Source organism: Phyllobacterium sp. LjRoot231 (genome assembly GCF_964253365.1).
Classification (GTDB): domain Bacteria; phylum Pseudomonadota; class Alphaproteobacteria; order Rhizobiales; family Rhizobiaceae; genus Phyllobacterium.
Genome location: NZ_CAXUQT020000001.1, coordinates 2,493,629 through 2,546,216, shown reverse-complemented (window position 1 = coordinate 2,546,216; position 52,588 = coordinate 2,493,629). Strand labels below are relative to the sequence as shown.

Here is a 52,588-nt window from a genome sequence, read left to right as displayed (position 1 = left end):
AAGAGCAACGACGTCGTTCTCTTCATGAAGGGCACCCCCGGCTTTCCGCAGTGCGGCTTCTCCGGTCAGGTCGTGCAGATCCTCGACTATATCGGCGTCGATTACAAAGGCGTGAACATTCTTTCCTCCAATGAACTTCGTCAGGGCATCAAGGACTATTCCAACTGGCCGACCATCCCGCAGCTTTATGTGAAGGGTGAGTTCGTCGGTGGGTGTGACATCATCCGCGAAATGTTCCAGGCGGGCGAATTGCAGTCTCTCCTCAGCGAAAAGGGCGTTGCCATCAAGGCCGCCTGATTACGCTCTAATTCCAATCGGTTCCGGGGAAATCCGGAATCTTCAAGTTAAAGGCGTCGGCCGCTCCGACGCCTTTGCTTTGCTTTGCAGGTTTGAAAATGGATGCCTCCGCCGACACATCTCCCTCACGCCTCAAGGGGATGGGTAAAGTCGAATTCATCGGCCTGATGGCCATGCTGATGGCAGTCAATTCCATGGCGATCGATGTCATGCTGCCGGCTTTGCAGCAGATCGGCGCCGCCCTTGGCATCAGCAGCGAGAACCATCGGCAATATGTGATTTCGGCTTACCTGCTCGGCTTTTCCGTCGCGCAGCTGTTCTTCGGGCCGCTATCGGACCGTTTTGGACGCAAGGTTCCGATTTTCTGCGGGCTGATCATCTATATCGCTTCGGCTATGGCCTGCGTCTTTGTCCCGAGTTTCGGCGCACTGCTGTTTTTCCGGGCGCTGCAGGGCATCGGCTCGGCTGCTACCCGCGTCATCGCCATTTCGGTCGTCCGCGACGTCTATGGCGGCCGGCAGATGGCCGAGGCCATGTCGCTGATCATGATGGTGTTCATGATCGTGCCGGTTATCGCGCCCGGTACCGGTCAGATCGTGATGCTGTTCGGTGACTGGCGCCTGATCTTCATTTTCATGGCGCTGATGGCGAGTTCAGTCGCAATCTGGATGTTCCTGCGCCTGCCGGAAACCATGGACCCGGCTGATCGGCGTCCTTTCACAGTGGTATCGGTTGCCAAGGGCTTCAGGATCGTGCTGACCAACCGGGTTGCACTTTGCTATGCGCTGGCAAGCGCCTTCATCTTCGGCGCAATGTTCGGCTTCATCAATTCGGCACAGCAGATCTATGTCGAGATCTACGATCTCGGTGTGTGGTTCCCGCTGGCCTTCTCCGTGGTCGCGATCACCATGTCGTTCTCGTCCTTCATGAACTCGCGCTTTGTCGGGCGCTTCGGCATGCGTCGCCTGTCGCATGGCGCATTGCTGGCCTTTTTGGCCATCAATGGCATCTGGCTGTTGCTTACCCTTTTCGGACCGCAGCCGACGCCGTTCGTGCTCTATCTCGTGCTGTTCTCACTGGCGATGTTCCAGTTCGGCTGGATCGGTTCGAACTTCAATACGCTGGCGATGGAGCCGCTCGGGCATGTTGCCGGCACGGCATCATCCGTGCTCGGCTTCATGGGCACAGCCGGCGGCGGCGCTATCGGCGCGCTGATCGGTCAGGCCTATAACGGCACGACCCTGCCGCTGGTGACAGGGTTTTTCGTGCTGTCGCTGATCGGTCTGGTGTTCGTTCTGATCGCTGAACGGGGTAAACTATTCCAGCCGCAGAACAAGCCGGTTTGATTTCATTTCGTGCGATCGACTCGGCCCTGTCTGGCAATCAATATCGGCCGTAAAGCCTGTCGTATCTCTTCGAGAAAACTGGGACCGAACTGTCCACGCGGTATCTGATTGGGTTCAAAGAAATAGGACCGCTCAGCAATGTCATAATTGTATTCGCCGACCGTGATCCAGCCGCGCTTGAGCATGGAGAGACCCGCACGCCGGATTTCGAGTGGCGGGATTTCCAAGGCGGCTTGACCTTGAAAAGGCGGCGTCCCTGAGATCGGCAAGATGACCAGATGGGTAATATTCTGACGCGCATCTGCCATGGTAATGGCGAGGCAAACAGGACGGTCCTTCTCGCTGTGCTCCCGTCCCTCGTTCTCTTGCCAGCGCCACAAATATGGATAGGTAACGATTGATCCGTTTGGAAAACGATCAGTCATCCTTGCCGGCCTGATACTCGGCCGACTGGCGGTCAAGCTCATTCACCAGGAGCTCGGCAAGTTCAGGGGGAGTTTCACCCGGCCCATAGGCGCGTCTTGGATTGTCATTGCTGATCAGGCGATCAAACGTTTCTGCAGAAAGGACGACCACGGAGGCGCGCCCATGCTTGGTCAGCTTGATAGGTTCACGCTGCGCCTCGTCGTGATATCGTCCGAAATTCCGGATAAATTCTGCTGTTGAAACGGTCTTTGTTTCCATATCGATGTCCTCGCAATAATTTCTGCATTATACATATAATTTGTATATCTACAAGCGAGGGTGCAGGCAACTGGTTCCAGCCGCAGAACAAGTCCGTCTATTCCAACCAGAGCGTCTCGCGCAGATCGTCCCAGTTAGCCTTGTTTGGAGCGATGAGGATACCGCCGTCGATATGGTGCGGTAGATAAGCCGAACCATCGAAGCGGCCCGCATAGCCACCTGCTTCCTGGTGGATTAAAACGCCTGCCAGATGATCCCAAGGCATCAGTTTGTTGAAGATGGCGAAATGCGCGTGACCCGAGGCGATCAACCGATATTCATGGGCAGCGGTGCGGAAGCCGAAGGAGGCCCTGCACCTGGCATGATTGCGCGCCAGCGTCGTCCGCAGCGGTTCCGCCACGAACTGCCATGATATGGCGCCCAGCATCTCCGAGACAGGCACAGGAGGTGCGACGGAGACCTCGCGAATTGTATTCGCGGCGGAGCGGATATGGCTCCCCGCCCCCTTCACACCGATAATCCAGTCCTGCCCGACCGGATCGTGGATGATGCCGGCGACCGTCTCGCCATTGACGACGACAGCCAGCATGACCCCGAAAAGTGGAACGCCCGTGGCAAAATTATAGGTGCCATCAACCGGATCGAGCACGAAGGCTAGCGAGGCATCCTTGAGTTTGCCGAGCAGCGACACGTCAGCCTCGCAAGCCTCCTCGCCGAGCACAAACGCATTCGGATAGCGCTCGCGCAACCGCGCAGTGATCACCCGTTCCGCGTTGACATCGGCTTCGGTGACCAGATCCAACGCTGACGTCTTCTGCCGGATATCGTCCACGCCAAGCGACCGGAACCGCGGCATGATTTCCTCAACAGCGACCGAAGCGAGCAGATCGCTCAGCCAGTCGATCGCCTTGTCATCAAATATCATTTGCTGCAGCTCCGTTCAGGGACAACCCGGCAAAATCGAAGATCTTGCGATCCAATAAATGGCTCGGGCGGGTGTTGGCCAGCGCGCGGATCATGATTTCCTTGCGGCCGGGCATGCGCTTTTCGATATCCGACAGCATCGCCTTCATCATGTTGCGCTGCAGACCGTCCTGGCTGCCACAGAGGTCACAGGGAATGATCGGGAATTGCATGGCCGCGGCGAATTTTTCCAGATCGTCCTCTGCGCAATAGCTCAAGGGACGCAGCAGCATGAGATCGCCCTCGTCGTTGAGCAGTTTCGGCGGCATGGCGGCGAGGCGCCCGCCGTGGAATAGGTTCATCAGGAAGGTCTCGAGAATATCCTCGCGGTGATGGCCGAGTACCAGCGCCGAACAGCCCTCCTCGCGCGCTACGCGATAAAGATGACCGCGCCTGAGGCGCGAGCAGAGCGAGCAATAGGTCTGGTTTTCCGGCACCTTCTCGGTGACGATGGAATAGGTGTCCTTGTATTCGATACGGTGTTCGATGCCGTTTGCTTTGAGGAAATCCGGCAGGATGTGCTTGGGGAAGTTCGGCTGTCCCTGATCGAGATTGCAGGCGAGGAGTTCCACAGGAAGCAGACCGCGCCATTTCAGATCGAGCAGCAGCGCGAGGAGCCCATAGGAATCCTTGCCGCCGGAAAGCCCGATCAGCCAGCGCTCGCCCGGCTTGACCATGGCGAAATCCTCAAGCGCCTGGCGCGTGTTGCGCAACAGCCGCTTGCGCAGCTTGTTGAACTCGACATTGGACGGCACGCCGAGAAACATCGGGTGACAACCGGCCACGTCACTTAAATCTGGCTCATGAATGGTCATGTGAACACCTCATCGCGCTTGTCTTGCATCGCAAACGGCAGCAACGCAAGCGCTCTGTCCCTAACTCCTGCGCAACTCCGGACGGAAAACCGCTTCACACTTTTCCTGGATTTGCTCTATTGCCCGAACACCGACCAGCCGGTGCGCTGCGCCAGAAGTTCCAGCGCCGCCGAGCCAAGCAATGAATTGCCGACTTCATTCAAGCCCGGCGACCATACCGCGATCGAAGCCTTGCCGGGAGCGATGGCGAGAATACCGCCGCCGACGCCACTCTTGCCCGGCAGGCCGACGCGATAGGCGAAATCGCCCGAGCCGTCGTAGTGCCCGCACATCAGCATCAGCGCGTTGATGCGGCGGGCACGGCTTGCCGAGACGACGCTGCCGCCATTGAGCGGATTGCGCCCGGCAGAAGCGAGATAGAGCCCGGCATGTGCAAGCTGGCGGCACGACATGGCAATGGCGCAGTGGTGGAAATAGACGCCGAGCACATGTTCAACGGGATGATCGAGATTGCGGAAGGCTTTCATGAAATTCGCCAGCGCCACATTGCGATAGCCTGTCTGCGTCTCGGAGCGGGCAACATTGTGGTCGATGGCGATGCTCTCATCATCGGCGAGGTGCCGGATAAACTGCACGATCTCGCCAATCGCTTCCTTGGGCAGGTGTCCGGCTAGCACCACATCGGCTACTGCGATCGCACCGGCATTGATGAACGGATTGCGCGGCTTGCCCTTCTCCTGCTCGAGCTGGACGATGGAATTGAACGCGTTGCCCGACGGCTCCCGCCCGACCCGCTTCCACAAGCCGTCGCCGATCTTGCCAAGCGCCAACGTCAGCGTGAAGACCTTCGAGATGCTCTGGACCGAAAAAGCGGTATCCGCATCACCTGCCGTATGGATCTTGCCATCGACCGTGACCAGCGCGATGCCGAACTGCTTTGGGTCGACCGTCGCCAGCTCCGGGATGTAATCCGCCAGCTTGCCTTCGCCGATCCTGCCGGCAAGATCGCTATAAACGCTATCGACGATGGCCTGAAGATCGGTCATGCGAAACTCCGGTTGAAAAAAAAGCCGCCAGGATTTCTCCGGGCGGCTTCTTTTAAAACTCAATACTGATTAACGCGAATAGAATTCGACAACCAGGTTCGGTTCCATCTGTACAGCGTATGGCACATCGGAGAAGGCCGGAACGCGGTTGTACTTGGCAACCATCTTGTTGTGATCGACTTCGAGATATTCCGGAACATCGCGTTCAGCCAGCTGAACGGCTTCCAGAACGATCACGAGCTGCTTCGACTTCTCGCGGACTTCGATCACATCGCCAGCCTTGCAGATGTAGGACTGGATGTTGGTGCGGCGGCCGTTGACGTTGACATGGCCGTGGTTGACGAACTGACGCGCTGCGAAGATCGTCGGAACGAACTTTGCGCGGTACACGATCGCATCCAGACGCGACTCGAGCAGACCGATCAGTTGTTCGCCGGTGTCGCCCTTGCGGCGAGCGGCTTCTTCATAGGTCTTGCGGAACTGCTTTTCCGAAATATCGCCGTAGAAGCCCTTGAGCTTCTGCTTTGCGCGCAACTGCACACCGAAATCGGAGAGCTTGCTCTTGCGGCGCTGACCATGCTGGCCGGGACCATATTCACGGCGGTTGACCGGGGACTTCGGACGGCCCCAGATATTTTCGCCAAGACGGCGGTCGATTTTATACTTGGACGATTCGCGCTTGCTCATCGCATTTCCTTTCAAACAATTAGAAATCGAAGTTCACACTTCGATTCAAGGAAACGCGCCCTCCTCTGCCTTCCGTTTTCGAAGACTGACAGAATGACCCACGCACGCTTTGCGAGATCACTCACGGGACACGTCAAATGAAACGCAGAGCCGTTAAGCCCTGCGCTGGGGTGGCTTCTAGTGTGAAGGTTTGGTGATGTCAAGCCAGACCCGCATGTTTCAACGGATCATATAAATTGAAACCGATGCCGTATTTCACACGTTAGGGTAGACGCTCAACAGGAGTAGAGCCGGTAATGACCCTATTCTCGCGGCAGTCGCATTGCTCGGCGATCGTTCTTCTATCCCTCACAGCCTGTATTGCAAGCACCATAATCATCGGTTCGGCCAGTGATGCGGATGCGCGGCATCGGCGTGGTCACCACGCGAGGCAGGCAAAGAGCATGCGCCCGCCCTTGCCGGCCATGGTACCGATACCGGAGGCCAATCCTCGCGCAGTTACCGCGCCGGAGACGCCGAAGCCCGAGGAAAAGCCTGCGACAGAGGTCCAAAAGGCTGACCCGCAGACAACGCCCGTTCCTGAGCAGAAGCCCGCGCCCGAGGCAAAACCGACGGAGAAACCTGTGGAGCCCCCCAAACCAGAACCACCCAAGGCTGAGCAACAGGGCCCGATGCCCGATAGCGCTGCCAAGGAACAGCCAAAGACCGAGCATGAGGAAAGCGTCGAGAAGGCTGAACCATCGACCTCGCCGGATCGGGTTTACCAAAATGCCTGTCCTGCCATCATGAACGGCGAGGTTCAGGGCGAGATCATTCCACCGCTTTCCGAAGGTGTCTGCGGCGAACGCTCACCCCTGAAGATCACCGCCATCGGCAAGGATAATGCGGTCAAGCTCGCCGCGGCGATCACTACCAATTGTGCAATGGCGGGAACATTGGCGAGCTGGGTGGTTGAAATACAGCAAGAAGCGCAGAAGGATTTCGGCGCAGAGATCGAAAGCATAACCACCGGCTCGGACTATCAATGCCGCAAGGTCAACAATGGCCATCAGGGCCGTGTTTCCGAGCACGCCTTTGCCAATGCCGTCGATATCGTCGCGTTCAAGTTCAAGAACGGCAAGGTGACGGAATTGACGTCAGGATGGAAGGGGAAACCGGAAGAACAGACATTCTGGCGCGCGCTGCACAAGGCGAGCTGCGACCGCTTCATGACCGTGATCGGTCCGGACGGCGATGCCGCGCACCAAGGCAATCTGCACCTGGATTTGGGCTGTCATGGAAGAAAATGTGAGGCGCGCATCTGCCAGTAGAGCAAGTTTATTCCTCCCTCGCCTCATCGAACACCTTGCGCGCTTTCCGCAGATGATCGCGGTTGGCCACGGCCCATTCACCCAGCGCACCCACGGGAACGGCAATCGAATGGCCGATCTTCGTCAGCGCATAGGTCACTTCCGGCGGCGAAGTCGGCTTGACCGTACGGCTGACCAGGCCATCGCGCTCCAGCGAACGCAGCGTCACGGTCAGCATGCGCTGCGATATGCCCTCAATCATCCGCCGCAGAACATTGAAGCGGCGCGGGCCCGACTGAAGGTTGATCAGCGTCAACAGGCTCCACGAATCGCCGACAATATCCAGCACTTCGCGCATCGGGCACCCGCCTGCACCGTCCGATTGCATGGCCGGCATCGATTCAAGCAGTGGTACTTTGCCTTCGGTTTTCGCATGAATACTCATATCGGCCTCTCGCTCGCGGTGGTTACTTCCATGTGCCCTAAAACGGAAAAAGTGCGTACTTCTCTCGACCCGGCTTCTAGCATAGATAGTTATTATTAGTAACCAGAAAACGATGCGTACCCGCATCAAAGGAGCGAGTTATGAAAATTGCATTGATTGGCGCCACCGGCTTTGTTGGCACAGAGATTTTGAAGGAAGCTGTGTCGCGCGGCGATAGCGTCACCGCCCTGGTACGCAGCCCCGACAAGGTGGAAAAGCTCAATGCCGTTACGGCGGTTGGGGCCGATGCGCTCGACACAGCCGGCCTCGCAGCCAAACTCAAGGGCCATGACGTCGTCATCTCAGCCTATAATCCGGGCTGGGGCAATCCGGATATCAAGGCGGTGCATATCGCGGCCAGCAAGTCGATCACCGAGGCAACCAAGCAGGCTGGCATCAAACGGCTGATCGTTATTGGTGGCGCCGGGAGCCTGTATAATGAGGCCGGCGGCCAGTTCGTCGATGGCGATGGCTTCCCGGCCGAATATAAGGAAGGTGCATTGGGCGCACGCCAGGCGCTGAACGATCTGCGCAACGAAAGCGATCTGGACTGGAGCTTTGTATCGCCGCCGTTTGGTCTTGCTCCCGGTGCGCGAACGGGAAAGTACCGCCTCGGCAAGGACCATCCGGTTTTCGATGCCGAAGGCAAAAGCGCGATCAGCGTCAGCGATCTGGCGGTGGCGATTCTGGATGAGGCGGAAACGCCAAAGCATATAAAGCAGCGTTTTACTGTGGCTTACTGAGATGGGCTCCCCTTACCCTCCCCCTTGTGGGGAGGGAAGCTGCGTAGCAGCAGGCAGGGGCATTTTTTGTGATTTTAAAGACCCCTCCCGTCGCTTCGCTCCTGCCCTCCCCACAAGGGGGAGGGTAAGATGCGGCATCGTTGTTGCCTACAAATGCCACGACGCAATCCCAGTATCCTTTTGGTGCCTCGGCAACCGCGACGTGCGTTCTTCACATAGCCTCATCCTGCGCTTAACTATGCCAGCAAAGTTTAACGTAGGGTACGACCATGGAACTCGGCATTTATACATTTGCAGGAATGAGCCCCGATCCTTCGACCGGCGTTGCCATCAGCGCGCATCAGCGCATGCAGAACCTTATCGAGGAGATGGTGCTCGCCGACGAGGTCGGGCTTGATGTGTTTGGCATCGGCGAACATCACCGCCCGGATTTCGTCATTTCCACACCCGCGATCGCTCTGGCGGCTGGTGCTTCGCGCACCAAGAACATCCGCCTGACCAGCGCCGTGACGGTCCTGAGTTCGGATGATCCGGTGCGCGTTTTCCAGGAATATGCGACACTCGACCTGATTTCGTCGGGCCGAGCCGAAATCATGGCCGGGCGTGGATCGTTCATCGAATCCTTCCCGCTGTTCGGCTACGACCTCAACGACTATGACGAACTGTTTGCCGAGAAACTCGATCTGCTTTTGAAGCTGCGCGCCAGCGAACGCGTAACATGGAGTGGTAATTTTCGTGCGCCGATCGACAATCTCGCGATCTATCCGCGCCCGCTGCAGGATCCCCTGCCCGTCTGGATCGCCGTCGGCGGCACCCCGGCATCTGTGGTCCGCGCCGGAACGCTCGGCCTGCCGCTGGCCGTTGCGATCATCGGCGGCGAACCGCACCGTTTTGCACCGCTGGTCGAGCTCTATCGCCAATCGGGCGCCAAGGCCGGACACGCGCCGGAAAAGCTGAAAGTCAGCATCAATTCACATGGCTATGTTGCGGAGAACTCGCAGGCAGCGTCAGACGAATATTGGCCGTCCTATGAGGTTGTGATGAACAAGATCGGCCGCGAGCGCGGCTGGCCACCGAGCAACCGCAACCAATACGAAGCTGGACGCTCCATGCGCGGCGCACTGCTGATCGGTTCGCCGCAGGAGATCATCGACAAGATCATGCTGCAGCACAGCTATTTCCAGCACGACCGCTTCATGTTGCAGATCGATCTTGGCAGCCTGCCGCACGCGAACACCCTGAAGGCAATCGAGCTTTACGGCACCAAGGTCGCGCCGGTGATCAGGAAGGAACTCGGCGGAGCGGAAGGGAAGATCGAGGCTGAGACGCTGGCGTAGCGCCTGAAAGATAGTAGCCGGGCACCCCTCCCCCAATTTGCGCTCGAATTCACTCGATTGTCTGGACGCTCGGCGGCGCCTTCGACTTGCTTTTCACGAAGGGAGACCGCGCGGCCATGAAGTTGGAAATCTCGCTGAACTGGAGATAACCGTCATGGTCACGATCGATTTCGGCAAAATGGTCGGCGATGAAGCCCCAGCCAGCATCTTTCGCACCCTGCGCGGTGAGAAGATGGTTCGAGTGCCCGGCTGCGGCTTCGAAACGCTCCCTCAAATCGTTGTCGACCTCCTTTTGCAGGCTTCGTTGCGTCAATGGCTCGCGCACCGTTCCAGGCGGATCGGGCGGCGGAAAGCCCAACCGCTCGCTGGCGCTAACCTGCGAAAGATTAACGATGATGACTGCAATAGTGAGCAGGACCGCAGCAACCAAATCAAAATACCGCATGAGATACTCCTAGTTCAAGGCAATTGCTGGCGGGGGGCTATAGTGAGGCGCGTCGTAATATTCATCGAGCGCTGCTTTCATGGGAACGCGCGCTTCCTCGGAGACATAAGTCATATGCCCGCCCTTGAAATTCTTGACCGGAACACGGTCTGCCAAGCCGACGCTCTTTAAATCCAGCTCTGTCTGGTAGAACGGCGTGACGAGATCGTAGTAGCCGTGGAGGACGAGCACCTTCAGGGAAGGATCGTAGCCCAAAGTGGCCGAGAGGGCGGGAAGGCTGTTTGTAGTGTTTCGACCTGCACCCCAGTTCCAATTTTTGTTTGCGGGGCTGGTGCCGCCAGCAACATTGCTCGACATGTAGGTTGTCATGGCACGGTAGTTGAGAAAATCTGGCAAAAGATCGGCAATTCCCTTATCGAACGCCGCGTCCTCATAATAGCTCGGATCGTACGGATCTAAGCCATTGATCTTCGGAATTATCATACGGGCGTCGTAGGAGTTGTAAGCGTAATCCTTCTTGGTCAAGAACATGAAATCGCTGTTTTTCTTGTTAGGATTGGTCTTCCAGGAGTCACTGGAAATACCGGTCTTGTCTTGCATATCCTGCAGGAACTGCTTGCCGGCTGTGCTTGCAGCATAGTCTGTCCATTCCGAAGGCTTGGCTTTGTTCAGAAACTTCTCCAGTGCAGGACTATAGGTTCCGCTCACGAATGTTCTCAATGTATCCACTGACCCTGGTATGGTCGCCAGACCGTTCACCGTCGACAATTTGAAAACGTCAGCGAGCATGGCAAAAGCAGGCACAAATCCGGCACAAGACGCGCCGCCATAACGGCAATTCGAGACGTAACTCAATATAGGCGCGTTAAGGACGATCCCCGATAAAACGACGGGGTCTTTTCCGGACGGATCCGGGTCGAACTGGCTCTTCCCGCCCTCCTCGATCAGCCTGGACAATATCGGAACGCGAATGCCCGAGTACGATTCCCCATAAATATATTTCGGCGAAAGCTGGCGGTTGTTGACGTTCACATAGCGTACGATGAAATCACGGACGATCTTTGCATCGACCTCCGGGCCCCAAAATTCCCTGTTTATGTGCGGTTTGATCGCTTGCGAATAGCCGGCACCGGGAGGATCGACAAAGACCAGATCCGTTTTGTCCAGAAGTGACTCTTCACTGTCAATCAAGGGAAAACTGCTTGGCCGCTTTTTGAGCACGGCGTCAGGTATGACAGGTTCGCCCGTCTTGAGACGCTTTGGCGCGAAGGAACCCATGTGCAGCCAGATCGATGGTTCTCCGGGCCCGCCATTGAAAAAGAAGGTGACCGGCCTTTGCTCGTGCGGAAGCCCTTCGCGCGTATATCTCTGCGGTCAACTCGGTGGTTTTCGTTGTCAGGAGATTTTCGATCTCGGTGTTGAGCTCAGCGGTCTTCGTTGCCCGCAAATTCTCGATTTCGGTGTTGAGTTCTCCATTCCTTGTTATCCTGAGGTTGGCTATCTCGGTATCGAGTTCGCCGGACCTTGTGATCCGCAATTCAGCGATTTCGGTCGTCAGGTCCCCGGTCTTCTTGGTTTTGAGATTGGCGATTTCGCTTTCAAGCGCTGTGGTTTTTGTTGTCTTGAGGTTCTCGATCTCGGTATTGAGCGCTGTGGTTTTCGTCGTCCGCAGACCGGAAATTTCGATGCCCAGCGCTTCAGTCCTCGTCGTGCGCATATTCTCGATCTCGGTTGTCAGGTCACCGGTCTTCTTCGTCCGCAGATTCTCAATCTCGAAGTCCAGCGCCGCGGTCTTCGTGGTTCTGATACCTGCCAGCTCTTCCTCGAGCGCGTCGAACCTTTGCTGCCGCAAAGCCGCCGCATCCGCTTCCGCTTTCATTTTTGCATTCGCCAGCAGACCCGTAATGTCGATCTGCGTCTTGTCGCGAAGGGCCGCTGCATCGCTTTCGGCCTTCGCCTTGATGGCAGCAGCCTCGGCATCAGCCTTGACAATCCCGTCCGCTTTGTAAGCAGCAAGCTCGGCATCGGTCGGCCCGAACGTGCTTTGCGACGTGTCGTTGGGCGATGTATCATCGGCGGGCGGAGAATTCGAACCGTTACAGGCTGAAAGACAAAGGACGGCGAAAATGCCGAGGGTGCGTAAATTCATTCTGGTTCTCAAAAATTGCTAAAAAAGCAATCAATGAACAACGCTGCGTTGTAAGGCAATTAGGCTAAAGTTGTAGATAGCCTATTTTTTAACAACTATTTGAAAAGATTATAATTTAGGCAGCGATCCGTTCAGATCGTGTCGAGGCCGAAACCCTGCATGAGGCGCCGCGTCGAGAAATCCGGATTGCCCGAGGTGAAAACCGCGATGTCGTCGCCGTGTTCGGGCTCAGTGCCGGTGCCGTTCGGCTTGATCAAAGACAGCGCCCGGCGGGCGATCGCCTCAGCCGGATCGAGCCAGTCCACCGGCCAAGGCGCAAGACGCCGGAAGACATTGGCGAGAAAGGGATAGTGCGTGCAGGCGAGCACAACGATATCGGTGCGTTCGCCGTCCTTCTCGTAGAAACACGGCGCGATCTCCGTCCTTATGGCATCGTCATCGATGTGGTCGCCGCGAATATGCGCCTCGGCCATACGCGCCAAATTCTGGCTGCCGACAAGACGCACATGGCATTTTGTGGCAAATGACTGGATGAGATCGCGGGTATAGGCGCGCTTGACGGTGCCGGGCGTCGCCAGCACCGTGACAAGCCCTGACGAGGTGCGTTCCGCCGCCGGTTTGATCGCCGGGACAGTGCCAACGAAGGGCACTTCGGGATAGGCCTTGCGCAGATCTTCGAGCACCAGCGTCGAGGCGGTGTTGCAGGCGATGATCGCTATTTCCGGGTCGTGTTCCGCGATCAAGCCGCCGAACAGATCGACGATGCGCGCGCGCAGCCCGCCCTCCTCCCATTCGCCATAGGGAAAACCGGCATCGTCGGCGACATAGACAAAGCGCCGGTCCGGCATCAGCACCCGCGCCTCGCGCAAAACGGTCAGGCCGCCAATCCCACTGTCGAAGGCAATGATCGGCCGGTCGGCTGCCAAATCATTCATCGCTTGGCGATTCTCCGCTGGGTGTTTTCGCTGGTGGTTTCTCGCGCTTGCGTCCTTCCGGTGCACCGGAGCCGCGCGGGGTCTTCGGGCTGAAATAATCGAGCGACACGAGAACGCCGCGCAGAAGTTTCAGTTCGGAATCGGAAAAGCCTGCCTTTGTGAGCACACCGCGCAGATTGTTGACCATGATCTCCTTGCGCGCCATCGGCCGGAAATAGCCTCGCGCCTGAAGGGCATCTTCGAGGTGGTTGAAAAAGCCCTGCAATTGCTCTTTCGGTGCGGGCTCGAGCTCCGGCCCGCGAAAGGCAGTGTCGGTATGCTTCTCCAGACCTGATTTCATCCACTCATAGGACATGAGCAAAACCGCCTGTGCAATGTTCAGCGACGAGAATGCCGGGTTGACCGGAAAGGTCACCAGCTCATCCGCAAGACTGACTTCGTCATTATTGAGGCCGAAGCGCTCGCGGCCGAAAAGAATGCCGGTCTTCTCGCCCTTGTTGAAGCGCTGGCGCAGGGTTTGGCCTGCTTCGACCGGGCCGCGCACCTGTTTGAAAGCGTCACGCTCGCGCGCCGTGGTCGCATAGACGAAGTGAAGATCCTTGATCGCCGATGGCAGATCGTCGAAGACCTCTGCCGTATCGATGATGTGGTCGGCTTTGCTTGCGGCAGAGCGTGCCTTGTCGTTGGGGAATTCCTCGCGCGGCTTGACCAGGCGCAACTCCGCCAGACCGAAATTTGCCATCGCCCGCGCCACCATGCCGATATTCTCCGGCAGTTGCGGTTCGACCAATATGATCGCCGGGCCTTCGGCAATCAGAGTTCGCTGTCTGTCTGTACCGGCCATGTCCATTCCTTAGCTGACGTTCCGCCCTCATAGCTCGCGTTTTTTTGATGAGCAATGCTGCGCATCGATAGTGAGTGCGCGAAGGGTCGATGCCGGTTATCTCCCCCCTTGCGGGGGAGAAAGCGATTTCAGCATCTTAGCTCTTGCTAAGTGCTAGAAATCGCCAGAGAGGGGATCGTATGCGGTATACTACGGAAAATCCCCTCTCTTGAATTTTCTAAGGATTTAGCAAGCGCTAAACCCAAGAAAATCCATTCTCCCCCGCAAGGGGGAGATAATCGGCATCGACGTTCACGATAACCTTCCCTCTTCTTGAGCAACTGTCTTTGCGTTCTGCAACCACGGTGCTATAGGGGCGCGAACCCTCACTTTAATCCAGTGCTGACACCCCCAGACGCAGCAAAAAAGAGGCTGACTATCCATGGCAAAGATCAAGGTTGCAAATCCGGTCGTCGAGCTTGATGGCGACGAGATGACTCGCATCATCTGGCAATATATCAAGGAAAAGCTGATCCATCCTTACCTCGACATCGACCTGAAATATTACGACCTCGGGATCGAGCACCGCGATGCGACCAACGATCAGGTGACGATCGATGCGGCCAATGCGATCAAGCAATATGGCGTTGGCGTCAAATGCGCCACCATCACCCCGGACGAGCAGCGCGTTGAGGAATTCGGCCTGAAGAAGATGTGGAAGTCGCCCAATGGCACGATCCGCAATATTCTCGGCGGCGTCATTTTCCGCGAGCCGATCATTGCCAAGAACGTTCCCCGCCTGGTTCCGGGCTGGACCCAGCCGATCATCGTCGGGCGTCATGCTTTCGGCGACCAGTACCGCGCAACCGATTTCAAGTTCCCGGGCAAGGGCAAACTGTCGATCAAATTCGTCGGCGAGGATGGTGCGACCATCGAACACGAAGTCTATGACGCACCCGGCGCCGGTGTTGCCATGGCCATGTACAATCTGGACGAGTCGATCCGCGACTTCGCCCATGCCTCGTTCAACTATGCCTATAACCGCGGCGTACCCTGCTATCTGTCGACCAAGAACACCATCCTCAAGGCCTATGACGGCCGCTTCAAGGATATCTTCCAGGAAGTGTTCGACGCGGAATTCAAGGACAAGTTTGCGGCCAAGAAGATCACCTATGAGCACCGCCTGATCGACGACATGGTCGCTTCCGCACTGAAATGGTCCGGCGGCTATGTCTGGGCCTGCAAGAACTATGACGGCGACGTGCAGTCCGACATCGTGGCGCAGGGCTTTGGCTCGCTCGGCCTGATGACCTCGGTGCTGATGACGCCGGATGGCCAGACCGTGGAAGCCGAAGCTGCGCACGGCACCGTGACCCGCCACTATCGCCAGCACCAGAAAGGCGAAGAGACGTCAACCAACTCCATCGCCTCGATCTTCGCCTGGACGCGCGGCCTTGCGCATCGCGCCAAGCTCGACGGCAATGCAGAGCTGGAGCGCTTTGCTCTCACACTCGAGAAGGTCTGCGTCGATACCGTCGAAGCCGGCTACATGACCAAGGATCTCGCCTTGCTCATCGGTCCGGATCAGCCCTGGCTGTCGACCACCGGTTTCCTCGACAAGATCAACGAGAACCTCTCGAAAGCCATGGCCGCCTGATCTGGCACCTGATGCAACGAAAAACCCCGGTTCGCCGGGGTTTTTTGTTGGTGCGAGGTATCTTTTAGCGTATTGACGCACCCTTAAATGTGAACTATAGATTACACATGATCGAAGTGCGCAAGACCGCCGTCTTCTCTGAGTGGTTTGACGCTTTACGCGATCTCCACGCCAAGGCGCGCATTCAGGTTCGTATCGACCGCATTGCTCTTGGATTGATGGGCGACGTGAAATACTTCGAAGGTATCGGCGAAGTTCGCATTGATTATGGCCCGGGTTATCGCGTCTATTTCGTCAAGCAAGGAGAGACGATCGTCATCCTTCTCTGTGGCGGGGACAAGAAATCACAGAGCCGCGATATTTTCGCCGCGAAGAAATTGGCAAAGGAGTGAGCACCATGGCCCTCAAAACGACAAAGTGGGACAGCGCCGACTACCTCGGAAGCCCCGAAGCGATTGCGGCTTACCTCGAAGCAGCTTTTGAGGACGGGGATCCCAAGGTGATTACTCATGCGCTCGGCACCGTAGCCCGCGCCAAGGGAATGACTGAGCTGGCACGCAATACCGGTGTTACGCGGGAAGCGCTGTACAAGGCACTTAGCGAAAAAGGTGACCCGCGACTGACCACTCTCCTCAGCGTCATGAAGGCGCTCGGTCTTAAACTGACCGCTGCAGCCGCCTGACGGAGCGCTCCGACGGCGAAGTCTCCGAAATCAATAAAAATACGACAGCATTGTTGACATAATCGCGAATTTGCGGTCGAGTGCCTTCACAAAATTGCGGAGGAATGAAATGAGCGACTGGGATGCCCGGTATTCGGCACGCACCGGCAAGATGCGCGCTTCCGAAGTTCGTGAACTGTTGAAGCTGCTTGATCAGCCGGACATCATCTCCTTCGCAGGCGGCATTCCAGATCCGGCGCTGTTTCCAAAAGACGCGATCAAAGACGCCTATAGCGCCGTGTTGAACGACAGCGCGGACGCAGCACTGCAATATTCGGTCAGCGAAGGCTACAAGCCGCTGCGCCAATGGCTGGTGCAGCACATGGCATCCCTCGGTGTCACTTGCAGCATCGACAACATCATCATCACCACCGGATCGCAGCAGGCGCTCGATTATCTCGGCAAGCTGTTCATTTCGCCGGGCGACACGATCCTCACCACGTGGCCGACCTATCTCGGCGCGCTGCAGGCGTTCAATGCCTATGAGCCACGCTATGACCGCTTGATCCCTGAAGGCGGCAACATGACGCCGGCGGCCTATAAGGCCAATGCGCACGCGGCAGGCGGACGGGTCAAGCTCGCCTACCTCACCGCCGACTTTTCCAATCCGACCGGCGAAACGATCGGCCGCAGCGACCGCATGAAGCTGGTTGAGCTGGCGCACGAACTCGATATCCCGCTGATCGAGGATGCCGCCTATAGGGCATTGCGCTACGACGGAGAGAACGCGCCTTCGCTGCTTGCGCTGGATATCGAACGTGAAGGCCATATCGACCGCACGCGCGTCCTCTATTCCGGCAGCTTCTCCAAAACCCTTACGCCGGGTTTGCGTGTCGGTTGGATCTGCGCGGCGCAGCCGGTCATCAGCAAGCTGGTTCTGATCAAGCAGGCGGCGGATCTGCACAGTCCGACCATCAACCAGATGGTCATCCATCACGTGGCGGAGCGCCATTTCGATGCGCAGGTGGAACGAGCACGCTCCCACTATCGTCAGCGGCGCGACCATATGCTCAAAGCCTTGGCGCAATATATGCCGGATGGCGTGACATGGACAAAGCCGGAAGGCGGCATGTTCGTCTGGATAACGCTGCCCGGCCATATGGATGGGGCAACGCTGCTTGCCCGATCGATCGAGAAAATCCGCGTGGCTTTCGTGCCGGGCGTCGCTTTCCACGCCGATGGCACCGGCAGGAACACGATAAGGCTGAATTTTTCCCTGCCCGATGCGCAGGCGATCGAGACCGGCATGTCGCGTCTTGGTGAGCTCATCAAAAGCGAAATGGATCACATCCGGAAATAGCCGCCGCAACAGCGTCAAGTATTTACCGGATCGCAAGTCTCATCTTCCTGCGGTATGATTGAGCGTCACAGCGCCATCGAACCAAGGGGACTGAAACGATGACCACGCAGCATTTCTTTTTCCGATTGATCCCGCCGCGCCCGACTTTTGCCGACGATATGGACGATGACGAACAGGAGCTGATGCGCCAGCATGTGACCTATGTCAGCGAATATTTCGAGGAGGGAACCGTTCTCGCCTATGGCCCCGTGCAGGATCCAGATGGCTGGTTCGGCATCGCGCTCCTCGAAGTGCTGAGCCATGACGAGGCGGTGCAATTTGCCGAGAACGACCCGACGGTCATGGCGGGGCTGAACCGCTATACCATCGCACCAATGCATATTGCGGCAGCGCGGGGCTTTCGCGCGGGGTAGTTTCTCATGCCCACCTACAAAATCTCGTCGAACTTCCGAGACGAATCTTGAGCGCCAAGATCTGCCGGGGCGGCGTTGATCGTTGGAGCCGCAATCGTTGGACCGAGTTTGCTTTTGAGTTTCAGCGCTTCTCGAAAAGCCAGAGCAGCTGCTTTACCAGTAACCTTGCCTGATTTGCCGACAAGTTCAAACTCATACCCCTTTGTTGCAGCCGCCAGGAAGTCTTCTTCGCTCAGTGTAACGATGCCGTTTGTGGTGACCATACACGGTGCCTGAAAACAAGGCTGCCTTTCAGTGCTTCCCTTAACGTACTCAAGTTCTTTTCCAAAGCTCCACGCTTGGTCGAAAGAAACTCTGTCGAAACTCGCATACACCGTCTTGAAGCCGTACCCGGCTTTAGTGGAATAAAAAGGGCGCACCTGCAAGAAGGTGAATATTGCATAATTGGCCGTAACGACTGGACCATAAGCAGTCTTGTCGCCCATGTGAACGTCGTTCACTATTGCAGACTGCGTGATACATGAACTCAAGATTATTGCTACGAACGGCAAGCCGAAAAAGCGTTCCAACTGGGGCCCCGGATAGCTAGAATCAAAACCAGAATTGCTACTTTCTCGGCTTCACAGGCATTCGGAGGCGCGTACAATTTCGCATGTCCCCGGCAAACGCAGATCACCAGCTGCATCCTGTGCTATGCTGCGTCCATAAACTTCTCTAAAAATGATCCAAACAACTTGTATAATTAAAGTATTGCACAGGATGTAAAAACAAAGCAAGTACTGCCAACTCATCAATAAGTATCAAATACCAATGCTTGTCCAATAACAACCTCAGATAGATTACCAGCCGCGTAATACACGCGGCTGGCTGATGATAAATATTATCCCGCCAAGGCCTCGCGTACGGCTGATACGGCGTCCTCGGCCTTGGAGCCATCCGGGCCGCCGGCCTGCGCCATGTCCGGACGGCCGCCACCGCCTGCCCCGCCGAGTGCAGCGGAGGCAACGCGGACGAGATCGACGGCGCTGTACTTGCCCACAAGATCATCGGTGACGCCGACGACGGCGCTGGCCTTGCCATCATCCGAAACGCCAATGAAGGTGACGACGCCGGAGCCGACGGTCTTCTTCGCATCGTCGGCGAGCGGCTTCAGGTCACGCGGATTGACACCGCTGACCACCTTGCCGATGAAGCCGACGCCATTGACCGTTTCGGACTGCGCGCCACCGGAAGCCGGGCCACCCAGTGCCAGTTGCTTCCGGGCTTCAGTCAATTCGCGCTCAAGCTTGCGGCGCTCATCCATGAGCGCCGAAACACGCGACAACGCATCCGTAGGAGTGGACTTGAGCACGCCGGCGATTGCCTTGACGCGTTCATCCTGCTCTTCGAGATAGCGGCGGGCCGCTTCGCCGGTCAGCGCCTCGAGGCGGCGCACGCCAGCGGCGACGGCGCCTTCGGAAACCACGCGGATCAGGCCGATATCGCCGGTGGCGCGCACATGCGTGCCGCCGCAAAGTTCGGTCGAATAGCTCTTGCCGGCCTTATCGCCGTGCAGCGCAGTGCCCATGGAAACCACGCGCACCTCATCGCCATATTTTTCGCCGAACAGCGCCATCGCGCCCTCGGCAATCGCGTCATCCACGGCCATCAGACGCGTCGTTACCGGCGCATTTTGCAGGACGATCTCGTTGGCGAGATCCTCGATGACAGCAAGTTCCTTTTCCGAAATCGGCTTCGGATGCGAAAAGTCGAAACGCAGCCGGTCCGGCGCGACGAGCGAACCCTTTTGCCCGACATGCGTGCCAAGCGTCTCGCGCAGTGCTTCATGCAGGAGGTGGGTTGCTGAATGGTTGGAGCGGATGCGGGTACGGCGCGCATGATCGACCGTGAGTTCGACTGGTGCGTCCACCTTCACAGTGCCTTTGGTCACGGTGCCGATATGGACAAAAACGCCGTCGTTCTTCTTCTGTGTGTCAGTGACCGTCACCGTGAAGCCATCGCCGGAGATGGTGCCGGTATCGCCCTGCTGGCCGCCGGATTCGGCATAGAACGGCGTCTGATTGACGACGATCGACACGGCTTCGCCTTCGCTGGCTGTCTCGACAAGCGCACCGCTCTGTACCAAGGCGGTGATGACGCCTTCGGCCTTTTCCGTTTCGTAGCCGAGGAATTCCGTGGCGCCGACCTTGTCCCGCACCGAAAACCAGACGGTTTCCGTTGCCGCATCGCCCGACCCGGACCAATGAGCGCGGGCTTCGGCCTTCTGCCGTTCCATGGCAGCGGCAAAACCGTCCGTATCGACGCTGATGCCGCGCTGGCGCAGCGCATCCTGCGTCAGGTCGAGCGGGAAGCCGAATGTGTCATAGAGCTTGAATGCAGTTTCGCCATCGAGGCTGTCGCCCTCACCCAAGGTCTCCGTCGCTTCGCCAAGCAAGCCAAGGCCGCGTTCGAGCGTCTTGCGGAAGCGGGTTTCCTCAAGCTTCAGCGTTTCGGAAATCAGCGATTCCGCGCGGATCAACTCAGGATAGGCCTGGCCCATCTCGCGCACCAGCGCCGGAAGCAGGCGATACATCAACGGGTCCCTGGCGCCGAGCAGCTGCGCATGACGCATGGCACGCCGCATGATACGGCGCAGCACATAGCCGCGGCCTTCATTCGACGGCAGCACACCATCGGCGATAAGGAAACTCGACGAACGCAGATGATCGGCGATGACGCGGTGGCTGGCGCGGAACGGACCTTCCGCCTTTACACCCGTTGCTTCCTCCGAAGCGTGGATCAGCGTCTGGAACAGGTCGATATCGTAGTTGTCATGCTTGCCCTGCAAAACCGCAGCAAGGCGCTCCAGCCCCATGCCGGTATCGATCGACGGACGCGGCAAATCGATGCGCTGTTCCTTCGTCACCTGCTCGAACTGCATGAAAACGAGATTCCAGATCTCGATGAAGCGATCACCATCCTCATCGGCGCTGCCGGGAGGACCGCCCCAGATATCTTCGCCATGATCGTAGAAAATTTCGGAGCAAGGACCGCAAGGGCCGGTGTCACCCATAGCCCAGAAATTGTCGCTGGTGGCGATCCGAATGATACGATGCTTGGGCAGACCGGCGATCTTCTTCCAGAGGTCAAAAGCGGCATCATCCGTGTGATAGACGGTGACAGTGAGCTTGTCCTGGGCCAGGCCGAATTCCTTGGTGATCAGGTTCCAGGCGAGCGAAATCGCCTCTTCCTTGAAGTAATCGCCAAAGGAGAAATTGCCGAGCATCTCGAAGAACGTGTGATGCCGCGCGGTATAACCGACATTGTCGAGGTCATTGTGCTTGCCGCCAGCGCGCACGCATTTCTGCGAGGTGGTGGCGCGGCTGTAAGGACGCTGCTCCATGCCAGTGAAAACGTTCTTGAACTGGACCATGCCCGCATTGGTGAACATCAGCGTCGGATCGTTGCGCGGGACAAGCGGGCTCGACGCCACGATCTCATGGCCATTCTTCTTGAAATAGTTCAGAAATGTCGACCGGATCTCGTTGACGCCACTCATCTTATTGCCTTCTTACCTGCATTGTCCGAAACGGAATTGGCCCCATCTCATGATGAAAGGGCAGAACGCAACGCTTGTAACGACAGGGCTGCGAACTGTCCAGAAAATCCCTGAGGCCGGGTTCAAACCTCCCTCATGCTGAGCCTGTCGAAGCACGCATAGAGGTTGTGCGTGGTTCGACAGGCTCATCATGAGGGGATGGAGTCTCAGCATGAGGGGATAGAGTGGTTGGCAAAAGAAGACCCTCCCTCTCGCAACCAAACAAAAACCCGCAGCCAGACTGGTTGCGGGTTTGTCGTCAAAGACCGAAACGATCTTGCTTGGCAGATCAGCCTTCAGCGGCGTCGGGATTATTATCGTCCTCGATATCGTCCGGCCCCTTGTCGAGCATCTGCTCGGCGATGAGACCGGCATTCTGGCGCAGTACCAGTTCGATTTCGTTGGCGATTTCCGGATTTTCCTTGAGGAACAGTTTCGCATTGTCGCGGCCTTGGCCGAGGCGCTGCGAGTTGTAGGAGAACCAGGAGCCGGACTTTTCCACGATACCGGCCTTGACGCCCAGATCGACAAGCTCGCCCGTCTTGGAAACGCCTTCGCCATACATGATGTCGAATTCGACCTGCTTGAAGGGCGGAGCCAGCTTGTTCTTGACGACCTTGACGCGGGTCTGGTTGCCGACGACCTCATCACGTTCCTTCAGCGAACCGATGCGGCGAATATCGAGCCGGACCGATGCGTAGAACTTGAGCGCATTGCCGCCTGTCGTCGTTTCGGGCGAGCCGAACATGACGCCGATCTTCATGCGGATCTGGTTGATGAAGATGACCATGCAATTGGAACGGGAAATGGAGGCGGTGAGCTTGCGCAGCGCCTGGCTCATCAGTCGAGCCTGAAGGCCCGGCAGGCTGTCGCCCATTTCACCTTCGATTTCAGCACGAGGCGTCAGCGCGGCGACGGAGTCGACGACCAGCACATCGATCGCGCCGGAACGCACCAGTGTATCGGTGATCTCCAGCGCCTGCTCGCCGGTATCCGGCTGCGAGATCAGGAGGTTTTCCAGATCGACGCCAAGCTTGCGCGCATAGACGGGATCAAGCGCGTGTTCGGCATCGACAAAGGCGCAAATGCCGCCCTTCTTCTGCGCCTCGGCGATCGTATGCAGGGCAAGCGTCGTCTTGCCGGAGCTTTCCGGCCCATAAATCTCGACGATGCGGCCTTTCGGCAAACCGCCGACGCCAAGGGCAATATCCAGCGACAGCGAGCCGGTCGAAACCGTTTCGATTTCCACCACCTGCTCATTGCGTCCAAGCCGCATGATCGAGCCCTTACCAAAGGCCCTCTCGATCTGGGACAATGCCGCATCCAGCGCTTTCGTTTTATCCACCGAATTACCCTCAACCAACCGCAACGAATTTTGAGCCATGTTACACTACCCCTGTGTTGTGCATGAAGTCCGGATTGTTCCTGTATCTGAATTTATTTGTATCTGTTTTGTTCTCATTTGGCAACAGGCATAAGTCATTGTAAAATAAAGATAACAGAAAAATGTTCGCAAAATGTTCTCACGGTGGGCGTGGCGTTCTGTCCACATCTCCTGAAGCGGCGTTCCCGCGTCTCTGACTGAAGTGAGGCTCAACGTCTCGAATCGCTCTTGTCATTGCACCGCGCCCTCTAGCGTTCTAGAGAGAAGCGCGGGCACGCATGCCCACAACTTGAAGTTTTGTCCGGACACACAATCAACCATGATCCAAGTCACCAAGCCGTTGCTTTTCGCTGTCGGCGGCGCTCATCTCGACCGGCGTGGCCAGAGCCTCGTGCCCTTCGTACCAGGCGCGTCCAATCCTGGCATCATGCGCGAGGAGCCGGGCGGCGGCGTTTTCAATGCGCTGCGGCTGGCGGTTCAGCGCGGTATCGCCGCCGAGATTCTCTCGGTACGCGGCGGTGACAGGATCGGTGAATTGATCGGCACGGCGATCCACACGGCCGGGATCAAGGATGGCTCGGTCGTCTATATGGATCGCGCAACGCCGAGCTATACGGCCATTCTCGATGAGTATGGCGATGTGGTCGCCGGCATTGCCGACATGGAACTTTATGAGTTCGCTTTGCCGCGGCAATTGACTCGCCGCAAGGTGCGCGATTCAATTGCAATCGCCGATGCCGTTTTCTGCGACGCCAACCTGCCTTCGGATGCGCTGCAGCGGCTGGCCGAGCTCGCCGGTGAACGGCCATTGTTTGCGCTGGCGATCTCGCCGGCAAAGGTGCCTCGCTTGGCGCCGATCTTGGGCAACCTCGCCTGCCTGTTCATGAACCGGCGCGAAGCGCTGGCACTGACCGGGCTTGGTCCCGATGCCGGACTGAGCGACATATATAAGGCGTTGCGCGACGATGGCCTCAAGGGCGCCGTCGTCAGCAATGGCGCCGATGCCGCCCTCGCCTTTTCCGGCAACGAGGTGTTTTCGATCCATCCGCCCGCGGTTGACGGAATCGCCGATGTCACCGGGGCGGGCGATGCGCTGGCGGGCGGTACGATTGCCGCGCTCATGCGAGGGCTGGCGTTTGGGGAAGCCGTCCGCGAGGGTCTGGCAGCATCGATGCTGACGCTGACAGTCCATTCGGTCAGCGCTCGCTTCACACGACAGGAATTCGACAGCGCGCTTGCGTGGATACCGGCTGCAACTGCGCTCGAATAAAAAGGACAATAATAATGACGAAAGTTTTGAACCCCTTCATGGACGTTGCCCCTGAGGTTCAAGAGGCGCTCGATACGGGAAAACCGGTGGTTGCGCTGGAAAGTACGATCATCACCCACGGCATGCCCTATCCCGATAACAGCCGCATGGCCGCCGATGTCGAGGCGATCATCATGGCAGAAGGCGCGGTTCCAGCGACCATCGCCATTGTCGACGGCCGTTTGAAAATCGGCCTGTCCTCTGACGAACGCGAAGCACTGGCGCAGGTCAAGGGTGCGATGAAGCTCTCGCGCGCCGATCTCGCTTTTGCGTTGTCAGAAGGGCGAACTGGCGGCACGACTGTTGCGGCGACGATGCTCGCCGCGCACCTCGCCGGCATCAAGGTTTTCGCGACGGGCGGTATTGGCGGCGTGCACAAGGGCGCGGAGCTGAGTTTCGATATTTCCGCCGATCTGGAAGAGCTCGGCCGCACACCTGTCATCGTCGTTTCGGCAGGCGCCAAGGCGATTCTGGATATTGAAAAGACGCTGGAAGTGCTTGAAACCAAAGGCGTGCCGGTCGTGGTTTATGGCGCGGATGTGCTGCCAGCGTTTTGGTCCCGGCAGTCTTCAATCAAGGCTCCGTTACGCCTTGATACTGCCGATGCCATTGCAAAGTTTCAGGCGGCGCGTGATGCCATCGGCGTTGTCGGCGGCATGCTCATCGCCAATCCTATCCCCGAGACGAGCGAAATCCCGGCGAAGATCATGGGCGGGTACATCAGCGAAGCGATTGCCCGTGCCACGAAAAAAGGCGTCACCGGCAAAGCGGTAACGCCCTTTCTTCTCTCGGAACTTCTCGACATCACCAAGGGCGAGAGCCTCAAGGCGAACATTGCTCTCGTTGAGAACAATGCGCGCCTTGCGGCACAGATCGCCGTGTCGTTGGCGATTACTCGGTAAGCGGCGAAATCTGGATCTCGACGCGGCGGTTCTGCGCGCGGCCAGCTTCGGTGGCGTTGGTCGCGACGGGCTGCGTCGGGCCATAGCCGCGAACGTCGAAGCGGCGGTTGTCGATGCCCTGCTGCGTCAGGTAATTGGAAACCGACAGGGCGCGGCGTTCGGACAGCAACTGGTTGTGCTGCAGGCTGCCGGTCGAATCCGTGTGGCCGGCCACATCGACAATCGTCCGGTCGAACTTGCGCAGGACAATGGCTACGGAATTCAGCGTTGCATCGAATTCCGGCTTCACCTGGTCCTGATCGGTGTTGAAGGTGATCGCCGACGGCATGTTGAGGATGATCCGGTCGCCATTGCGCGTCACCGAAACGCCGGTGCCCTGCAACTGTGCGCGCAGTTCCGATTCCTGACGATCCATATAATTGCCGATCGCACCGCCACTGAGCGCGCCGATACCCGCGCCGATCAGCGCGGCATTGCGGCCGGACTTGCCACCGCCGCCAACCGCTAGCCCCGTCAGCGCGCCGACCGCCGTACCGATCATGGCACCGCCGGCCGTGTTCGACATTTTCTGCTGGCCCGTATAGGGGTCGGTCGTGGTGCAGCCCGCAAGAAAGGTCGCGGCAAGGCAGCCGATGGCAAATCTCTTCATCATGGAATCAGGTCCCCGGTTGGATGTGGCACGGAATATACGAGTGATTCGGGCAAAAGAAGGGTAAAGAAAAACGAAGGGTGAAGGCTCAATTGAAATCCGTTTGGTTTGGACCAATTGCGCTAGCCAGCCCAACGATTGGTTGACCGCAGGCCGACTTGGCGATGAAGTGAAAGCAACGATCGCTATGCACCCAACAGCGGTCTTTGCGGATGTATCGACCCAGCGGAACCTGCACACGTTAGGCTGCTAAAGCGAATGCTTCAGCGGGCACCTTTATGCGTCCGGCTACCGATGCCGAGCCTCTTCGCCATCCCTCACTCAAACACCACGTTTCGCCAGAACCCGTGAACGAAACGCCCTCACATCTGACACATGGTCTGACCGGTGAATTGCACGGTGACAGGTAGCGCACAGGACGGCAAAGTCATCTGCGACGAGCTCCCGCTCCACGCCTTCCTGCATCTCGGCCCAAGGCACGAGATGGTGCAACTCAAATCCGGTTCCCCAGATCAGTTGGTCTTTTGGGGAGATGGCATAGTTGCAGGCTTCACAGCGAAATCCCTTTTGATGGATAAAGCCTCGAGTGTCGCCGCGACCTTCCCATCGTTCATGTGTCTTGCGGTGGCGGTATTCGATTACGCTTGGTTGGGAAGAGGGCAGTTCCATTGTATTCTCGACATAACGCAGGATGTGGTCGCGCAAGGGATGACCTTCATTCAGCCCGTACCATAGACTGGACTGGCCGAAGCCGCCGTCATGCCGACCCGGAATGGTGAAAATGCGGCCTGCCTCAGGGATCAGCACAGCATCTTCCGAGATCACGCGAGCGACGCGGGTACGGTCGGGCAGATCGGAAATCTCTGGCTCTTTCAGCACGGTCGCATTGCGATAGAATCCAACGATGCGCAACCCACCCTCGTGCTGATGAGGAGCGCAGAATACAACGGTAACGCCCTCCACCCGATCTGCTCCGCGAGCCCCTCCGAGACGGGCAATTTTAATCTTACCAAAATTGTCGTCTGCATCGCCGCCGACGGGTACATATCCGCGAAATTGCCCGTCATCGCCTGCCAAAAAGTTCAAGGCCTCATAGGGCGTATTCTGGTCGAGAATGTATCAATGATAGGAAAAAGCCTTTTCCTCTTTGGATTTGTATTCCGGCATCCAAGAGATGCGGCAACACAGGATTTTGGTAGTATCGGTCATGCTGGAAAGCCCCCTTTCTTGATCCTTTTATAATGCTTCCCTAAACGATCGCCAGCCAAGGTTTTTCCCCCACCTGTGACCAACGACCGCTTTCATTGCTTCGTCGCGGCAGAAGATCCTTTTTCGAGCGGCAGGAGTGGCCCGGAAAATGTCAGTTGAGCCGACGTCTCAAATCATTCGCGCTGCGGTTATCCAGCGGGAGGGCCTACGATTCCCGCTTTCCACCCTAAGCGGGTCTACGACTCCGGTACCAAGCGTCAGATTTTGACCACTAGCTTGCGCAGCGATTTGAAATACCTTCATATACCTTATTGCGTTTATGGTCTGCTCGACGATGCTTCTCGAGATAACCATTAAACATAGGATGAACCAGACTTACCGGGAGGGTACACTGTGGCATTGAACAGACGCGTTGTTCTAGGATTGGCGATTGCTTCGGCGATCGCATCGGCATTACCAGCTTCAGCGGAAACATTCCCGGATCGTACGGTCACGCTTGTGGTGCCTTTTGCGGCTGGCGGCTCGACTGACCTCGTTGCCCGTCTGGTGGCAGCAAACATGTCGACCGCGCTTGGACAGCAAGTTATCGTAGAGAATGTCGGGGGTGCCGGCGGAAATCTCGGAGCTGGTCAGGTGGCCAGAGCGGATCCGGATGGTTACACGATCCTCATGGGAACAGTTGCAACCCATGCACTTAATCCACTCATGCTGAAATCGAAACCTTATGATCCTGTCGCTGATTTTGCGCCGATTTCGCTTTTGGTGCTTGTTCCCAATGTCCTGGTTATCAACCCACAATTGCCGGTTAACAACGTAAAGGAGCTTGTTCAGCTGCTTAAGGACAACCCTGACAAATATTCATATGCATCTTCGGGAAATGGTACTCCGCTTCATTTATCCGGCGAACTTTTCAAAAGCATGGCCGGGGTCTCCATGGAACACATTCCATACAAGGGCGCCGGGCCGGCATTGAATGATCTCCTTGGCAATCAGGTCTCCATAATGTTTGACAACTTGCCGTCCTCCTCGGCTCATATAAAGGCCGGCACACTGAAAGCCCTCGGTGTTACGACGAAGGATCGAGCCCCTTCCTTTCCCGACATACCAACGGTGGCTGAGACGGTGCCAGGTTATGAGACCTATACCTGGAATGCATTATTTGCCCCCGCGGGAACCCCGCCCGAGGTTGTGGCTCGCCTCAACGAGGCAGCCAATGCTGCACTGAAAAATCCTGCCGTCGTTTCACGTATGAAAGACTTCAGTGCAACGATTGTCGGTTCGACACCAGACCAGCTCGCGTCGCACGTAAAGGCAGAAATCCAGAAATGGGAGCCCATCGTGAAAAGTACGGGCGTCACACTGGATTAATACGACGCTGAGAATCCTGGAGTGGATGAGGGTTAAATTCCCCTCACTCGCGCCATGGCATAAGCATCGGCATAACGCCCCTCTTTGAAGGCGTTGGCCTTCAGCAATCCTTCCGTCTCGAATCCGAATTTTTCATAAAGACGGATGGCAGGGGTATTGTCCGTGAAGACCGTCAACTCGATGCGCTTGATGTTCAGCCAATTGTCGGCGGCATCGATCAGGGCGCCGAGCAGCGCCTTGCCAATGCCTCCGCCGGTGAACGCGTCATGCACACCAATACCAAGTTCTGCCGCATGCAACCGACGTCCTTCGAACCGATGCAAACCGGCCAGGCCGACAATCTGCTCCTCGATCTCGGCAACGATGCTGAGTGTGCTCGTGCCATGACCCTCGAGCCATTTGCGCGTCTGTTCCAGACTTTGATAGGGCAACCGCAAGGTTCCGGCGCGGTAGAGCGGCAGGTTTGATAGAATTGTTATCTGTTCGAAATCCGTGACACGGGTGGACCGGATCGAAAATCCGCCGGCGTCAGATGATGATATGGGCCGTTCAGGCATTTGGCTCTCCATTTTTGCTGAGGAGAGCAAGACCAACCCTGCACGCCTCAGTGGCAGGGTTTGGTGAAAGTTCGCGTCGATTTCAGCGCAATAGCTCTCCACCACCCCTGACGGGGAGCACGGAAATAGCCATCACGATGATCGAGCGAATGGTCATGGCAGCGATCATTCTCTATTCGTTGCAGGATTTCAATAGGACTTTTGGATCAATCCGCCCACACATGGCTAAAGCAGCTTGATCAATGTTGCCAGAACACCAAATCCAACCGTCATCATGGCGCCGAGGCGTAATGTCAGTGTGAGGTTTATGACCGCTACCGCCGCAGCCAGATCAGATTTGGTAACAAGTTCGGCCATGATAAAGTCCCTCGGAGCTTCGGCATGGGTTTCGGCGTGCTGCTGGTCTATGCCACCCTCACGCAACCGTTTTGAATAACCAAGAGTATCAAAAGCTATCGCCATCGTCATGTTCTTTCTTGAAGCTCCAGCCGATAACTTCTCACAATTATTTCAACAATTTCAATACGACTTTTGACTCATTTTCTGAAGGTTGTTCAAAATATTTGAGCATCACAGCAACCTGAATTCGTTTGCGCTGTTGGCCTTGATCAAACATGCTTCGCGCCATTCGAAATCTTGAAAGGCGAGCATCATGACCGACACCTCACAAGCACCAGTTGCAATCATCACCGGAGGCGGGCGTGGCATGGGCGCTGCCATCGCCCGGGAATTGCACGAGCGCAGCTATCGTCTCGGGCTGATGTCGCCATCCGGCAGCGCGGTCGAACTTGCCGCCGAGCTTGGCGGTGTCGGTATCAAGGGTTCTGCCGGCGAGGCAAAAGACCTGGAGGAGTTGGTCGCCAAGACCGTCGAGGCCTATGGCCGCGTCGATGCGGTGGTCAATCATACCGGCCATCCGCCGAAGGGCGACCTTCTCGATATCACGGATGAAAAATGGGCGATCGGCAATGACCTGATGGTTTTGAGCGTGGTGCGCATGGCGCGGCTGGTGACGCCGTATATGCTGAAGCAGGGCAAAGGCGCCTGGGTGAACATCACAACGTTCGCGGCCTTCGAACCAAGCCTGGTTTTCCCGGTCTCCTGCGCTTATCGCGCAGCCGCCGGCGCCTACACCAAGCTCTACGCCGACCGCTATGGCGCCGACAATATCCGCATGAATGCACTTCTGCCGGGTTTCATCGATAGTCTGGATCACAAGCCGGGGACCGAAGACACTGTTCCGATGAAAAGGCTTGGGACGATGGCGGAGATCGCCAAGACCACAGCATTCCTGCTATCCGACGATGCGGGCTATATCACCGGCCAGAATATACGGATCGATGGCGGCGTCACGCGGCATGTCTAGGAGAGGGTGACACCGAATGTCTCGCGCAGCTGCCTCTGGCCGTTCGGCGTAACAGAGACGGCGCGGGTGCCTTCAATCCGCCTGATCCAGCCATTGTCAAAACAGTGACTGCACAGTGCCGCGCCTATTGCCCCGGCAAGATGCGGGCGGCGCTCGCTCCAGTCGAGGCATGGCCGGCACAGGATGCGGCTGCGCTTGGCTGTCAATGCTTCGATATCGATACCGGCGCGGCCGAACAGTGCCAGTCCGCTATCCGTCACCTCTCCCGCATCGAGCCTCAGATCGAGATGCCCCGCATCGATCAGCGCATCGGTGATCGAAACCCCGAGATGTCCGGCCAGATGATCGTAGCAGGTGCGCCCGGCTCGTAACGCCGCGTCGCGCGGTCCGGTACGGACGGGCTTGGCAGTGACTTCCGGCGCGGCGAGCCGCATGATGCTCTCGATCATCTGGGCGACGGCGGGCGAAGCCAGCCGGTGATAGCGATGCCGGCCCTGCTTTTCGACCGAGAGAAGCCCGGCCGCCGTCATGCGCGTCAGATGGCTGCTGGCGGTCTGCGGGGTGATGCCGGCGAGCTGCGCCAGTTCCGATGCGGTCAGCGCACGGCCATCCATCAGCCCATTGAGCATGCTCGCACGGCCCGGGTCACCGGCAAGCGCCGCTATTTCCGCAAATCTCGCATTGTTCGACATGGTCGCTTCCGTGTTTGTTGGCAAATCAAGACTGATCCAACACAGACGATGATGCTTCGAAAACGATCGAAGTATCAAGCGCTCATTGGCGCCTATACCGATGGTCAGCAACAACGAAGGAGCGACCGAAATGACCGTCACCTGTTTCATCAAATATGAAATCGATCCCTATCAGAAGGACGCTTTCGAGGAATATGCGCGCAACTGGAACGAGGCGATACCGCGTTGCGGCGCAGATCTCATCGGCTATTATGCGCCGCATGAGGGCTCGGCCACGCTCGCCTACGCCGCCTACAACATCGAGAATCTGGCCGCGTACGAAGCCTATCGCGCGCGGCTCACGGCCGATCCCCTTGGCCGTGCCAACTACGAATTTTCCAAGGAAAAGCGCTTTATCCGGCGCGAGGACCGTGCATTCCTGCGCCTCGTGACGGGAACAAATGGAGGACTGATCAAGTGATTGCAGTGATTTTTGAGGTGGAGCCGGCCGAGGGACGCGGCAAGGATTATTTCGACAGGGCAGCGGACCTGAAGCCGCTTTTGGAGACGATGGACGGCTTTATTTCCGTGGAGCGGTTTCGCAGCCTTGCCAACGAGAACCGCTATCTCTCCCTGTCTTTCTGGCGCGATGAAGCGTCAGTGGCGGCTTGGCGCCAGACCGAGGAACATCGCCTGGCTCAGCGTGACGGCCGCGCCGGGATCTTTGCCGATTACCGGCTGCGGATTGCGTCCGTTATACGTGATTATGGGTTGCGTGCCCGTGATGAAGCTCCGCTTGATGCGCGAATGTACCATCACGCTTGAACGCCGTGATTGCGCTGGGCACAGGCCGGTCCGGGACCACGCATATAGTGGCGCTCGGGGCGGTAGCTCGGGGCAATGAATTCACGGACGACGCGGAGCGTATCGCGCAGCTGGATAATCATGGTCATCATTTTTGGTCTCTTGCTTTTGGCATACCGGACGAGGCCGATAGCGATCAATTAGCTAAAATTTAATGCATAAAGATGAACGCCTCCTGAACGGCGTTGGTTAAAATCAGATGAATTCATAGAAAATTAGCCTTAACCAGTTGGGTAAAAAGATCTTTTCGGAATAGGAATAGGGCGAAAATTCGCCCTTTTCCCTTCAAAAATGCGCCTGAATTGTCATGGAATCGCGTGGATTTCTACAAGGATCGAATCACGCATTCCCGATCAATATCCCTGTTGCCAGCACCAGCCCGCCACCGAGCACGACCTGGATCGCAGCGCGGAAGAATGGCGTTTCCATGAAGCGGTGCTGCATATAGGCGATGGCCCAGAGCTCGATGAAGACGACAATCGCGGCGATTGTCGTTGCCGTCCAGAAATCCGAAATGAGATAGGGCAGCGCGTGGCCGAGACCTCCGATCGCCGTCATCAGGCCATTGGCGAGGCCGCGCTTTAAGGGTGAGCCACGCCCGGACAATTTGCCGTCATCATGCGCAGCTTCGGTGAAGCCCATGGAAATACCGGCGCCGAGCGAAGCAGACAGGCCAACGAGAAAGGTCTGCCATGTATCCTGTGTGGCGAAGGCGGCCGCAAAAATCGGCGCCAGGGTCGAGACGGAGCCATCCATCAGACCGGCGAGGCCCGGCTGGATAAAGGTCAGGATGAGCTGCCGCCGCTCCGTCTGCTTCTCGACCTCCTGCACATCGTCCGGCGTATGCTGCACACCGAGCAGGTGCGCCAGTGATTCGTGCGCCTTCTCTGCAATGGCAAGATCGCCGAGAAGCTTGCGTGTAGAAGCATCCCGCACGAGTTTCAGCGCTTCCGTATAAAAGCGATAGGCCTGCTCTTCCATCTTCTCGGCCATCTCCCGCACCTTGTCGATGCCGAGCGGGCGAACCAGCCAGTCGGGCTTGCGTTCGAGATAACCGCGTACGTGCTCCCTGCGGATGAGTGGGATCTGATTGCCGAAACGCTCCTGATGCAAATCGATCAATGCCTGACGATGGCGATTTTCCTCCTCCGCCATCTCGTCGAAAACCTTGGCACTTTGCGGAAAATCCTCGCGCAAGCCATCCGCATAGGCGAGATAGATCCGCGCATCGTCCTCTTCCGAGGAAATGGCCAGAGCCAGCAATTGCTGTTCGGAGAGGGATTCAAAGGCGTGGCGGCGGGCACCAAAAAAACGGCTGAGCATGACGTGATCCTAAATTAGAATAATTCTAAACTATAGATTCGAAGTCCGGTGTTCAAGGTGTAATCGGGTTCTTTTCACGGTCCATGGACAGAAGCCGGACCTCAGAGTATCTTCCGCCTCCGCTAACCTCCGCTAACCTCCGCTGACAGAGAACGATCATGACACTTGCCGGTTTTGTTGCCTATTCGGGTGCCCTCGCCATCGCCGCCGCCATCCCCGGACCGGGGATGACTGCCCTCGTTGCGCGGGCGCTCGGCTCGGGGTTTCGCTCATCGCTGTTCATGTCGCTCGGGTTGATCATGGGCGACCTCACCTATCTCACGGCAATGGTGCTCGGCCTCGCCATGGTGGCGCAGACATTCGGAACTGTATTCCTCGTGATCAAATGGGCGGGCGTTGCCTATCTTGCCTACCTCGCCTGGGGTTTCTGGACATCGGGCATATCGGCGGAAAAGATCGAGGCCAAGAAAAGCCGTGGCGGTGCGCTTTCCAGCGTTGTGGCTGGCTTGACAGTGACACTTGGTAATCCAAAGACCATGCTTTTCTATATCGCCCTGACGCCAACGCTCGTTGACCTGCATACGATCACTCTTGCCGACTATTCGATCCTCGCTGCACTGACCGTGTTGGTACTGCTTGTGGTGCTGGTGCCCTATCTGGCGCTGGCAGCGAAGGCGCGCGGACTGCTCGCCTCGCCGCGGGCACTCAAGCGGCTGAACCGCACCGCCGCAGCCTTCATGGCAGGCGCTGCGCTCGCCATCGCCGGGCGCTCCTCCTGAGCTGGAATAATGTTACGGCTGTAGGCAAATAATAGTATTTCCTTCCAATCGGAAGCTGGTTTGCGCATGGGCCCGACTATGAATTTTCGGGCGCGGCCCATAAGATCGGCTCACCACCCAAACAGGATCAGGAGAATTTCATGAGCAATGATAGCGCGCGCAAGCCCGGCCGTGGCCGCATCTACAATTCCATTGTCGATACGATCGGCGATACGCCCATTATTCGCCTCGACAAGCTAGCCAAGGAAAAGGGCGTCGGCGCCAATCTTCTGGCCAAGCTCGAATTCTTCAATCCGATCTCAAGCGTCAAGGACCGTATCGGCGTCGCCTTGATCGAGGCGCTCGAAGCACAGGGCAAGGCGACACCGGGCAAAACGACGCTCGTCGAGCCGACATCGGGCAATACCGGGATCGCGCTCGCCTTCGCGGCCGCCGCCAAGGGTTACCGTCTGATCCTCACCATGCCCGAAACCATGTCGGTCGAACGCCGCAAGATGCTTAAACTTCTGGGCGCGGAACTGGTCCTGACCGAAGGTGCCAAGGGCATGAAGGGCGCCATCGCCAAGGCCAACGAGTTGGTCGAGACCATTGGAGATGCGGTCATCCCCGGGCAGTTCGACAATCCGGCCAATCCGGAAATCCACCGGCGGACCACCGCCGAGGAAATCTGGAACGACACCGACGGCACAGTCGATATTCTGGTTGCCGGCATCGGCACCGGCGGCACGATAACCGGCGTCGGACAGGTGTTGAAGCAACGCAAGCCGAGTGTTCTCGTTATCGCGGTGGAGCCGAAGGATTCGCCTATTCTTTCCGGCGGAAACCCCGGCCCGCACAAAATCCAGGGTATCGGCGCAGGCTTCGCTCCCGCAGTTCTGGATACGCACATCTATGATGAGGTCGTGCAGGTTTCGAACGAGGATTCCTTCGCCAATGCCCGCCTGGTGGCGCGGCTCGAAGGCGTGCCGGTTGGCATTTCCTCGGGTGCAGCGCTGACGGCGGCGATCGAGGTCGGCCGGCGTCCGGAGAACAAGGGCAAGAACCTTGTGGTGATCATCCCTTCCTTCGCCGAGCGGTATCTGTCGACGGCGTTGTTCGAGGGCCTGGATGGCTGAACGGAGCAGCGGAGGCGGGTGGAGTTACCTAGAGCAAGTTTCCTTCAAGCGCCAATTCGTCAGATCGGCGTCTGCCGATCAGTCGACTTGCCTTTGTAGGGTGTGACCTTGATATCACCCTCACGCATACGTGTTTGTGCGATATTATAGCTGTTCTGCATACGCATAAGCGTATCCATCGATACGCCGAATGCTTTCTCAAGACGTAACGCCATTTCCGGCGACAAGGCCGCATGTTCGTTCAAAAGGGCTGACAGAGCGGGGCGCGTCACTCCGAGCACGCTCGCAGCCGTTGTCACAGAAAGCCCCAGGGGCTCTATAATTTCAGTCTTCACAAAACCGCCCGGATGGGACGGATTCTTGATACGAATGCCGGCTGAAGCGTTCATCGCTGCCTCCTTAGTGGTAATCTTCATAGTCCAGATCAGTGATCTCTATCTCATCTCGATCTATGGAAAACGTAAGACGCCAATTCTTCGATATGAAGAGGCTCCACGTGCCTTTGCGGTCGCCAGTCAATTGGTGCGCTTTCCAGCTGGGAATTGAATACAACTCATCTTCCCTTTCCATATCCTGGAGAAAGGTAATGATTTTACGGATCTTGGGAACAACGGCCGGCTGCAATCCTGCAGAAATATCGTTTTCGACAAACCGTCGCAGTCCCTTATGGATCACATTTCTGATCTTCATAACCAGAGCTATACGAGCAAGCGTATCCCGTCAAGCTACACTTTACAACGTGAACGTGTAGAGCCGGTCCGGTCACGAGTAGTTTACTCGCTCTCCAGCATTTCCTTGACCGCCGTTGCCAGCTGTTTCAGCGAAAACGGCTTCGGCAGGAAGCCGAATTTGGCATCTTCCGGCAGGTTTCGGGCAAAGGCGTCTTCCGCATAACCCGAGACGAAGATGAATTTGACATCGCCGTAATCCTTGCGCAGTTCGCGCAGCAGCGTCGGGCCGTCCATTTCGGGCATGACCACATCGGAAACGATGATATCCACCTTGCCTTCAAGTTCCTTCATCACCTCGAGCGCTTCGACGCCGCTGGATGCCTCGTGCACCGTGTAGCCGCGTGATTGCAGTGCGCGAACCCCGCCCATGCGGACTGCGTCCTCGTCCTCGACCAGGAGAACGGTTGCGGAACCGGAGAGATCGGTGGCTTTTTCCGTCTTCTTCTCCTTCTTCGGCATTTCGGCCGGAACGATTTCTCCGTCGGCGTTCAGCACATCGGGTTTTTTTTCCTCCACGTAACGCGGCAGGAAAATGCGGAAGGTCGTGCCCTTGCCAAGCTCAGACTCGGCGTGGATCGAGCCGCCGGTCTGCTTGATAATACCATAAACCATCGACAAACCGAGACCCGTTCCCTTGCCAACTTCCTTCGTCGTGAAGAACGGTTCGAAAATCTTCTCGATCACTTCCGGCGTCATGCCGGTGCCGCTGTCTTCGACCTCGACCAGCACATAATCGCCCGGAACGAGATCGCGGTAATTGAGTTCGGCGCTTTCGGCTTGATTCACGTTGCGCGTGCGCAGCGTCAGCTTGCCACCTTCGGGCATCGCATCGCGGGCATTGACCGTGAGATTGACCACGACCTGTTCGAACTGGCCAAGATCGGCGCGCACCGGCCACAAATCGCGGCCATGCTCGATCTTGAGATTGACCTGCGTACCGGCAAGTCGCGTCAGCAGCATACGCACATCGGCAATCACGTCGGTCAGATTAAGCACTTCCGGCCGCAAGGTCTGGCGGCGCGAGAACGCGAGCAACTGCCGCACCAGCGAAGCGGCGCGATTGGCATTCTGCTTGATGTTCATGATATCGGCAAAGGACGGATCCGACGCGCGGTGATTGGTCAAGAGCAGATCGGACGACATGATGATCGCGGTCAGCACGTTGTTGAAATCATGTGCGATACCGCCCGCAAGCTGTCCCACAGCCTGCATTTTCTGGCTTTGCGCCATGGTCGCCTCAAGCGCCTTCTGTTCGGTGGTCTCAACGACGGAAACAATGGCTGCTTCCTCGGCGCCATCCTCCGAACCTGAGTCGAACACCGGGCTGACATAGAAGCGCAGATGACGATCCTCATTGCCGGGAATCACGGTGTCTACCGGGGAAATTTCCGCCTTGCCGGCAAATGCCGCAGCCAGCGCCCGGTCGAAAGCTTCGCGGTCGCGCTCATGCACGACAGTTTCAAGCGGGATGCGGCGGTCGATGTCGTCGCGATCGACGACGGGCGAGAAAAGACCGAGGAATCGCGCATTGGTGCGCAAGATCTTGCCGGTTGCATCAACCGCGGCGATGGCCATGGACGCGGAATTGAAGAAACGCGTGAACCGTACTTCGGCCGCACGCAGCGCCGCAGAATTGTCCTCACCCTCGGCGCGGTTGAGCACGATGGTGCGGGTTGGGCCGCGCCTGCCGTCGCGCTGCGCCTGCACGCGGTGGTAGAAGCGCACGGCGAGGCTCTGACCATTGGATTTGGCAAGGTCGAGGTCGATGACGGTGTTGCGGCTCGTACCAGGTTCGGTCTTGACTGCGTTGATCAGCGCCATGCCATTGCCCGCGACGATGTCGCGAACCATCATCGAGCCGGGCGTAAACCGCGTCAGGTCGACGCCCAGCCATTCGGCCAGCGTCGCGTTGATATAGATGATGCGGCCATCCGGATCGGCGGAGAAGAAGCCCGCCGGGGCATGATCGAGATGATCGATGGCTTCCTGGATGTCCTGGAAATAACGCTCCTGTTCGGCGCGTTCGGCCGAAATATCGGCGATCTGCCATGCATAGACTGGCGTCGTCTGGTCGGGAATGCCCGCGACCGGCCGCGCCTTGACCCGGTACCACGTCGGCACAGGTTCGCGCGATGGATCGAGCGGTCGCGACAGGCGCAATTCCTCCTGGCCGGAAACGCCGTCGCGCACGGCATTGGCGAGGCGGTAAATCGGGTCCGAGGCCGCAGCCTCACTGGAAAGAATATGTTCGATCGCCCGCACATCATTGGAATTGGTGACGCCGGTCAGTTCGGCATAGGCCCTGTTGGCATAGACGATACGGCCCTTCTGGTCGCAGACGACTGTGCCTTCCGGAAAAGTATCGACAAAGGCGCGGGTGAGTTCGTCGCTGGTGCCGCGGGGCGTGAACTGGATGACATTGATTGCCGAGCCGAATAGATAGAACACGCCGGTCATGGCCAGCGTGCCGAGAAGGCCGAGCAGGAACTGCTGTCCGAGCTGATCGCGATAGATGAAATAGAGGACAGAAACGCCGATCAGCAGCAAGCCAAGGACAACCAGACGCAGGCCCGCCTTGTTCGATTTCGTGTTCGCGATGATCGGTTCTGGATAAAGATCGCTGTTCGTTTCTTGAGACATGCGTCTCAAACCCCTTTTCTTCGTCACCGGCGCAATTGCATCAAGCCGATGTTCATTCTCGAATCGTTTGGATCATATCTTTGCCGCGGCATAAACCCCATCCTTTATATGACCGCGATTATTCCACGGTTTAGCTGTCCTTCCGCCAACAGGGCCAGAACTCTCCATGCTGTTGACATTCTTGACAACGGTCATTCCGATGACATAAATGTCAACATGGATGCTGTCTTACTTGAGCGATCAAAACAGGTTTTTCCAGATGGTATGGTCATGGAAATCGTCATCTGGAAAGTTCCAGAACCGGTGCCGGGAAGCACACATCTTTTCAAGTATCGCCTCTATTTCGGCTGGAACAATGAGAGGATAGTCGGCTTTGATAATGAACGGGGCAAAGGAGATCATTGCCATCTTGACGGCAAAGAATATCCGTATCGGTTTACGACACCGGAGGCCTTGTTGGACGACTTCAGAGCAGAACTTTTGAAAAGGAGACCGCAGCAATGAAGCAAGCGCTTGTCCAGGTACGCAGTGATGCGGATGCAGTATTGGCGGAAACTCTTGCGCGGACAGCGCAGGCGATGCGAACGGGTACGCCTTCAGATCCCGTTGCCACCTTTACATTTAGTTCCCCGGCTCAACTGTTTTCGGTTATTAGTCAGAAGCGCTGGGAATTGATCGAGCATTTGCAAAAGATCGGACCTTCGAGTGTTCGTGGTCTTGCACGCTCACTGCAGCGCGACGTGAGACGCGTTCACGATGATGTGGCGATCCTCATAGATTGGGGCATTGTGGAGCGGTCTGCGGACAAAAAAGTTTTTGTCCCCTACGACGTGATTCACGCCGATTTCAATCTTCGCGCTGTCGCATAAAGAGGAGAATTTGTCATGAACGCTTGGCTTGCCACTATTGTTGGCGAAAGCGCTGCCCCCATCGTGGGATTTATTCTTCTGTTCATTCTGGTTATCGCCCTGCTTCTCCTGGTCTTCGCGGTATTGCGGCGGGTGACGGGCGGTACATTCGTCGCGGGCGGGCGCAACCGGCAGGTGCGCCTCTCGGTTACCGATGCAGCGGCTGTTGATAATCGCAGGCGGCTGGTACTCGTCCGCCGCGACGATGTCGAGCACCTGATCCTGATCGGCGGCCCCAGCGACGTGGTCATCGAGCAGAATATTCGCCAGTTCGCACGGCAGCCGCGGGTTGAGCCGGCAGCGGCCGCAACGACGCCCGAGCCTGAATCGAGGCCCGAACCGAAGGCGGCGGAAGCACCTCGCGCCCAGCCCGTCACGCCGCCTCGTGTCGCACCTCCAGCGCCACCGGCTCACACCCCTGCTCCACCTGCTCAGGCAGCGCCAGCGCCGCAGATACCGCTTCGTCCGGCACCGCCACAACAGGCAGAGCCGCCAAGGGAAATGCGCCCGCCTGAACCACCGAAACAGGCAGAGGTATCGGCGGCCCCGTTGCCACCTATCCCGCCGATGCAACCCGTTCCGCCAGCCTCAAGAGCTCCGGCAGCGACGCCTGCCGCGCCGATCGAGCCTCCAATCATAAGCGCGCCTGCCCGGGACAATGGCTGGCAGCGAACCGCCTCGCCCTCCTTTGGAACTGCACCTCGCGCCGAACCGAAGATCGACACGCCAGAACCAGCCGGGGATGTGCCTGCGGAAACCAGGACGACGACTGCCGCCGCATTCCCCTTCGCTGTGCGCAACGAACCGGCGGCCACCACCGCCGAGGAACAAATGCTCGACGCTCCCATGGAAACGGAAGAATCTGAAATAACCTTGGGTGATATGGACTTCAGCGACGCGTTCGAAACAGATCTCGGAAGTGAGCTCAATATCGCGCCAGGCAAGGAAGAAAAGCCTAAGAAACAGGACAGTATCGAAGACGAGATGGAACGGCTGCTGGGAGATCTTTCTCGACCCGAGAAACGTTGAGACCCTTCGATAATCCGTAAGCGGTGTTCTCAGGCCACGGCCTTGAGCTTGGGAGTGCGGATGTAGGCCCAGGGCAGGAGCTCGTCGATCCGGCCGTTCGGATGGCCGTTGACAATCCTGGATAAGCGGTATTTTCTTCCGACACTCATATAGCGATACGAGGTGCGAGCCGGATGGCGCAAGGCAGACTAACCTGCGCTACAAGGCCATGCCCATGAACGCCGTTATTCGGACCTAAGGCCCAGTAGACAAAATGAACAACGCCTCAAATTCCGAACAAATTACATCGGCTGGGCACAAGCTCAGCGCCGGCGGACATCTTGACGTTCATTATCTGGCGCTAAAGGACGAGTATGATGCCACTCTTCGTGCCGCCGGCATCCGACCTGGCTGGTCAGTGCTTGACGCAGGTGCAGGGAATGGGGTCTTCCTGCCTTTAATGGCGGAATTGCTGGGCGTCGAGGGACATATCGAGGCTCTAGATCTGGCACGGGAAAATGTTGAGGCAATCGAAGGCTTGATTGCAAGCCAACAGTTTACCTGTCCGATAAGCGCGCGAACCGGTGACATCACCGCGCTGCCGTATGAGACGGGCACGTTCGATGCGGTTTGGAGCGCGAACGTCATCCAGTATCTGAGTGACGAAGAGCTAACCCAAGTAATCGAGGAGTTCTGCCGCGTCGTGAAACCGGGCGGACTTGTTGCCGTGAAGGAGGTCGATATCTCGGTTTGGCAGTATCAGCCGCAGGATCCTAAACTGACGTGGCGTCTGCTCGATGCGCTATCTGATGATATACAGATGTCCGGCGCCATGAGGGGAACTCGCGTGTCAGCCTGGTTTCGAGCGGCGGGCCTTGAGAACGTCTCTGCCATCACAACGCTAGCAGAGCGCCGTCAGCCACTCAGGCCCGTGGAGCGCGAATACATCCGCAACAATCTCGAATTCTTATCCGGGCTTGCCCGAACGTGCGACTTGCCAGAAGCGGATCATCACCAATGGAAGGCGATCGGCGAAGAGCCGGAGCGCCTGATTTCCGACCCCGACTTCTGCTATCGCGAAATGTGGGTACTCAGCTTGGGTATAGTGTCGAAGTCCTAAGCCAACTTCCGCTGGCGGCTCTTTTCCTGACGGTTGGCACTGCGCTCTTCGTGCGTCCGACGCGTATCTCATCTTCGATCTTGTAGAGTTCGGCAATGCGTTGGAGCGCCTCGCTTGCAATGGGTGCCGGACCGACTCTTCTTCGAAAAAGTCCACTCCGCTCCGGTTCTCGAAAACCACGCCATCTGCCTCATCAGGCTGAATTCTTGAAAAGGTCTCCCTGGAGCTGCTTTAATCACTACAAAAACAAAAAGGCCCGGAAAACCGGGCCTTTTCTTTAATTCGGATTGCAGCTCAGTCGTCGCGGTAGACTTTCTCGCGCCGTTCGTGACGTTCCTGAGCTTCGATCGACAAGGTTGCGATCGGGCGCGCGTCGAGACGCTTCAGACTGATCGGATCGCCGGTTTCCTCGCAAAAACCGTAGGTCCCATCGTCGATGCGCTGCAAGGCAGCATCAATCTTGGAGATCAGCTTGCGCTGGCGGTCACGGGCCCGAAGCTCAATGGCACGGTCCGTTTCGGATGATGCACGGTCTGCGATATCCGGCAGATTGGCATTTTCCTGCTGCAGGATCTCAAGCGTTTCACGCGCCTCCCGCAGAATATCATTTTTCCAGTTGATCAGTTTTTCACGAAAATAGGATTTCTGCCGATCACTCATGAAGGGCTCGTCATCCGTGGGCTTGTAGTCAAGATCGATAAGTTTATTCATCTTTGAATCACCCTGCACCTATGAGACGCGAGGAGGCCTATATAGGTCGTGTCAGATTGGCGCACAACTACAAAAAGACATGTAAATCAAAGAAAGAAACCGTGCTTTTTTGCTCAAATTATCGGCAAAACCGCCAAGATTCATCGATTCTCTCAACAAAAATACGAGGAAATGATGATAAATTCCGGTGTTCTGTAGCTCCAAGGCTCTACTATTGGTTGTAGTCTGCCTTGCAAAAATGCATGCCGCCCAGAAATTCTACAGGCCTGTTTTGCACAATTATTTAATAATCGTCATATTTGCCGCAGAGGATTTATCCAACATTTGCGTCTTTCGGGGAAGCGTGGCACCTGTTGAAGCAATTATCATCAGGGGAGTTGCAGGATGAGCCAGGTTTATTTGCTCCGGCATGCAAAAGCAGTCTGGCCGTCCCCCGGCCAGAAAGACTTCGACCGGACGCTCGATACGGGCGGCATCGAAGCCGCCAAGGTCCTGGGTGAGGAACTCAGGCGCTCCGGACTGAAACCGGAGATCGTTTTGTGTTCACCCGCGATCAGGGCGCGACAAACCCTTGAGTACGTTGATATCCAATCTCCTTTCATCCTAGAAGATTCCGAAAAGCTCTATTCGGCCGGTCCTGACGCCTATCTCATGGCGATTCGCATGGCCGGGCTCGAACACGAAGCAGCCAACTCCGTGATGCTGATCGGTCATAACCCGATGATGGAGGAACTGGCCACAGCCCTCGCCGGCCGTGGCAATCCTCCCAGCCATGCGACCTTCGTATCGGGCTTTCCGACTGCCGCCCTTGCTGTTATCCAGTTTGACAGCCCGCTTGCAGAAATCCGCCCGGGAACCGGCACCTTGCAGGCTTTCTTTTCTCCCTCCGAACATCTCTGACCACCTTTTGCTTGCCATTAAGGCATTGCCCACCCAAATGGGCTGAGATTAGCGCGGCCATAGGACGGTTGAATTGGGAACACTGACGACACTTACCGACGAAGCGAAAATCGCGCTCGATACGCTGGCCGACCGCACCAGCGGACTCATGTCCCCATCGCTACGGCTCGGTGTCACCGGCCTTTCTCGTGCCGGCAAGACTGTCTTCATCACCGCACTGGTGCATAATTTGATCCATGGCGGCCGCCTCCCGCTGTTTGAGGCGCAGAAATCCGGACGTATCGCCCGCGCCTATCTCGAGGAGCAGCCCGACGATGCAGTCCCGCGCTTTCAGTATGAGGATCATCTGAAGGCGCTGATCGACGAGCGCATCTGGCCGGACTCGACGCGGGCAATCTCCGAACTGCGCCTGACGATCGAGTATGAATCCGCCTCGATGTGGAACCGCATGTTCTCGGGCGGCAAGCTTTCCGTCGATATCGTCGATTATCCCGGTGAATGGCTGCTCGATCTGCCGCTGCTGGGTAAAACCTATGCGGAGTTTTCCAGAGATTCGTTTGAGTTGGCGCAGCTTGAAAGCCATCGCGACCTCGCGGCCGACTGGTTCAAGGTATCGGACGGCGCAGACGCGGATGCTCCTGCGGACGAGATGACAGCACAGCGCCTGGCAAAAAGCTTCACCGATTATTTGAAGGCAGGAAAGGCCGATGAGCGAGCACTGTCAACGCTGCCGCCCGGCCGTTTTCTGATGCCCGGCGACCTTGAGGGTTCGCCGGCGCTTACCTTCGCCCCGTTGCCGAAGCTCGAAAGCGGGAAGCCCCGCCCCGGCTCGCTGGCGGCGATGATGGAGCGGCGCTACGAGGCCTACAAGACCCATGTTGTGAAGCCGTTTTTCCGCGAGCATATTGCCCGGCTCGACCGGCAGATCGTCCTTGTCGATGCCATGCAGGCATTGAACGCGGGACCCTCGGCTGTGGCTGATCTGGAACGCGCGCTGACCGAAATCCTCTCCTGCTTTCGTCCCGGCAGCACGAATTTCCTGACAGGCCTCGTGCAACGGCGCATCAGCCGCATTCTGGTCGCAGCAACGAAGGCCGATCATCTGCACCATGAGAGCCATGATCGACTGCAGGCCATCGTCCGGCGCCTGGTCGATCGCGCTGTCAGCCGTGCCGATTTTTCCGGTGCAAGCGTCGATGTGCTGGCAATGGCAGCAGTCCGCGCCACGCGCGAGGCGACGGTGACGCAGGGCAAGGAAACGCTGCCGGTCATCATCGGAACGCCGCTGAAAGGCGAAACCATCAACGGCGAAAAGTTCGACGGCAAAACCGAAACAGCCATATTTCCCGGTGACTTGCCGGCAAAACCGGACTCAATCTTTGAACATCCGGAATCGATTTCTGAAGACCCGGCCATCCGTTTCGTCCGCTTCCGCCCGCCCCGGCTGGAAAAGACCGCTGAAGGCCTCACTCTGTCTTTGCCGCATATAAGGCTCGATCGCGCGCTACAATTCCTCATCGGAGATCGCCTCGCATGAATCCTCGCAAGCCAGCCTCGTTTCGTGTCGAACAGCCGGAGCTAACAGAGGCTCTGCGCAAGGCCACGCCCGCGCAACAGCGCAAACCGACCGCGATCAAGGATGTCGCGGTCATCACACCGGCAGCCGTCGATGTGTTCGACCTCGATTCGGAGGCGGCGAGCGAACTCGATGCACTGACGCCGCCGCCTGCTCTGGCGCAAAAGAAACGTTTTTCTTTTGCCTCCCTGCTCACCGGCGCACTTGGCGTGCTGGTCTCGCTGGCGCTGGGTCTATGGGCCGATAACCTCATTCGCACGCTGTTCGAGCGTGCGCCATGGCTTGGCTGGGTGGCGCTTGGCGTCAGTGTCCTCGCAGCGTTCGCGCTGATTGCCATTGTCCTCCGCGAGGGACTGGCGCTCCGCCGCCTCGCCTCGGTGCAACATTTGCGCGACGAAGCTGCCAAGGCTGCCTCGGACAACGACGCTCGCGCGGCGAAAACTGCTGTCGGCAAGCTCGTCTCCATTGCCGAAACCCTGCCCGCTACGGCCAAAGGCCGCGCTCTGCTACACGATCTGCGCGATGACGTGATCGACGGGCGCGACTTGATCCGGCTTACCGAGACGGAGCTGCTACGCCCCTTAGACAGGCAGGCGCGGGAGATGATCCTTGCCGCTTCCAAGCGCGTTTCAATCGTCACTGCGGTCAGTCCGCGTGCACTTGTCGATATCGGCTATGTGGTGTTCGAATCGGCACGTCTCATCCGGCGGCTTTCCGAGCTCTACGGCGGCAGGCCGGGCACCCTCGGTTTTCTCAAGCTGACACGCAATGTCATCGCGCATCTTGCCGTCACCGGCACAGTGGCGATGGGCGACAGCATTATCCAGCAGCTGGTCGGCCACGGTTTGGCAGCACGGCTTTCAGCGCGGCTCGGCGAAGGTGTGATCAACGGGTTGATGACCGCCCGCATCGGCATTTCCGCTATGGATCTCGTGCGACCCTTCCCGTTCAATGCGGAAAAGCGCCCGAGCATCGGCGATTTCATTGGCGATCTGGCGCGTATAGGTGGTGCAAAAAAGCCATAGCGCCGAGGTTCCTGTCTTCATGGGGTTGCAATTTAGCCGAGAATGGCAACCATCCATTAACCATTCCGGACGATGATCGCCTCAGTAACCCATTCCAATGATTTGTGTTGAGTCTTGTCGATGAAAAGAAGCGCAGCAGCCGCTACCCTGTCCCTGTTCGCCTGCGCGTTTCTGGCGTTGCCGGCACAAGCCAAGGACAAGGACGCCGAATTCTTCCAGACCGTGGAAGGTCAATGGGTCGGTCCCGGCGAGATTGTTGCCGGCAAGTACAAGGGCACGAAATTCGTCTGCACCCTCGATGGAACTACGCCAGAGGAAAAGGCCGGCATGACGCTGGACGGCAGCTGCCGCGTCGGCATTTTCAACCAGCCGATGAAGGCAACGATCGTTCGCGCCGGCAACAGCTACAAGGGCAGCTTCCTCGATGGTTCGGCCGGTAAGGGTCTCGACATCACCGGCGGCAATGTCTCCGGCAACCGCGTCGTGCTCGCCATCAGCCGCAAGCAATTGAGCGGCGCCATGCAGGCAAAATTCAACGATGACAACACGATGAACGTCACGATTTCGGTGCGGCTCGATGCAGAGTTGATCCCGGTCGTGGGTATGACGTTGAAGCGTGTTGATGCAACCGCTGTGGGCAGTATTGCGAAGAACTAGCGTTCAATCCCGCGCTTTTCAGACAAATCGCTAAAGCTCTTGATCTTCACGCTATGGCCACCAAATTTTGCCGTTATTTCTAGCTCACCGCCCATTGCCTCAATAAATCGGCGGAGCGTGCTGACATACATATCGGCCCGTTTTTCAATCTTGGCGACCGATCCCTGTCCAACTTGAAGCGTTTGCGCAAGTTCATCCTGCGACAACTTCATTGCACGCCTCACTTCGGCAAGATCCATCTCCTCCTCCAAACTCAAGGAAGCAATCTCCACTTGCTTTTGTGCTTCTGACGTCATGCGCGCCCGTAATTCTGCAAATGAATGTCTACCGGCCATTGTCTTTTTCCTTTTTAAGTTCCGCGAGATGAACATCGTAGAGATCGTCGGCCACCGGAATCATCCGATCATAAAAACGCTTATCTCCGGTCTTATCACCACCGATAAGCAAAATTGCCCATCGACGCGGATCGAAAGCATAGAATACCCGTATTGGCTTGCCGCTGGATTGCACCCGCAACTCTCGCATATGGTCGTGTCTCGAAGCACTGATCCCGCTTGAATACGGAAAAGGCAAATTAGGTCCACGCTGCTCAAGTTTGCCTACATGTGCAGCTACGCTGATTTGCTCGCTTTCACTAAGCGTTTCCCACCATTGTCCAAACTCGTCCGTATATTCGACTGGCCACAGCATAGCAATATTATGCCTTTCATGGAATAATAAATAGGTATGGTCGTAATAATTAGAGCTCGTTCATTTCCACCAGCCCGCATCGCTGCGGGCTATTTCTATGCCGGTTCTGTCGCAAAGGACGGCCCATTGCACGACGGTCTTACCGCTGATCACCAGATCCGGCACGATATCGGCGAGCGGCACCATCACGAAGGCTCGCTCGGTCATGCGTGGGTGCGGCAAGGTGAGCGTTGGGCTTTCGAATTCTTCCAGACCTTCATAGGCCAGTACATCGATATCGATGATACGGGGGCCCCAACGTTCGAGCCGCTGGCGTTTCAAGCGCTTTTCCACATCGAGACAAGCTGCGAGTAGCGCTTCCGGATCGAGCGAGGTCTCGACTTCGGCGCAGGCATTGTGAAACCATGCCTGATCTGTCTTGCCCCATGGCGGAGTCTTGTAGATCGGCGAGACCGCCAGAACCCGCGTATCGCCGGTTTGGTCCAGCGCACGCAATGCCTTGGCCATTGATGCTACTGGATCGCCGATATTGCCGCCAAGCCCGAGCCACGCCTTGTGTTTCGGAGCTGTCATTTCCTCTCTCTGCGCGATTTCAATACCGCATCCGCCAGTGCCAAGGCGCTTTGGCTCATCGCGACGTTGTGCACCCGGAAAATATCCGCACCGGCGATCCGCAGGATCGCTGACGATGCGGACGTGGCGACGTCCCATTCCTGTTGCTCACCGCCCGAGGTCGCGCGCAGGAAACGTTTGCGCGATGTACCGACAAGAAACGGATAGCCGAAAGCCGAAAGCTCCGAAAAACGATCCATCAGGGCAATGTTTTCCGCCGTATCCTTGGCAAAGCCAAAGCCGGGATCGAGCACGATCTGGTCGCGCGAAACGCCAGCCACCTTGGCAATTTCCAGTGAACGGTTGAGGAAGGCGAACTGATCGACGATGACATCCGGATCGCGTTCCCGCTCGCGTCCAGTATGCATGATGACGAGCCCGGCTCCGGTTTCTGCCGCGAGATCGGCTATGGCAGGCTCGCGCTGCACACCCCAGACGTCGTTGACGATATGGGCACCGGCAGCGACGGCGAGCCGGGCGGTTTCCTCACGGTAGGTATCGACGGAGATGATGATATCCGTCTCTTTTACCAGCGCTTCGATCACCGGCAGAATGCGCGATTGCTCGACTTCAGGCTCGACGCGTGTGGCGCCCGGACGGGTCGATTCGCCGCCCACATCGATGATCGACGCGCCCTCAGCGATCATCTCCCGCGCGCCCTCCAGAGCCTGATCCAGAGAATAATGCACACCGCCATCGGAAAAAGAGTCCGGGGTGACGTTGAGGACGCCCATGATCAGCGCGCGGTCGCCTAACGTCAGAGACCGGCCATGTGCCAGTTTCCATTCTCTTTGCATCGGCGCGCTCCTTGAACTTCACAAATCCTTGTCCTGTTTTTGATCAGAACGTGCGTAACGTCAATTCATCCGCAATGTTTTTGACGATAGTGTCAGGATCGGGCAGACTTGGCTGAAAAGGAAATACCAAATGCATATTTTTGCCAAAGCTGCATCCCTCGGTATGGCGCTTCTCATGGCTGTACCCGCCGCCAACGCGGCAACAGTCCTGCGCAAATACGAATATTTCGCGCTGAACGGCCGCACGGCAGCCGATCTTGATCGCGAACTGTATCGCCGTGGACCGGTTCTGCAAAAAACGGGCCAGCGTCATCCCGGTATGACGAAGATGCGCTTCACCAACAGGATAAAATACGGTTCGGACGGCAAGAACTGCCGTGTTGTTGATGCAAACATCGTCGTTCATGCCCAGATCTACCTGCCGCGCTGGGTACAGCGGCGCACGGCGAAGCCGGATCTCGCACTGATCTGGGATACGCTATCCGCAGACATCAAGCGGCACGAGGAAAGCCACATCGTCATTGCTCGTACGGCAGCGGGCGATATGGAGCGCGCGATCAAGGCGCTGCCCTGGCGCAGCGATTGCACCGCATTGAAAGCCGATATCGATGGTTTGACGACCAAGCTGATGAGGCAGCACGATCTTGCGCAAATCCAGTTTGATCGCGTCGAGGCCGTCAATTTCGACAGCCGATTCGAGCGGCTTCTGGTTTTCCGGTTGCAACGCGAGTTCGCAAAAACTCCCTGATTACTGGTTCACGCCGAGCTTCTTCTGCAGGCTAGTCGATGATGTAGTGTACTGGAACACAATGCGCTCGCCCGGACTGACGATATGCTTGGCCGCCTGGGTCATCAGCGCCGCCTCGTGGAAGCCCGAGAGGATGAGCTTCAGCTTGCCGGGATAGGTGTTGATGTCACCGATAGCGAAAATGCCAGGCTCCGATGTCTCGAAGGTTTCGACACTCACCGGAATGAGATTTTCGTGCAGGTTAAGCCCCCAACCGGCGATCGGTCCGAGCTTCATTGTCAGGCCGAAGAACGGCAGCAGGCGCGTAACCGGAATGTCGATTTCACTCTCGGCACCCTTGATCGTTGCGTGCGAAAGTTGGCCATCTTCGCCTTTGAGCCCGGAAACCTGACCGAGTTCGAAACGCACGCTGCCACTTTCAACCAGTTCAAACATCTTCTTGACGCTGTCCGGTGCAGCACGAAATTCGGCACGGCGATGGACAACGGTAAGGCTGCGCGCGATCGGTTGCAGATTCAGCGCCCAGTCCAGCGCGGAATCGCCGCCACCGACAATCAAGATGTCCTGATCGCGAAATTCCTCCATATGGCGCACGGAATAAAAGACGCTCTTGCCCTCATAGGCTTCGATGCCCGGTACCGGCGGGCGCTTCGGCTGGAACGAGCCACCGCCGGCGGCGATCACGACAACCTTGGCTTCGAACACCTCCGCCTCGTCGGTTTCTACATGGAATGTACCGTCCGCCTGCCGCTCGAGCTTCGTTACCATGCGGTTGAAATGGAACTGCGGCGCGAACGGCTTGATCTGCTCCATCAGCTTTTCGGTGAGATCGTGCCCGCTGATAATAGGCCAAGCCGGAATGTCGTAGATCGGCTTTTCCGGATAAAGCTCGGCGCACTGGCCGCCCGGACGGTCCAGAATATCGATGAGATGGCATTTGAGATCGTAAAGGCCAAGCTCGAACACCGCGAACAGGCCAACAGGTCCCGCGCCAATGATCACAACATCGGTTTTGATAATTTCGCTCATCGAAAATTCCTCATGCCAGGACTTCTGCATGCCGTGCAGACAAAAAGGGTAATGGCTGGGCGTTCAGGACGCACGGGCTGCACAGCGCGTAACGATTGCACTCGCGAAGGTCAAGAGAACGCATTCCACCGCGGCCTGAAACAGCTGGAACGGCAGCTATTCTAATCGGTAGATGAGAAAATATCAGCCGATATTATCAGGCCTGACGCTCGGGAACATGGACGACGAGGCCATCGAGATCGTCAGAAACGCGAATCTGACAGGACAGGCGCGAATTCGGGCGAACGTCATAGGCGAAATCCAGCATGTCCTCTTCCATCGCTTCCGGCTCGCCCGTCGTGGAGGTCCATTCTTCATCGACATAGACATGGCACGTGGCGCAAGCACAAGCACCGCCGCATTCCGCATCGATGCCCGGCACCGCATTGCGGATGGCATTTTCCATTACGGTCGAGCCGTTTTCCGCGTTCGTTTCAATACGCGCGCCGTCGTGAGTGACAAAAGTGATCTTTGCCATAAAAATTCGCCCCAAAGCAGGAAAGTTACCGCTCACATAGGGATTTTGGCGGGCAAGTCAATTGCATTCCCTGACGCAGCCGCTAGCGCGGGTCGGAGTTTGCGGATGTGGGCGTTACAGCTTCATTGCGCGCGGCGGTGAATGCCGGAAGGTGCTCGATAATCCAGTGCCAGAGCGGAACTGTTTGCAAAAGAAGCTCATAGCCGAGCGGCGTAAGTTCGTATTCAACCCGCGGTGGTACCTGGGGATAAAGCGTTCGTGTGATCAGCCCGTCCCGCTCCAGCATGCGCAAGGTCTGCGTCAATACCTTCTGGCTGATGCCGCCTACCCGCTCGAGCACGCGGGAAAACCGCAAAGGCCCGCCTGCAGCTTGCAATATCTGCAATGTGCGCAGCGGCCACTTGGCCGAGACCCGCTCAAACATTTCACGCGCAAATTCATCCTGTTCATCGGTCATGGTGGCGCAAAAGTCGATGGCTTGCTGTGGAGGTTGGACGGTCATTTCAGTTCCTCAGTTACCAACAGGTATGTATAGTTCCAACGGGTGCCTTCTTTCAAGGAGATACAATAAAGCCTATATCGCCTCCGATAAATCAAGGAGACATCCATGGTACAGGTATGGTTGATTACGGGCAGCTCCCGCGGCCTCGGCAGGTCGTTGGCAGAGGCAGTGCTTGAAGCAGGCCACAAGCTCGTCGCCACGGCGCGCAATCCTTCACAGCTTTCCGACCTGGCGGAGCGTTATGGCGACCAGGTCCGCGTATTCGCACTCGACGTGACAGACCCGGAAGCGGCAGACGCGGCGATAAAAAGCGCGGTCGATACGTTCGGGCGGCTCGACGTTCTCGTTAACAATGCGGGCTATGGCAATGTCAATGCAATCGAGGACACCAGCCTTGACGAATTCCGGGCGCAGATCGAGACCAATCTCTTTGGCGTCATCAACGTCACCAAGGCTGCGATCCCGGTGATGCGTGCGCAGAAATCCGGCCACATCATACAGTTTTCTTCGGTCGGCGGCCGAATTGGTGCGCTGGGCCGCGCCCCCTATTCCGCCGCAAAGTGGGGCGTCGAGGGTTTCTCGGAAGTGCTGGCCAAGGAAGTTGGTCCGCTGGGCATCAAGGTGACAATCATCGAACCGGGTGGTTTTCGTACCGACTTTGCCGGCGCTTCGACGACGATCCGCGATGGACGTCCCGAATATGATGCAACAGTGGGCGTAGTGGCCCGTTTCCAGCGCGATTACAACGGCAAACAGCCAGGCGATCCTGTCAAGGCAGCTACAGCCGTCCTTCACATAGCCAGCCTCGAGGAACCACCGTTACGCTTGCTACTCGGCAGCGACGCTGCGAACGCGGTCGAAAAGAACGACCTGGCAAAGATCGAGGCCGACCGCAAATGGCGGACGTTGAGCGTTTCGACCGACTTCGATACTAGCGCGTTATAGCGGCTATATAATCGCGGACATCATCGACGACCGGCGCCATGTCCTTGACTTTCTTCAAATCGCTTGGCGCCTGTTCGATGGCTTCGGCCATCTCGGCAACGCGAAACGCTCCGACCGCACGCGCCGAACCTTTCAACGATTTGGCGAGACGAACGCGCTCGTCAGTGTTGGCGTGAGCCAGCCGATCAACGATGCCGCATGTCTGGCGGGAAAACAGATTGAGGATTTCGGTTTCGAGGGCCCTGTTGCCAAACGTCTCGCGTGT

Annotated in this window: 62 protein-coding genes and 1 pseudogene (2 of these 63 cut by a window edge); 28 read left to right on the top strand and 35 right to left on the bottom strand. The window is 57.4% G+C overall.

Annotated features, from left to right (window positions below; genetic code table 11):
* Together grxD and ACSQ3H_RS12510 are read left to right on the top strand one after the other, a co-directional pair.
* Positions 1–297, top strand: the 3' portion of a protein-coding gene (grxD, locus tag ACSQ3H_RS12515) for a Grx4 family monothiol glutaredoxin (RefSeq protein WP_436117367.1). It extends 36 nt beyond the left edge of the window; the window shows 297 of its 333 coding nt (coding positions 37–333); the start codon falls outside the window, past its left edge; the stop codon is at positions 295–297.
* A 140-nt stretch (positions 298–437) separates the two neighbouring features.
* On the top strand, positions 438–1,643 hold the full coding sequence (locus ACSQ3H_RS12510; protein WP_436119432.1) for a multidrug effflux MFS transporter: 1,206 nt from the start codon (positions 438–440) through the stop codon (positions 1,641–1,643).
* A gap of 2 nt (positions 1,644–1,645) precedes the next feature.
* On the opposite strand, the gene ACSQ3H_RS12505 is transcribed toward ACSQ3H_RS12510, so the two are convergent.
* From ACSQ3H_RS12505 to rpsD, 6 genes are all read right to left on the bottom strand, one after another.
* On the bottom strand, positions 1,646–2,068 hold the full coding sequence (locus ACSQ3H_RS12505) for a hypothetical protein (protein ID WP_436117366.1): 423 nt from the start codon (positions 2,066–2,068) through the stop codon (positions 1,646–1,648).
* The gene (locus ACSQ3H_RS12500; protein WP_436117365.1) at positions 2,061–2,327 is read right to left on the bottom strand and encodes a type II toxin-antitoxin system Phd/YefM family antitoxin; all 267 of its coding nucleotides are present in this window, start codon (positions 2,325–2,327) and stop codon (positions 2,061–2,063) included. Before ACSQ3H_RS12500 ends, ACSQ3H_RS12505 begins: the two co-directional genes overlap by 8 nt.
* A gap of 97 nt (positions 2,328–2,424) precedes the next feature.
* A complete protein-coding gene (locus tag ACSQ3H_RS12495; RefSeq protein ID WP_436117364.1) occupies positions 2,425–3,252 on the bottom strand; it encodes an inositol monophosphatase family protein in 828 nt (275 codons plus the stop codon).
* Positions 3,242–4,105, bottom strand: coding sequence for a tRNA 2-thiocytidine(32) synthetase TtcA (gene ttcA, locus ACSQ3H_RS12490; RefSeq protein WP_436117363.1), 864 nt, complete (start codon positions 4,103–4,105; stop codon positions 3,242–3,244). Before ttcA ends, ACSQ3H_RS12495 begins: the two co-directional genes overlap by 11 nt.
* 116 nt (positions 4,106–4,221) lie before the next feature.
* Positions 4,222–5,151, bottom strand: coding sequence for a glutaminase (locus tag ACSQ3H_RS12485; RefSeq protein ID WP_436117362.1), 930 nt, complete (start codon positions 5,149–5,151; stop codon positions 4,222–4,224).
* Positions 5,152–5,220: 69 nt separating this feature from the next.
* Positions 5,221–5,838, bottom strand: coding sequence for a 30S ribosomal protein S4 (rpsD, locus tag ACSQ3H_RS12480; protein ID WP_112528375.1), 618 nt, complete (start codon positions 5,836–5,838; stop codon positions 5,221–5,223).
* Positions 5,839–6,134: 296 nt separating this feature from the next.
* Between rpsD and ACSQ3H_RS12475 the strand changes: the two genes are divergently transcribed.
* Entirely contained in the window at positions 6,135–7,148 is a 1,014-nt protein-coding gene (locus ACSQ3H_RS12475; RefSeq protein WP_436117361.1) for an extensin family protein, read from the top strand.
* A 7-nt stretch (positions 7,149–7,155) separates the two neighbouring features.
* On the opposite strand, the gene ACSQ3H_RS12470 is transcribed toward ACSQ3H_RS12475, so the two are convergent.
* Positions 7,156–7,572 (bottom strand): winged helix-turn-helix transcriptional regulator, encoded by a 417-nt coding sequence (locus ACSQ3H_RS12470; protein ID WP_436117360.1) that lies wholly within the window; start codon positions 7,570–7,572, stop codon positions 7,156–7,158.
* A 140-nt stretch (positions 7,573–7,712) separates the two neighbouring features.
* On the opposite strand from ACSQ3H_RS12470, the gene ACSQ3H_RS12465 reads away from it, so the two are divergent.
* Positions 7,713–8,354 (top strand): NAD(P)-dependent oxidoreductase, encoded by a 642-nt coding sequence (locus tag ACSQ3H_RS12465; RefSeq protein ID WP_436117359.1) that lies wholly within the window; start codon positions 7,713–7,715, stop codon positions 8,352–8,354.
* A gap of 269 nt (positions 8,355–8,623) precedes the next feature.
* Positions 8,624–9,691, top strand: coding sequence for an LLM class flavin-dependent oxidoreductase (locus ACSQ3H_RS12460; protein ID WP_436117358.1), 1,068 nt, complete (start codon positions 8,624–8,626; stop codon positions 9,689–9,691).
* A 49-nt stretch (positions 9,692–9,740) separates the two neighbouring features.
* Here ACSQ3H_RS12460 and ACSQ3H_RS12455 read toward each other — a convergent pair whose 3' ends face one another.
* From ACSQ3H_RS12455 to ACSQ3H_RS12435, 5 genes are all read right to left on the bottom strand, one after another.
* Positions 9,741–10,136 carry an EF-hand domain-containing protein gene (locus ACSQ3H_RS12455; RefSeq protein WP_436117357.1) on the bottom strand — a complete coding sequence of 132 codons (396 nt, stop codon included), beginning with the start codon at positions 10,134–10,136 and terminating at the stop codon, positions 9,741–9,743.
* Positions 10,137–10,145: 9 nt separating this feature from the next.
* The gene (locus tag ACSQ3H_RS12450) at positions 10,146–11,420 is read right to left on the bottom strand and encodes a S10 family serine carboxypeptidase-like protein (protein WP_436119431.1); all 1,275 of its coding nucleotides are present in this window, start codon (positions 11,418–11,420) and stop codon (positions 10,146–10,148) included.
* Complete coding sequence (locus ACSQ3H_RS12445) at positions 11,362–12,285, bottom strand: hypothetical protein (RefSeq protein WP_436117356.1); 924 nt, start codon at positions 12,283–12,285, stop codon at positions 11,362–11,364. Before ACSQ3H_RS12445 ends, ACSQ3H_RS12450 begins: the two co-directional genes overlap by 59 nt.
* 131 nt (positions 12,286–12,416) lie before the next feature.
* Entirely contained in the window at positions 12,417–13,220 is an 804-nt protein-coding gene (murI, locus tag ACSQ3H_RS12440; RefSeq protein WP_436117355.1) for a glutamate racemase, read from the bottom strand.
* Complete coding sequence (locus ACSQ3H_RS12435; protein ID WP_436117354.1) at positions 13,213–14,064, bottom strand: RNA methyltransferase; 852 nt, start codon at positions 14,062–14,064, stop codon at positions 13,213–13,215. The genes murI and ACSQ3H_RS12435 overlap by 8 nt, the downstream gene beginning before the upstream one ends.
* 421 nt (positions 14,065–14,485) lie before the next feature.
* On the opposite strand from ACSQ3H_RS12435, the gene ACSQ3H_RS12430 reads away from it, so the two are divergent.
* The 5 genes from ACSQ3H_RS12430 to ACSQ3H_RS12410 all read left to right on the top strand — a co-directional run bounded on the left by ACSQ3H_RS12430 (position 14,486) and on the right by ACSQ3H_RS12410 (position 18,134).
* On the top strand, positions 14,486–15,700 hold the full coding sequence (locus ACSQ3H_RS12430) for an NADP-dependent isocitrate dehydrogenase (protein ID WP_436117353.1): 1,215 nt from the start codon (positions 14,486–14,488) through the stop codon (positions 15,698–15,700).
* 107 nt (positions 15,701–15,807) lie between these two features.
* Positions 15,808–16,092 (top strand): type II toxin-antitoxin system RelE/ParE family toxin, encoded by a 285-nt coding sequence (locus tag ACSQ3H_RS12425; protein WP_436117352.1) that lies wholly within the window; start codon positions 15,808–15,810, stop codon positions 16,090–16,092.
* A gap of 5 nt (positions 16,093–16,097) precedes the next feature.
* Positions 16,098–16,382 carry an addiction module antidote protein gene (locus tag ACSQ3H_RS12420; protein WP_436117351.1) on the top strand — a complete coding sequence of 95 codons (285 nt, stop codon included), beginning with the start codon at positions 16,098–16,100 and terminating at the stop codon, positions 16,380–16,382.
* A 109-nt stretch (positions 16,383–16,491) separates the two neighbouring features.
* Positions 16,492–17,721, top strand: a complete 1,230-nt coding sequence (locus tag ACSQ3H_RS12415) for a PLP-dependent aminotransferase family protein (RefSeq protein ID WP_436117350.1) — start codon at positions 16,492–16,494, stop codon at positions 17,719–17,721.
* Between the two features lie 98 nt (positions 17,722–17,819).
* Positions 17,820–18,134: a YciI family protein gene (locus ACSQ3H_RS12410; RefSeq protein ID WP_436117349.1), complete on the top strand. Its 315-nt coding sequence runs from the start codon at positions 17,820–17,822 to the stop codon at positions 18,132–18,134.
* Between the two features lie 14 nt (positions 18,135–18,148).
* Here the strand turns inward: ACSQ3H_RS12410 and ACSQ3H_RS12405 are convergent, their stop codons facing one another.
* The 3 genes from ACSQ3H_RS12405 to recA all read right to left on the bottom strand — a co-directional run bounded on the left by ACSQ3H_RS12405 (position 18,149) and on the right by recA (position 23,095).
* A complete protein-coding gene (locus ACSQ3H_RS12405; protein ID WP_436117348.1) occupies positions 18,149–18,619 on the bottom strand; it encodes a hypothetical protein in 471 nt (156 codons plus the stop codon).
* A 395-nt stretch (positions 18,620–19,014) separates the two neighbouring features.
* Complete coding sequence (gene alaS / locus ACSQ3H_RS12400; RefSeq protein ID WP_436117347.1) at positions 19,015–21,672, bottom strand: alanine--tRNA ligase; 2,658 nt, start codon at positions 21,670–21,672, stop codon at positions 19,015–19,017.
* A gap of 328 nt (positions 21,673–22,000) precedes the next feature.
* Positions 22,001–23,095 carry a recombinase RecA gene (gene recA, locus ACSQ3H_RS12395; protein WP_436117346.1) on the bottom strand — a complete coding sequence of 365 codons (1,095 nt, stop codon included), beginning with the start codon at positions 23,093–23,095 and terminating at the stop codon, positions 22,001–22,003.
* A gap of 319 nt (positions 23,096–23,414) precedes the next feature.
* Between recA and ACSQ3H_RS12390 the strand changes: the two genes are divergently transcribed.
* Both ACSQ3H_RS12390 and ACSQ3H_RS12385 read left to right on the top strand, forming a co-directional pair.
* Entirely contained in the window at positions 23,415–24,365 is a 951-nt protein-coding gene (locus ACSQ3H_RS12390; protein WP_436117345.1) for a carbohydrate kinase family protein, read from the top strand.
* A gap of 14 nt (positions 24,366–24,379) precedes the next feature.
* Positions 24,380–25,306 (top strand): pseudouridine-5'-phosphate glycosidase, encoded by a 927-nt coding sequence (locus ACSQ3H_RS12385; protein WP_436117344.1) that lies wholly within the window; start codon positions 24,380–24,382, stop codon positions 25,304–25,306.
* Here ACSQ3H_RS12385 and ACSQ3H_RS12380 read toward each other — a convergent pair.
* Together ACSQ3H_RS12380 and ACSQ3H_RS12375 are read right to left on the bottom strand one after the other, a co-directional pair.
* Positions 25,296–25,958 (bottom strand): OmpA family protein, encoded by a 663-nt coding sequence (locus ACSQ3H_RS12380; RefSeq protein ID WP_436117343.1) that lies wholly within the window; start codon positions 25,956–25,958, stop codon positions 25,296–25,298. The genes ACSQ3H_RS12385 and ACSQ3H_RS12380 overlap by 11 nt on opposite strands.
* A gap of 318 nt (positions 25,959–26,276) precedes the next feature.
* Positions 26,277–27,041, bottom strand: coding sequence for an HNH endonuclease (locus tag ACSQ3H_RS12375; RefSeq protein WP_436117342.1), 765 nt, complete (start codon positions 27,039–27,041; stop codon positions 26,277–26,279).
* A gap of 516 nt (positions 27,042–27,557) precedes the next feature.
* Between ACSQ3H_RS12375 and ACSQ3H_RS12370 the strand changes: the two genes are divergently transcribed.
* Positions 27,558–28,532 carry a Bug family tripartite tricarboxylate transporter substrate binding protein gene (locus tag ACSQ3H_RS12370; RefSeq protein ID WP_436117341.1) on the top strand — a complete coding sequence of 325 codons (975 nt, stop codon included), beginning with the start codon at positions 27,558–27,560 and terminating at the stop codon, positions 28,530–28,532.
* Positions 28,533–28,564: 32 nt separating this feature from the next.
* Here the strand turns inward: ACSQ3H_RS12370 and ACSQ3H_RS12365 are convergent, their stop codons facing one another.
* Both ACSQ3H_RS12365 and ACSQ3H_RS12360 read right to left on the bottom strand, forming a co-directional pair.
* Positions 28,565–29,089, bottom strand: a complete 525-nt coding sequence (locus ACSQ3H_RS12365; RefSeq protein ID WP_436117340.1) for a GNAT family N-acetyltransferase — start codon at positions 29,087–29,089, stop codon at positions 28,565–28,567.
* A gap of 225 nt (positions 29,090–29,314) precedes the next feature.
* Positions 29,315–29,551 carry a hypothetical protein gene (locus ACSQ3H_RS12360; RefSeq protein ID WP_436117339.1) on the bottom strand — a complete coding sequence of 79 codons (237 nt, stop codon included), beginning with the start codon at positions 29,549–29,551 and terminating at the stop codon, positions 29,315–29,317.
* 190 nt (positions 29,552–29,741) lie between these two features.
* Here ACSQ3H_RS12360 and ACSQ3H_RS12355 point away from each other — a divergent pair, with 190 nt between their 5' ends.
* Positions 29,742–30,455, top strand: coding sequence for an SDR family oxidoreductase (locus ACSQ3H_RS12355; protein WP_436117338.1), 714 nt, complete (start codon positions 29,742–29,744; stop codon positions 30,453–30,455).
* Here ACSQ3H_RS12355 and ACSQ3H_RS12350 read toward each other — a convergent pair.
* Positions 30,452–31,147, bottom strand: a complete 696-nt coding sequence (locus ACSQ3H_RS12350; protein ID WP_436117337.1) for an ArsR/SmtB family transcription factor — start codon at positions 31,145–31,147, stop codon at positions 30,452–30,454. The two genes, ACSQ3H_RS12355 and ACSQ3H_RS12350, sit on opposite strands and share 4 nt — an antisense overlap.
* Positions 31,148–31,277: 130 nt before the next feature.
* On the opposite strand from ACSQ3H_RS12350, the gene ACSQ3H_RS12345 reads away from it, so the two are divergent.
* Positions 31,278–31,607 (top strand): NIPSNAP family protein, encoded by a 330-nt coding sequence (locus ACSQ3H_RS12345; RefSeq protein WP_436117336.1) that lies wholly within the window; start codon positions 31,278–31,280, stop codon positions 31,605–31,607.
* Positions 31,604–31,951 carry an antibiotic biosynthesis monooxygenase family protein gene (locus tag ACSQ3H_RS12340; protein ID WP_262293005.1) on the top strand — a complete coding sequence of 116 codons (348 nt, stop codon included), beginning with the start codon at positions 31,604–31,606 and terminating at the stop codon, positions 31,949–31,951. Before ACSQ3H_RS12345 ends, ACSQ3H_RS12340 begins: the two co-directional genes overlap by 4 nt.
* Here ACSQ3H_RS12340 and ACSQ3H_RS12335 read toward each other — a convergent pair.
* Entirely contained in the window at positions 31,942–32,082 is a 141-nt protein-coding gene (locus ACSQ3H_RS12335) for a hypothetical protein (RefSeq protein WP_271899384.1), read from the bottom strand. The genes ACSQ3H_RS12340 and ACSQ3H_RS12335 overlap by 10 nt on opposite strands.
* 247 nt (positions 32,083–32,329) lie before the next feature.
* Entirely contained in the window at positions 32,330–33,313 is a 984-nt protein-coding gene (gene mbfA / locus ACSQ3H_RS12330) for an iron exporter MbfA (protein ID WP_436117335.1), read from the bottom strand.
* A 158-nt stretch (positions 33,314–33,471) separates the two neighbouring features.
* Between mbfA and ACSQ3H_RS12325 the strand changes: the two genes are divergently transcribed.
* Complete coding sequence (locus ACSQ3H_RS12325) at positions 33,472–34,092, top strand: LysE family translocator (RefSeq protein ID WP_436117334.1); 621 nt, start codon at positions 33,472–33,474, stop codon at positions 34,090–34,092.
* Positions 34,093–34,232: 140 nt separating this feature from the next.
* Positions 34,233–35,207: a cysteine synthase A gene (gene cysK, locus ACSQ3H_RS12320; protein ID WP_436117333.1), complete on the top strand. Its 975-nt coding sequence runs from the start codon at positions 34,233–34,235 to the stop codon at positions 35,205–35,207.
* 59 nt (positions 35,208–35,266) lie between these two features.
* Here cysK and ACSQ3H_RS12315 read toward each other — a convergent pair whose 3' ends face one another.
* From ACSQ3H_RS12315 to cckA, 3 genes are all read right to left on the bottom strand, one after another.
* Positions 35,267–35,596, bottom strand: a complete 330-nt coding sequence (locus tag ACSQ3H_RS12315; RefSeq protein ID WP_436117332.1) for a HigA family addiction module antitoxin — start codon at positions 35,594–35,596, stop codon at positions 35,267–35,269.
* A 10-nt stretch (positions 35,597–35,606) separates the two neighbouring features.
* Complete coding sequence (locus tag ACSQ3H_RS12310) at positions 35,607–35,897, bottom strand: type II toxin-antitoxin system RelE/ParE family toxin (RefSeq protein WP_436117331.1); 291 nt, start codon at positions 35,895–35,897, stop codon at positions 35,607–35,609.
* An 83-nt stretch (positions 35,898–35,980) separates the two neighbouring features.
* A complete protein-coding gene (gene cckA, locus ACSQ3H_RS12305) occupies positions 35,981–38,578 on the bottom strand; it encodes a cell cycle histidine kinase CckA (protein WP_436117330.1) in 2,598 nt (865 codons plus the stop codon).
* Between the two features lie 48 nt (positions 38,579–38,626).
* Between cckA and ACSQ3H_RS12300 the strand changes: the two genes are divergently transcribed.
* From ACSQ3H_RS12300 to ACSQ3H_RS12285, 4 genes are all read left to right on the top strand, one after another.
* On the top strand, positions 38,627–39,082 hold the full coding sequence (locus ACSQ3H_RS12300; protein ID WP_436117329.1) for a toxin-antitoxin system TumE family protein: 456 nt from the start codon (positions 38,627–38,629) through the stop codon (positions 39,080–39,082).
* Positions 39,079–39,447: an HVO_A0114 family putative DNA-binding protein gene (locus ACSQ3H_RS12295; protein WP_436117328.1), complete on the top strand. Its 369-nt coding sequence runs from the start codon at positions 39,079–39,081 to the stop codon at positions 39,445–39,447. The genes ACSQ3H_RS12300 and ACSQ3H_RS12295 overlap by 4 nt, the downstream gene beginning before the upstream one ends.
* A 15-nt stretch (positions 39,448–39,462) precedes the next feature.
* Positions 39,463–40,515: a hypothetical protein gene (locus tag ACSQ3H_RS12290; protein ID WP_436117327.1), complete on the top strand. Its 1,053-nt coding sequence runs from the start codon at positions 39,463–39,465 to the stop codon at positions 40,513–40,515.
* 253 nt (positions 40,516–40,768) lie between these two features.
* Entirely contained in the window at positions 40,769–41,614 is an 846-nt protein-coding gene (locus tag ACSQ3H_RS12285; protein WP_436117326.1) for a class I SAM-dependent methyltransferase, read from the top strand.
* 14 nt (positions 41,615–41,628) lie between these two features.
* Here the strand turns inward: ACSQ3H_RS12285 and ACSQ3H_RS12280 are convergent.
* Positions 41,629–41,747, bottom strand: a pseudogene (locus ACSQ3H_RS12280) (IS66 family transposase); the annotation flags it as partial.
* A gap of 161 nt (positions 41,748–41,908) precedes the next feature.
* Positions 41,909–42,325, bottom strand: a complete 417-nt coding sequence (gene dksA, locus ACSQ3H_RS12275; protein WP_091877580.1) for an RNA polymerase-binding protein DksA — start codon at positions 42,323–42,325, stop codon at positions 41,909–41,911.
* Positions 42,326–42,709: 384 nt separating this feature from the next.
* Here dksA and ACSQ3H_RS12270 point away from each other — a divergent pair, with 384 nt between their 5' ends.
* From ACSQ3H_RS12270 to ACSQ3H_RS12255, 4 genes are all read left to right on the top strand, one after another.
* Complete coding sequence (locus tag ACSQ3H_RS12270; protein ID WP_436117325.1) at positions 42,710–43,225, top strand: SixA phosphatase family protein; 516 nt, start codon at positions 42,710–42,712, stop codon at positions 43,223–43,225.
* Positions 43,226–43,298: 73 nt separating this feature from the next.
* Positions 43,299–44,762: a YcjX family protein gene (locus tag ACSQ3H_RS12265; RefSeq protein ID WP_436117324.1), complete on the top strand. Its 1,464-nt coding sequence runs from the start codon at positions 43,299–43,301 to the stop codon at positions 44,760–44,762.
* Positions 44,759–45,826 carry a YcjF family protein gene (locus tag ACSQ3H_RS12260; protein WP_436117323.1) on the top strand — a complete coding sequence of 356 codons (1,068 nt, stop codon included), beginning with the start codon at positions 44,759–44,761 and terminating at the stop codon, positions 45,824–45,826. The genes ACSQ3H_RS12265 and ACSQ3H_RS12260 overlap by 4 nt, the downstream gene beginning before the upstream one ends.
* A gap of 120 nt (positions 45,827–45,946) precedes the next feature.
* On the top strand, positions 45,947–46,483 hold the full coding sequence (locus ACSQ3H_RS12255) for a hypothetical protein (protein ID WP_436117322.1): 537 nt from the start codon (positions 45,947–45,949) through the stop codon (positions 46,481–46,483).
* Here ACSQ3H_RS12255 and ACSQ3H_RS12250 read toward each other — a convergent pair.
* Genes ACSQ3H_RS12250 through folP form a run of 4 tightly spaced genes read right to left on the bottom strand, consistent with a single transcriptional unit; the run spans position 46,480 to position 48,582 of the window.
* Positions 46,480–46,818: an XRE family transcriptional regulator gene (locus ACSQ3H_RS12250; RefSeq protein ID WP_436117321.1), complete on the bottom strand. Its 339-nt coding sequence runs from the start codon at positions 46,816–46,818 to the stop codon at positions 46,480–46,482. The genes ACSQ3H_RS12255 and ACSQ3H_RS12250 overlap by 4 nt on opposite strands.
* Complete coding sequence (locus tag ACSQ3H_RS12245; protein WP_436117320.1) at positions 46,808–47,173, bottom strand: type II toxin-antitoxin system RelE/ParE family toxin; 366 nt, start codon at positions 47,171–47,173, stop codon at positions 46,808–46,810. Before ACSQ3H_RS12245 ends, ACSQ3H_RS12250 begins: the two co-directional genes overlap by 11 nt.
* Positions 47,174–47,233: 60 nt before the next feature.
* Complete coding sequence (gene folK, locus ACSQ3H_RS12240) at positions 47,234–47,746, bottom strand: 2-amino-4-hydroxy-6-hydroxymethyldihydropteridine diphosphokinase (protein WP_436117319.1); 513 nt, start codon at positions 47,744–47,746, stop codon at positions 47,234–47,236.
* Positions 47,743–48,582, bottom strand: coding sequence for a dihydropteroate synthase (gene folP / locus ACSQ3H_RS12235; RefSeq protein WP_436117318.1), 840 nt, complete (start codon positions 48,580–48,582; stop codon positions 47,743–47,745). Before folP ends, folK begins: the two co-directional genes overlap by 4 nt.
* A 130-nt stretch (positions 48,583–48,712) precedes the next feature.
* Between folP and ACSQ3H_RS12230 the strand changes: the two genes are divergently transcribed.
* On the top strand, positions 48,713–49,330 hold the full coding sequence (locus tag ACSQ3H_RS12230) for a DUF922 domain-containing Zn-dependent protease (RefSeq protein ID WP_436117317.1): 618 nt from the start codon (positions 48,713–48,715) through the stop codon (positions 49,328–49,330).
* Here ACSQ3H_RS12230 and ACSQ3H_RS12225 read toward each other — a convergent pair whose 3' ends face one another.
* The 3 genes from ACSQ3H_RS12225 to ACSQ3H_RS12215 all read right to left on the bottom strand — a co-directional run bounded on the left by ACSQ3H_RS12225 (position 49,331) and on the right by ACSQ3H_RS12215 (position 51,378).
* Positions 49,331–50,359, bottom strand: coding sequence for an NAD(P)/FAD-dependent oxidoreductase (locus ACSQ3H_RS12225; protein WP_436117316.1), 1,029 nt, complete (start codon positions 50,357–50,359; stop codon positions 49,331–49,333).
* 196 nt (positions 50,360–50,555) lie between these two features.
* Positions 50,556–50,876 (bottom strand): 2Fe-2S iron-sulfur cluster-binding protein, encoded by a 321-nt coding sequence (locus ACSQ3H_RS12220; protein WP_436117315.1) that lies wholly within the window; start codon positions 50,874–50,876, stop codon positions 50,556–50,558.
* An 82-nt stretch (positions 50,877–50,958) separates the two neighbouring features.
* Positions 50,959–51,378 (bottom strand): winged helix-turn-helix transcriptional regulator, encoded by a 420-nt coding sequence (locus ACSQ3H_RS12215; RefSeq protein ID WP_436117314.1) that lies wholly within the window; start codon positions 51,376–51,378, stop codon positions 50,959–50,961.
* A 105-nt stretch (positions 51,379–51,483) separates the two neighbouring features.
* On the opposite strand from ACSQ3H_RS12215, the gene ACSQ3H_RS12210 reads away from it, so the two are divergent.
* The gene (locus ACSQ3H_RS12210) at positions 51,484–52,323 is read left to right on the top strand and encodes an oxidoreductase (protein WP_436117313.1); all 840 of its coding nucleotides are present in this window, start codon (positions 51,484–51,486) and stop codon (positions 52,321–52,323) included.
* On the opposite strand, the gene ACSQ3H_RS12205 is transcribed toward ACSQ3H_RS12210, so the two are convergent.
* Positions 52,310–52,588, bottom strand: partial view of an Hpt domain-containing protein gene (locus ACSQ3H_RS12205; RefSeq protein ID WP_436117312.1) — the 3' portion only. It continues 90 nt past the right edge of the window; only the last 279 of its 369 coding nucleotides appear in the window; the start codon falls outside the window, past its right edge; the stop codon is at positions 52,310–52,312. The genes ACSQ3H_RS12210 and ACSQ3H_RS12205 overlap by 14 nt on opposite strands.

Bases quoted from the DNA above. Each gene is read 5' to 3' on its own strand.
- ACSQ3H_RS12470 (WP_436117360.1), bottom strand. From the start codon at position 7,572: ATGAGTATTCATGCGAAAACCGAAGGCAAAGTACCACTGCTTGAATCG.
- recA (WP_436117346.1), bottom strand. From the start codon at position 23,095: ATGGCTCAAAATTCGTTGCGGTTGGTTGAGGGTAATTCGGTGGATAAA.
- folP (WP_436117318.1), bottom strand. From the start codon at position 48,582: ATGCAAAGAGAATGGAAACTGGCACATGGCCGGTCTCTGACGTTAGGC.
- ttcA (WP_436117363.1), bottom strand. From the start codon at position 4,105: ATGACCATTCATGAGCCAGATTTAAGTGACGTGGCCGGTTGTCACCCG.
- dksA (WP_091877580.1), bottom strand. From the start codon at position 42,325: ATGAATAAACTTATCGATCTTGACTACAAGCCCACGGATGACGAGCCC.
- ACSQ3H_RS12380 (WP_436117343.1), bottom strand. From the start codon at position 25,958: ATGATGAAGAGATTTGCCATCGGCTGCCTTGCCGCGACCTTTCTTGCG.
- ACSQ3H_RS12310 (WP_436117331.1), bottom strand. From the start codon at position 35,897: ATGAAGATCAGAAATGTGATCCATAAGGGACTGCGACGGTTTGTCGAA.
- ACSQ3H_RS12510 (WP_436119432.1), top strand. From the start codon at position 438: ATGGGTAAAGTCGAATTCATCGGCCTGATGGCCATGCTGATGGCAGTC.
- murI (WP_436117355.1), bottom strand. From the start codon at position 13,220: ATGAATGATTTGGCAGCCGACCGGCCGATCATTGCCTTCGACAGTGGG.
- ACSQ3H_RS12315 (WP_436117332.1), bottom strand. From the start codon at position 35,596: ATGAACGCTTCAGCCGGCATTCGTATCAAGAATCCGTCCCATCCGGGC.
- ACSQ3H_RS12500 (WP_436117365.1), bottom strand. From the start codon at position 2,327: ATGGAAACAAAGACCGTTTCAACAGCAGAATTTATCCGGAATTTCGGA.
- ACSQ3H_RS12325 (WP_436117334.1), top strand. From the start codon at position 33,472: ATGACACTTGCCGGTTTTGTTGCCTATTCGGGTGCCCTCGCCATCGCC.
- cckA (WP_436117330.1), bottom strand. From the start codon at position 38,578: ATGTCTCAAGAAACGAACAGCGATCTTTATCCAGAACCGATCATCGCG.
- ACSQ3H_RS12270 (WP_436117325.1), top strand. From the start codon at position 42,710: ATGAGCCAGGTTTATTTGCTCCGGCATGCAAAAGCAGTCTGGCCGTCC.
- ACSQ3H_RS12300 (WP_436117329.1), top strand. From the start codon at position 38,627: ATGTTCATTCTCGAATCGTTTGGATCATATCTTTGCCGCGGCATAAAC.
- ACSQ3H_RS12465 (WP_436117359.1), top strand. From the start codon at position 7,713: ATGAAAATTGCATTGATTGGCGCCACCGGCTTTGTTGGCACAGAGATT.
- ACSQ3H_RS12505 (WP_436117366.1), bottom strand. From the start codon at position 2,068: ATGACTGATCGTTTTCCAAACGGATCAATCGTTACCTATCCATATTTG.
- folK (WP_436117319.1), bottom strand. From the start codon at position 47,746: ATGACAGCTCCGAAACACAAGGCGTGGCTCGGGCTTGGCGGCAATATC.
- ACSQ3H_RS12250 (WP_436117321.1), bottom strand. From the start codon at position 46,818: ATGGCCGGTAGACATTCATTTGCAGAATTACGGGCGCGCATGACGTCA.
- ACSQ3H_RS12255 (WP_436117322.1), top strand. From the start codon at position 45,947: ATGAAAAGAAGCGCAGCAGCCGCTACCCTGTCCCTGTTCGCCTGCGCG.
- ACSQ3H_RS12260 (WP_436117323.1), top strand. From the start codon at position 44,759: ATGAATCCTCGCAAGCCAGCCTCGTTTCGTGTCGAACAGCCGGAGCTA.
- ACSQ3H_RS12230 (WP_436117317.1), top strand. From the start codon at position 48,713: ATGCATATTTTTGCCAAAGCTGCATCCCTCGGTATGGCGCTTCTCATG.
- ACSQ3H_RS12220 (WP_436117315.1), bottom strand. From the start codon at position 50,876: ATGGCAAAGATCACTTTTGTCACTCACGACGGCGCGCGTATTGAAACG.
- cysK (WP_436117333.1), top strand. From the start codon at position 34,233: ATGAGCAATGATAGCGCGCGCAAGCCCGGCCGTGGCCGCATCTACAAT.
- ACSQ3H_RS12435 (WP_436117354.1), bottom strand. From the start codon at position 14,064: ATGGCCGGTACAGACAGACAGCGAACTCTGATTGCCGAAGGCCCGGCG.
- ACSQ3H_RS12385 (WP_436117344.1), top strand. From the start codon at position 24,380: ATGACGAAAGTTTTGAACCCCTTCATGGACGTTGCCCCTGAGGTTCAA.
- ACSQ3H_RS12460 (WP_436117358.1), top strand. From the start codon at position 8,624: ATGGAACTCGGCATTTATACATTTGCAGGAATGAGCCCCGATCCTTCG.
- ACSQ3H_RS12290 (WP_436117327.1), top strand. From the start codon at position 39,463: ATGAACGCTTGGCTTGCCACTATTGTTGGCGAAAGCGCTGCCCCCATC.
- mbfA (WP_436117335.1), bottom strand. From the start codon at position 33,313: ATGCTCAGCCGTTTTTTTGGTGCCCGCCGCCACGCCTTTGAATCCCTC.
- ACSQ3H_RS12345 (WP_436117336.1), top strand. From the start codon at position 31,278: ATGACCGTCACCTGTTTCATCAAATATGAAATCGATCCCTATCAGAAG.
- ACSQ3H_RS12390 (WP_436117345.1), top strand. From the start codon at position 23,415: ATGATCCAAGTCACCAAGCCGTTGCTTTTCGCTGTCGGCGGCGCTCAT.
- ACSQ3H_RS12425 (WP_436117352.1), top strand. From the start codon at position 15,808: ATGATCGAAGTGCGCAAGACCGCCGTCTTCTCTGAGTGGTTTGACGCT.
- ACSQ3H_RS12445 (WP_436117356.1), bottom strand. From the start codon at position 12,285: ATGAATTTACGCACCCTCGGCATTTTCGCCGTCCTTTGTCTTTCAGCC.
- ACSQ3H_RS12495 (WP_436117364.1), bottom strand. From the start codon at position 3,252: ATGATATTTGATGACAAGGCGATCGACTGGCTGAGCGATCTGCTCGCT.
- ACSQ3H_RS12285 (WP_436117326.1), top strand. From the start codon at position 40,769: ATGAACAACGCCTCAAATTCCGAACAAATTACATCGGCTGGGCACAAG.
- ACSQ3H_RS12455 (WP_436117357.1), bottom strand. From the start codon at position 10,136: ATGCGGTATTTTGATTTGGTTGCTGCGGTCCTGCTCACTATTGCAGTC.
- ACSQ3H_RS12415 (WP_436117350.1), top strand. From the start codon at position 16,492: ATGAGCGACTGGGATGCCCGGTATTCGGCACGCACCGGCAAGATGCGC.
- ACSQ3H_RS12355 (WP_436117338.1), top strand. From the start codon at position 29,742: ATGACCGACACCTCACAAGCACCAGTTGCAATCATCACCGGAGGCGGG.
- ACSQ3H_RS12360 (WP_436117339.1), bottom strand. From the start codon at position 29,551: ATGGCGATAGCTTTTGATACTCTTGGTTATTCAAAACGGTTGCGTGAG.
- ACSQ3H_RS12350 (WP_436117337.1), bottom strand. From the start codon at position 31,147: ATGTCGAACAATGCGAGATTTGCGGAAATAGCGGCGCTTGCCGGTGAC.
- ACSQ3H_RS12210 (WP_436117313.1), top strand. From the start codon at position 51,484: ATGGTACAGGTATGGTTGATTACGGGCAGCTCCCGCGGCCTCGGCAGG.
- ACSQ3H_RS12420 (WP_436117351.1), top strand. From the start codon at position 16,098: ATGGCCCTCAAAACGACAAAGTGGGACAGCGCCGACTACCTCGGAAGC.
- ACSQ3H_RS12365 (WP_436117340.1), bottom strand. From the start codon at position 29,089: ATGCCTGAACGGCCCATATCATCATCTGACGCCGGCGGATTTTCGATC.
- ACSQ3H_RS12335 (WP_271899384.1), bottom strand. From the start codon at position 32,082: ATGATGACCATGATTATCCAGCTGCGCGATACGCTCCGCGTCGTCCGT.
- ACSQ3H_RS12485 (WP_436117362.1), bottom strand. From the start codon at position 5,151: ATGACCGATCTTCAGGCCATCGTCGATAGCGTTTATAGCGATCTTGCC.
- ACSQ3H_RS12295 (WP_436117328.1), top strand. From the start codon at position 39,079: ATGAAGCAAGCGCTTGTCCAGGTACGCAGTGATGCGGATGCAGTATTG.
- ACSQ3H_RS12410 (WP_436117349.1), top strand. From the start codon at position 17,820: ATGACCACGCAGCATTTCTTTTTCCGATTGATCCCGCCGCGCCCGACT.
- ACSQ3H_RS12405 (WP_436117348.1), bottom strand. From the start codon at position 18,619: ATGGGCGACAAGACTGCTTATGGTCCAGTCGTTACGGCCAATTATGCA.
- ACSQ3H_RS12475 (WP_436117361.1), top strand. From the start codon at position 6,135: ATGACCCTATTCTCGCGGCAGTCGCATTGCTCGGCGATCGTTCTTCTA.
- ACSQ3H_RS12245 (WP_436117320.1), bottom strand. From the start codon at position 47,173: ATGCTGTGGCCAGTCGAATATACGGACGAGTTTGGACAATGGTGGGAA.
- ACSQ3H_RS12225 (WP_436117316.1), bottom strand. From the start codon at position 50,359: ATGAGCGAAATTATCAAAACCGATGTTGTGATCATTGGCGCGGGACCT.
- rpsD (WP_112528375.1), bottom strand. From the start codon at position 5,838: ATGAGCAAGCGCGAATCGTCCAAGTATAAAATCGACCGCCGTCTTGGC.
- ACSQ3H_RS12430 (WP_436117353.1), top strand. From the start codon at position 14,486: ATGGCAAAGATCAAGGTTGCAAATCCGGTCGTCGAGCTTGATGGCGAC.
- alaS (WP_436117347.1), bottom strand. From the start codon at position 21,672: ATGAGTGGCGTCAACGAGATCCGGTCGACATTTCTGAACTATTTCAAG.
- ACSQ3H_RS12215 (WP_436117314.1), bottom strand. From the start codon at position 51,378: ATGACCGTCCAACCTCCACAGCAAGCCATCGACTTTTGCGCCACCATG.